57 protein-coding genes (1 of these 57 cut by a window edge) are annotated in these 57,671 nt (G+C 49.0%); 9 read left to right on the top strand and 48 right to left on the bottom strand.

Translation table 11 applies throughout. The features are described from left to right. The 4 genes from HMPREF0980_RS11715 to HMPREF0980_RS11700 form a co-directional block, all read right to left on the bottom strand. Positions 1 to 419, bottom strand: the start of a protein-coding gene (locus tag HMPREF0980_RS11715; RefSeq protein WP_049729281.1) for a DMT family transporter. The gene continues 448 nt to the left of window position 1, outside the view; only the first 419 of its 867 coding nucleotides appear in the window; its start codon is at positions 417 to 419; its stop codon lies beyond the left edge, outside the window. 17 nt (positions 420 to 436) lie between these two features. Then, positions 437 to 4,900, bottom strand: a complete 4,464-nt coding sequence (locus HMPREF0980_RS11710) for a PolC-type DNA polymerase III (RefSeq protein ID WP_049729280.1) — start codon at positions 4,898 to 4,900, stop codon at positions 437 to 439. Next, on the bottom strand, positions 4,893 to 5,948 hold the full coding sequence (gene ispG / locus HMPREF0980_RS11705) for a flavodoxin-dependent (E)-4-hydroxy-3-methylbut-2-enyl-diphosphate synthase (protein ID WP_049729279.1): 1,056 nt from the start codon (positions 5,946 to 5,948) through the stop codon (positions 4,893 to 4,895). Before ispG ends, HMPREF0980_RS11710 begins: the two co-directional genes overlap by 8 nt. Positions 5,949 to 6,026: 78 nt before the next feature. After that, positions 6,027 to 6,488 carry a hypothetical protein gene (locus tag HMPREF0980_RS11700; RefSeq protein ID WP_049729278.1) on the bottom strand — a complete coding sequence of 154 codons (462 nt, stop codon included), beginning with the start codon at positions 6,486 to 6,488 and terminating at the stop codon, positions 6,027 to 6,029. A 183-nt stretch (positions 6,489 to 6,671) separates the two neighbouring features. Here HMPREF0980_RS11700 and HMPREF0980_RS11695 point away from each other — a divergent pair, with 183 nt between their 5' ends. After that, on the top strand, positions 6,672 to 7,025 hold the full coding sequence (locus HMPREF0980_RS11695; protein WP_049729277.1) for a helix-turn-helix domain-containing protein: 354 nt from the start codon (positions 6,672 to 6,674) through the stop codon (positions 7,023 to 7,025). Positions 7,026 to 7,038: 13 nt separating this feature from the next. Here the strand turns inward: HMPREF0980_RS11695 and HMPREF0980_RS11690 are convergent, their stop codons facing one another. Genes HMPREF0980_RS11690 through HMPREF0980_RS11680 form a run of 3 tightly spaced genes read right to left on the bottom strand, consistent with a single transcriptional unit; the run spans position 7,039 to position 10,091 of the window. Continuing rightward, complete coding sequence (locus HMPREF0980_RS11690; RefSeq protein ID WP_049729672.1) at positions 7,039 to 7,758, bottom strand: type 1 glutamine amidotransferase; 720 nt, start codon at positions 7,756 to 7,758, stop codon at positions 7,039 to 7,041. Between the two features lie 14 nt (positions 7,759 to 7,772). Then, on the bottom strand, positions 7,773 to 9,113 hold the full coding sequence (locus tag HMPREF0980_RS11685; RefSeq protein WP_049729276.1) for a MurT ligase domain-containing protein: 1,341 nt from the start codon (positions 9,111 to 9,113) through the stop codon (positions 7,773 to 7,775). An 18-nt stretch (positions 9,114 to 9,131) separates the two neighbouring features. Then, the gene (locus HMPREF0980_RS11680; RefSeq protein ID WP_049729275.1) at positions 9,132 to 10,091 is read right to left on the bottom strand and encodes a carbohydrate kinase family protein; all 960 of its coding nucleotides are present in this window, start codon (positions 10,089 to 10,091) and stop codon (positions 9,132 to 9,134) included. A gap of 170 nt (positions 10,092 to 10,261) precedes the next feature. Here HMPREF0980_RS11680 and HMPREF0980_RS11675 point away from each other — a divergent pair, with 170 nt between their 5' ends. Continuing rightward, the gene (locus tag HMPREF0980_RS11675; protein ID WP_330375905.1) at positions 10,262 to 10,537 is read left to right on the top strand and encodes a DUF1294 domain-containing protein; all 276 of its coding nucleotides are present in this window, start codon (positions 10,262 to 10,264) and stop codon (positions 10,535 to 10,537) included. Here the strand turns inward: HMPREF0980_RS11675 and xylB are convergent. From xylB to rho, 15 genes are all read right to left on the bottom strand, one after another. After that, complete coding sequence (gene xylB, locus HMPREF0980_RS11670; protein ID WP_049729273.1) at positions 10,497 to 11,957, bottom strand: xylulokinase; 1,461 nt, start codon at positions 11,955 to 11,957, stop codon at positions 10,497 to 10,499. The genes HMPREF0980_RS11675 and xylB overlap by 41 nt on opposite strands. Before the next feature lie 4 nt (positions 11,958 to 11,961). Beyond that, positions 11,962 to 13,446 carry an L-fucose/L-arabinose isomerase family protein gene (locus tag HMPREF0980_RS11665; RefSeq protein ID WP_049729272.1) on the bottom strand — a complete coding sequence of 495 codons (1,485 nt, stop codon included), beginning with the start codon at positions 13,444 to 13,446 and terminating at the stop codon, positions 11,962 to 11,964. A 33-nt stretch (positions 13,447 to 13,479) separates the two neighbouring features. Further along, positions 13,480 to 14,097 (bottom strand): DUF4867 family protein, encoded by a 618-nt coding sequence (locus HMPREF0980_RS11660; RefSeq protein ID WP_049729271.1) that lies wholly within the window; start codon positions 14,095 to 14,097, stop codon positions 13,480 to 13,482. Positions 14,098 to 14,275: 178 nt separating this feature from the next. After that, entirely contained in the window at positions 14,276 to 15,100 is an 825-nt protein-coding gene (locus tag HMPREF0980_RS11655) for an AraC family transcriptional regulator (RefSeq protein WP_049729270.1), read from the bottom strand. Positions 15,101 to 15,109: 9 nt separating this feature from the next. After that, positions 15,110 to 15,622, bottom strand: a complete 513-nt coding sequence (locus tag HMPREF0980_RS11650) for a COG2426 family protein (RefSeq protein WP_049729269.1) — start codon at positions 15,620 to 15,622, stop codon at positions 15,110 to 15,112. Between the two features lie 11 nt (positions 15,623 to 15,633). Further along, positions 15,634 to 16,689, bottom strand: coding sequence for a histidinol-phosphate transaminase (gene hisC / locus HMPREF0980_RS11645; protein ID WP_049729268.1), 1,056 nt, complete (start codon positions 16,687 to 16,689; stop codon positions 15,634 to 15,636). A 21-nt stretch (positions 16,690 to 16,710) separates the two neighbouring features. Next, positions 16,711 to 17,901 (bottom strand): pyridoxal phosphate-dependent aminotransferase, encoded by a 1,191-nt coding sequence (locus HMPREF0980_RS11640; RefSeq protein WP_049729267.1) that lies wholly within the window; start codon positions 17,899 to 17,901, stop codon positions 16,711 to 16,713. Next, a complete protein-coding gene (locus HMPREF0980_RS11635) occupies positions 17,898 to 18,824 on the bottom strand; it encodes a DUF2156 domain-containing protein (protein WP_049729266.1) in 927 nt (308 codons plus the stop codon). Before HMPREF0980_RS11635 ends, HMPREF0980_RS11640 begins: the two co-directional genes overlap by 4 nt. 40 nt (positions 18,825 to 18,864) lie before the next feature. Further along, positions 18,865 to 20,901, bottom strand: coding sequence for a bifunctional metallophosphatase/5'-nucleotidase (locus HMPREF0980_RS11630; RefSeq protein ID WP_242847399.1), 2,037 nt, complete (start codon positions 20,899 to 20,901; stop codon positions 18,865 to 18,867). Then, entirely contained in the window at positions 20,849 to 22,603 is a 1,755-nt protein-coding gene (locus tag HMPREF0980_RS11625) for an ABC transporter ATP-binding protein (RefSeq protein ID WP_049729265.1), read from the bottom strand. Before HMPREF0980_RS11625 ends, HMPREF0980_RS11630 begins: the two co-directional genes overlap by 53 nt. Positions 22,604 to 22,609: 6 nt before the next feature. Further along, positions 22,610 to 23,683 (bottom strand): peptide chain release factor 1, encoded by a 1,074-nt coding sequence (gene prfA / locus HMPREF0980_RS11620; protein WP_049729264.1) that lies wholly within the window; start codon positions 23,681 to 23,683, stop codon positions 22,610 to 22,612. Between the two features lie 30 nt (positions 23,684 to 23,713). Further along, positions 23,714 to 24,622 (bottom strand): peptide chain release factor N(5)-glutamine methyltransferase, encoded by a 909-nt coding sequence (gene prmC / locus HMPREF0980_RS11615; protein ID WP_049729263.1) that lies wholly within the window; start codon positions 24,620 to 24,622, stop codon positions 23,714 to 23,716. Further along, positions 24,585 to 25,520, bottom strand: coding sequence for a DUF1385 domain-containing protein (locus HMPREF0980_RS11610; protein WP_049729262.1), 936 nt, complete (start codon positions 25,518 to 25,520; stop codon positions 24,585 to 24,587). Before HMPREF0980_RS11610 ends, prmC begins: the two co-directional genes overlap by 38 nt. Before the next feature lie 70 nt (positions 25,521 to 25,590). Continuing rightward, positions 25,591 to 25,794 (bottom strand): 50S ribosomal protein L31, encoded by a 204-nt coding sequence (rpmE, locus tag HMPREF0980_RS11605; protein ID WP_049729261.1) that lies wholly within the window; start codon positions 25,792 to 25,794, stop codon positions 25,591 to 25,593. Between the two features lie 102 nt (positions 25,795 to 25,896). Beyond that, entirely contained in the window at positions 25,897 to 27,237 is a 1,341-nt protein-coding gene (gene rho / locus HMPREF0980_RS11600) for a transcription termination factor Rho (RefSeq protein WP_330375904.1), read from the bottom strand. 237 nt (positions 27,238 to 27,474) lie between these two features. Here rho and HMPREF0980_RS11595 point away from each other — a divergent pair, with 237 nt between their 5' ends. Next, positions 27,475 to 28,398, top strand: a complete 924-nt coding sequence (locus tag HMPREF0980_RS11595) for a tRNA modification radical SAM protein MnmL/YtqA (protein WP_049729260.1) — start codon at positions 27,475 to 27,477, stop codon at positions 28,396 to 28,398. A 2-nt stretch (positions 28,399 to 28,400) separates the two neighbouring features. Then, the gene (locus HMPREF0980_RS11590) at positions 28,401 to 28,913 is read left to right on the top strand and encodes a DUF4364 family protein (protein WP_049729259.1); all 513 of its coding nucleotides are present in this window, start codon (positions 28,401 to 28,403) and stop codon (positions 28,911 to 28,913) included. 34 nt (positions 28,914 to 28,947) lie between these two features. Here HMPREF0980_RS11590 and hemW read toward each other — a convergent pair whose 3' ends face one another. The 17 genes from hemW to proB form a co-directional block, all read right to left on the bottom strand. Next, entirely contained in the window at positions 28,948 to 30,051 is a 1,104-nt protein-coding gene (hemW, locus tag HMPREF0980_RS11585) for a radical SAM family heme chaperone HemW (RefSeq protein ID WP_049729258.1), read from the bottom strand. Next, positions 30,052 to 31,866, bottom strand: a complete 1,815-nt coding sequence (lepA, locus tag HMPREF0980_RS11580; RefSeq protein ID WP_049729257.1) for a translation elongation factor 4 — start codon at positions 31,864 to 31,866, stop codon at positions 30,052 to 30,054. It lies immediately after the preceding gene. Positions 31,867 to 31,955: 89 nt separating this feature from the next. Next, entirely contained in the window at positions 31,956 to 32,936 is a 981-nt protein-coding gene (gene holA / locus HMPREF0980_RS11575; RefSeq protein WP_049729256.1) for a DNA polymerase III subunit delta, read from the bottom strand. A 5-nt stretch (positions 32,937 to 32,941) separates the two neighbouring features. Next, the gene (locus tag HMPREF0980_RS11570; RefSeq protein WP_049729669.1) at positions 32,942 to 33,955 is read right to left on the bottom strand and encodes an alpha-hydroxy-acid oxidizing protein; all 1,014 of its coding nucleotides are present in this window, start codon (positions 33,953 to 33,955) and stop codon (positions 32,942 to 32,944) included. A 75-nt stretch (positions 33,956 to 34,030) separates the two neighbouring features. Next, on the bottom strand, positions 34,031 to 36,256 hold the full coding sequence (locus tag HMPREF0980_RS11565) for a DNA internalization-related competence protein ComEC/Rec2 (protein ID WP_198146275.1): 2,226 nt from the start codon (positions 36,254 to 36,256) through the stop codon (positions 34,031 to 34,033). A 32-nt stretch (positions 36,257 to 36,288) separates the two neighbouring features. After that, entirely contained in the window at positions 36,289 to 37,215 is a 927-nt protein-coding gene (locus tag HMPREF0980_RS11560) for a GerMN domain-containing protein (RefSeq protein WP_242847398.1), read from the bottom strand. A 19-nt stretch (positions 37,216 to 37,234) separates the two neighbouring features. Then, on the bottom strand, positions 37,235 to 38,680 hold the full coding sequence (locus HMPREF0980_RS11555) for a sensor histidine kinase (protein ID WP_198146263.1): 1,446 nt from the start codon (positions 38,678 to 38,680) through the stop codon (positions 37,235 to 37,237). Further along, positions 38,658 to 39,347 (bottom strand): response regulator transcription factor, encoded by a 690-nt coding sequence (locus HMPREF0980_RS11550; RefSeq protein WP_049729253.1) that lies wholly within the window; start codon positions 39,345 to 39,347, stop codon positions 38,658 to 38,660. Before HMPREF0980_RS11550 ends, HMPREF0980_RS11555 begins: the two co-directional genes overlap by 23 nt. 23 nt (positions 39,348 to 39,370) lie before the next feature. Next, positions 39,371 to 40,000: a helix-hairpin-helix domain-containing protein gene (locus HMPREF0980_RS11545; RefSeq protein WP_049729252.1), complete on the bottom strand. Its 630-nt coding sequence runs from the start codon at positions 39,998 to 40,000 to the stop codon at positions 39,371 to 39,373. A gap of 64 nt (positions 40,001 to 40,064) precedes the next feature. Continuing rightward, positions 40,065 to 40,496 (bottom strand): DMT family transporter, encoded by a 432-nt coding sequence (locus HMPREF0980_RS11540; protein WP_049729251.1) that lies wholly within the window; start codon positions 40,494 to 40,496, stop codon positions 40,065 to 40,067. A gap of 54 nt (positions 40,497 to 40,550) precedes the next feature. After that, on the bottom strand, positions 40,551 to 41,729 hold the full coding sequence (locus tag HMPREF0980_RS11535; protein ID WP_049729250.1) for an aspartate aminotransferase family protein: 1,179 nt from the start codon (positions 41,727 to 41,729) through the stop codon (positions 40,551 to 40,553). A gap of 1 nt (position 41,730) precedes the next feature. After that, positions 41,731 to 42,633, bottom strand: a complete 903-nt coding sequence (gene argB / locus HMPREF0980_RS11530; protein ID WP_049729249.1) for an acetylglutamate kinase — start codon at positions 42,631 to 42,633, stop codon at positions 41,731 to 41,733. A 23-nt stretch (positions 42,634 to 42,656) separates the two neighbouring features. Beyond that, on the bottom strand, positions 42,657 to 43,880 hold the full coding sequence (gene argJ / locus HMPREF0980_RS11525; protein WP_049729248.1) for a bifunctional glutamate N-acetyltransferase/amino-acid acetyltransferase ArgJ: 1,224 nt from the start codon (positions 43,878 to 43,880) through the stop codon (positions 42,657 to 42,659). 19 nt (positions 43,881 to 43,899) lie between these two features. After that, entirely contained in the window at positions 43,900 to 44,346 is a 447-nt protein-coding gene (locus HMPREF0980_RS11520) for a GNAT family N-acetyltransferase (RefSeq protein WP_049729247.1), read from the bottom strand. A gap of 20 nt (positions 44,347 to 44,366) precedes the next feature. Further along, positions 44,367 to 45,407 (bottom strand): N-acetyl-gamma-glutamyl-phosphate reductase, encoded by a 1,041-nt coding sequence (gene argC, locus HMPREF0980_RS11515; protein WP_049729246.1) that lies wholly within the window; start codon positions 45,405 to 45,407, stop codon positions 44,367 to 44,369. Between the two features lie 267 nt (positions 45,408 to 45,674). Further along, complete coding sequence (locus HMPREF0980_RS11510) at positions 45,675 to 46,922, bottom strand: glutamate-5-semialdehyde dehydrogenase (RefSeq protein WP_049729245.1); 1,248 nt, start codon at positions 46,920 to 46,922, stop codon at positions 45,675 to 45,677. Beyond that, a complete protein-coding gene (gene proB / locus HMPREF0980_RS11505) occupies positions 46,897 to 47,904 on the bottom strand; it encodes a glutamate 5-kinase (RefSeq protein ID WP_049729667.1) in 1,008 nt (335 codons plus the stop codon). Before proB ends, HMPREF0980_RS11510 begins: the two co-directional genes overlap by 26 nt. A gap of 572 nt (positions 47,905 to 48,476) precedes the next feature. Between proB and HMPREF0980_RS11500 the strand changes: the two genes are divergently transcribed. Then, positions 48,477 to 49,697 carry an argininosuccinate synthase gene (locus HMPREF0980_RS11500; RefSeq protein ID WP_049729244.1) on the top strand — a complete coding sequence of 407 codons (1,221 nt, stop codon included), beginning with the start codon at positions 48,477 to 48,479 and terminating at the stop codon, positions 49,695 to 49,697. A 71-nt stretch (positions 49,698 to 49,768) separates the two neighbouring features. Here HMPREF0980_RS11500 and HMPREF0980_RS11495 read toward each other — a convergent pair whose 3' ends face one another. Genes HMPREF0980_RS11495 through HMPREF0980_RS11480 form a run of 4 tightly spaced genes read right to left on the bottom strand, consistent with a single transcriptional unit; the run spans position 49,769 to position 51,617 of the window. Continuing rightward, positions 49,769 to 50,032, bottom strand: coding sequence for a superinfection immunity protein (locus HMPREF0980_RS11495; protein ID WP_049729243.1), 264 nt, complete (start codon positions 50,030 to 50,032; stop codon positions 49,769 to 49,771). Positions 50,033 to 50,034: 2 nt separating this feature from the next. Beyond that, on the bottom strand, positions 50,035 to 50,511 hold the full coding sequence (locus HMPREF0980_RS11490; protein ID WP_147629827.1) for a hypothetical protein: 477 nt from the start codon (positions 50,509 to 50,511) through the stop codon (positions 50,035 to 50,037). Positions 50,512 to 50,528: 17 nt separating this feature from the next. Beyond that, positions 50,529 to 51,407, bottom strand: coding sequence for a patatin-like phospholipase family protein (locus tag HMPREF0980_RS11485; RefSeq protein WP_147629826.1), 879 nt, complete (start codon positions 51,405 to 51,407; stop codon positions 50,529 to 50,531). A 12-nt stretch (positions 51,408 to 51,419) separates the two neighbouring features. Next, on the bottom strand, positions 51,420 to 51,617 hold the full coding sequence (locus tag HMPREF0980_RS11480) for a superinfection immunity protein (protein WP_049729240.1): 198 nt from the start codon (positions 51,615 to 51,617) through the stop codon (positions 51,420 to 51,422). A 168-nt stretch (positions 51,618 to 51,785) separates the two neighbouring features. On the opposite strand from HMPREF0980_RS11480, the gene HMPREF0980_RS11475 reads away from it, so the two are divergent. Beyond that, the gene (locus HMPREF0980_RS11475) at positions 51,786 to 51,998 is read left to right on the top strand and encodes a DUF2610 domain-containing protein (RefSeq protein ID WP_242847397.1); all 213 of its coding nucleotides are present in this window, start codon (positions 51,786 to 51,788) and stop codon (positions 51,996 to 51,998) included. A 131-nt stretch (positions 51,999 to 52,129) separates the two neighbouring features. On the opposite strand, the gene HMPREF0980_RS11470 is transcribed toward HMPREF0980_RS11475, so the two are convergent. Further along, complete coding sequence (locus HMPREF0980_RS11470; protein WP_049729239.1) at positions 52,130 to 53,098, bottom strand: dipeptidase; 969 nt, start codon at positions 53,096 to 53,098, stop codon at positions 52,130 to 52,132. A gap of 120 nt (positions 53,099 to 53,218) precedes the next feature. On the opposite strand from HMPREF0980_RS11470, the gene HMPREF0980_RS11465 reads away from it, so the two are divergent. The 3 genes from HMPREF0980_RS11465 to HMPREF0980_RS11455 are packed head-to-tail and all read left to right on the top strand — an operon-like array spanning position 53,219 to position 54,455. Continuing rightward, entirely contained in the window at positions 53,219 to 53,941 is a 723-nt protein-coding gene (locus HMPREF0980_RS11465; RefSeq protein WP_049729238.1) for a gamma-glutamyl-gamma-aminobutyrate hydrolase family protein, read from the top strand. Positions 53,942 to 53,999: 58 nt separating this feature from the next. After that, positions 54,000 to 54,182: a hypothetical protein gene (locus HMPREF0980_RS11460; protein WP_049729237.1), complete on the top strand. Its 183-nt coding sequence runs from the start codon at positions 54,000 to 54,002 to the stop codon at positions 54,180 to 54,182. Positions 54,183 to 54,194: 12 nt separating this feature from the next. Then, the gene (locus HMPREF0980_RS11455) at positions 54,195 to 54,455 is read left to right on the top strand and encodes a spore coat protein (RefSeq protein WP_049729236.1); all 261 of its coding nucleotides are present in this window, start codon (positions 54,195 to 54,197) and stop codon (positions 54,453 to 54,455) included. 104 nt (positions 54,456 to 54,559) lie between these two features. Here the strand turns inward: HMPREF0980_RS11455 and HMPREF0980_RS11450 are convergent, their stop codons facing one another. From HMPREF0980_RS11450 to HMPREF0980_RS11435, 4 genes are all read right to left on the bottom strand, one after another. Further along, a complete protein-coding gene (locus HMPREF0980_RS11450; RefSeq protein WP_049729235.1) occupies positions 54,560 to 55,573 on the bottom strand; it encodes a permease in 1,014 nt (337 codons plus the stop codon). A gap of 154 nt (positions 55,574 to 55,727) precedes the next feature. Then, positions 55,728 to 56,009 (bottom strand): ArsR/SmtB family transcription factor, encoded by a 282-nt coding sequence (locus HMPREF0980_RS11445; RefSeq protein ID WP_049729234.1) that lies wholly within the window; start codon positions 56,007 to 56,009, stop codon positions 55,728 to 55,730. A 97-nt stretch (positions 56,010 to 56,106) separates the two neighbouring features. Next, positions 56,107 to 56,694, bottom strand: a complete 588-nt coding sequence (locus tag HMPREF0980_RS11440) for an HD domain-containing protein (RefSeq protein ID WP_049729233.1) — start codon at positions 56,692 to 56,694, stop codon at positions 56,107 to 56,109. Between the two features lie 35 nt (positions 56,695 to 56,729). Continuing rightward, positions 56,730 to 57,536 carry an MBL fold metallo-hydrolase gene (locus HMPREF0980_RS11435; protein WP_049729232.1) on the bottom strand — a complete coding sequence of 269 codons (807 nt, stop codon included), beginning with the start codon at positions 57,534 to 57,536 and terminating at the stop codon, positions 56,730 to 56,732. Between the last annotated feature and the right edge of the window lie 135 nt (positions 57,537 to 57,671).

Genomic DNA, 57,671 nt, shown 5'->3' with positions numbered 1-57,671 from the left:
CTGATAACGAACAGGCTGCCTGCAAATGCGCCCGCCACTAGAAGTGCCTGCACTACTGCCACTCTCTCCTTCAGAATAAAAAAGCTGAAGATGACGACAAAAAACGGAGACATCTTATTCAGCATCGATGCGTCGGCCAGAACAAGATGGTCTACCGCATAAAAGTTGCAGAGTATGCCGACCGTACCGAACAGTGAACGAAGCAGCAGCAGCTTAAAGTTCCCCGATTTGCATTTCATCGGAATGGCATCCCGCCTTAGGATGGCAAAGGCAAAGAAAAAGGCCACCAGGTTGCGGAAGAAGCTCTTTTGTACAGAAGGCAAGTCTCCGGAGAGACGTACGAACATGTTCATGAGCGCAAAGCAGAACGCCGAAAGTACAATATATAAGATTCCTTTATATCTGTTTTTTCCACACATCTGATACCATACCACCTTTACATGCTAAGGTCGAACAAGGACAGCTGGTTGGACTCCGGAATATCTCCGAACAGTCCCATATCCGCCATGTAGTCGATGACCGTCTTGCTGGCCTTCGTGCGCTGTCTGAAATCATCCCTGGATAGGTACGGTCCGTCCTTCGCTGCTTCCTCCACTGCCTCGGCCGCCTTGTCACCCATGCCGTCTATACTGGAGAGGGGCGGCATAAGCTTTCCGTCGATAATCTGGAACTTGGAGGCCTTCGCCCTGTAGATATCAAGCGGCATGAACTCATAGCCCCTCGCGTACATCTCCTGTACGATCCTCATATCCTTCATCGTATCCTGCTCCTTCTTGCTGAGCGAATCAGACCGGCGTTTATAATCATTGATATAATAGTTCAGCTTTTCCTTTCCCTGGCACATCAATTCATAGGAAAACGCATCTGCCCGGATCCCAAAATAAGCGCCGTAATACGCAAGCGGATAATTGATCTTACAGTAGGCGATGCGGTAGGCCATCATAACATACGCCGCGGCATGGGCCTTTGGAAACATATACTTGATCTGTTTGCACGACCAGATATACCAGTCTGGAACGTCCGCCTCCTTCATCGCCTTTTCAAATTCCGGCGTAAGCCCTTTCCCTTTCCGGACTTTTTCCATGATTGTAAAAGAAAGTTCACTGTCCATCCCTTTATTGATCAGATAAGTCATAATATCGTCACGGGTACAGATAGCGGTAGAGATGGTCGCCTTGCCGCTCTTGATCAGTTCCTGGGCATTGTTGAGCCACACGTCCGTCCCGTGGGACAGGCCGGATATACGAATCAAGTCCGACAGCGTCTGCGGCTTCGTGTCCACGACCATCTGGACGACAAATTCTGTACCGAATTCCGGGATGCCGAGACATCCTACCGGACACCCCCCAATGTCGTCCGGCTTGATTCCGAGCGCCGACGTGTCGTGGAACAGTGACATGACGCCTTGGTCGTCCAGCGGAATCTTCGTCGCGTCAAAACGGTTGTCCGTCTCGTTGTATTCGTTCTCCATCGCCGGTGAGCTTATGAACTCTTCCAGCGTCTTGATCATAGTCGGATCATCATGCCCGAGGATATCGAGCTTCAACAGGTTGTGGTCAATGGAATGGTAATCAAAATGTGTCGTGACAATATCTGTTGTCATATCATTCGCAGGGTGCTGTACCGGCGTAAAAGAATTGATATCCTCACCGAGCGGGAGTACGATGATGCCGCCCGGATGCTGGCCTGTGCTGCGCCGAATTCCGGTGCAGCCCTGTACGATCCTGTCAATCTCGCAGTTCCGCTTCCTCTGTTCCCGCTCTTCAAAGTAATTTTTAACATAGCCAAAGGCTGTCTTATCGGCAAGTGTGCCAATGGTACCTGCACGGAACGTCTGCCCGTCTCCGAATATGACTTCTGTATATTTGTGCGCGTTGCTCTGGTAATCGCCGGAAAAGTTCAAGTCAATATCCGGTTCCTTGTTACCCTTGAAACCGAGGAACGTCTCAAACGGAATATCAAAGCCGTCCTTTACGAGCTTCTCTCCGCACACGGGACACATTTTATCCGGCATATCCCAGCCGCATCCCCCTGCATATGCCCTTACTTCTTCCGAATCAAAATCGCTGTAATGGCAGCTTTTGCAGTAGTAGTGCGGACTGAGCGGATTGACTTCCGTTATGCCCGCCATCGTCGCGACAAAGGAAGATCCAACTGAACCACGCGACCCCACGAGATATCCGTCCTCATTGGACTTCCACACGAGCTTCTGGGCTATGATATACATCACGGCAAAGCCATTGGATATAATCGAGTTCAGTTCCCGCTCCAGCCGCTCCGTAACGACTTCGGGAAGGTCATCCCCATACATGGAACGGGCCTTGTTGTAACAGATATCCCTCAGCATCTGGTCGGAATCCGGAATGACAGGTGGGCATTTGTCGGGACGGACAGGAGATATCTTCTCCACAGAATCAGCAATCTTATTCGGATTGTCAATCACGACCTCCCGTGCTTTTGCAGAACCAAGGTATTCGAATTCAGCCAGCATCTCATCCGTCGTGCGCAGATACAGCGGCGCCTGCTCATCTGCATCTGTGAACCCCTTGCCGGCCATGATGATCCGCCTGTATACCTCATCTTCCGGATCCATGAAATGAACATCGCACGTAGCCACGACAGGCTTGCCGAACTTCTCTCCCAGCTTGACAATCGTCCGGTTCATGTTCTTCAGGTCATCCTCTGATCGTATCTTTGAAATCCGCTCGCTGGCAATCATAAATTTATTATTGCCGAGCGGCTGAATCTCCAGATAGTCATAGAAGTTGACGATACGGGCAATCCGCTCCTGTGACTTGTCGTCCAGAAGCGCCTGATACAGCTCTCCCGCCTCGCAGGCGCTGCCTACTATGAGCCCCTCTCTGTATTTGGACAGTTCGCTCTTGGGTATCCTTGGCTGCCGTCCGAAATAATCCAGGTGGGACTTGGATATGAGCGTATACAGGTTCACTCTGCCAATCTCATTCTTAGCCAGTATGATGACATGGAACGACGGAAGCTTTTTTATCGCGTTGGCATTCGAAGATCCGAACTGATTCAGCTTCCCAAGCGTATGGATATCCCTCTCTTTCAGCATATCGACGAACCGGACGAATATCTCCGCCGTGGCACCCGCGTCGTCCACGGCCCGGTGATGGTTCTCAAGCGAGATATTCAGCGCCTTGGCAACGACGTTCAGCTTGAATTTGGACAGCGTGGGCAGCAATATCCTGGCCATGGCTACCGTGTCTACCGATGTAAAGTCCGGTATCCTATCCATATATCGGCAGTTCTGGTCTATAAATCCCACATCAAATCCTGCGTTGTGCGCTACGAGGGCCGCATCCCCGACAAACTCCAGGAACTCCGGCAGCGCCGTCTCAATCGTGGGCGCATCCATGACCATCTGGTCCGTGATGCTCGTCAGCTGTGTGATACGGAATGGAATCGGCACCTTCGGATTCACAAAAGTGCTGAACTTCTCTGTAATCCTGCCCCCCTCTACCTTCACTGCGCCGATTTCGATAATCTTATCTTTGATAGAACTGAATCCTGTCGTCTCGAGGTCAAATACGACGAACGTATCATCTAGCGTCTGCCCCTTTTCATTCACCGCAACATCCGTCAGGTCGTCCACAAGATATCCTTCCACCCCGTATATGACCTTAAACGGATCCTCTTTGTCCAGCGTCTCAATATAATGGTTTGCATCCGGGAATGCCTGCACCACGCCGTGGTCGGTGACGGCGATCGCTTTATGCCCCCAGTCATGCGCCCTTTTTACGAGATCTTTCACTTCTGTCACGCCGTCCATATCACTCATCTTTGAATGGCAGTGAAGCTCCACCCTCTTCTCCGGGGCTGTGTCCTTTCTCGACTCTGTAAAGTCTGCGATTTTCTTGATTCCCGTTACAGAACCTATCGTAAGCTCTCCGTCAAACTTGTCAATCGTAGTGACTCCCTTTATCTTCAGAAACGCTCCCTTTTTGATATCTGCCAGTATGTCCGCCAGCTGTTCGTTTCTGACAAACATCTTAACGGTAATCGTATCTGTGAAGTCAGTGACGGCGTACATGACGATCGTCTTCTCATTACGGATTTCTCTCGTATCAAAGCTTATGACCTTGCCGCGGACGGTAATCTCGCCCATCTCCCCTATGACCTGTTCCAGCTCAATCGTCTCATCGTCGAAATTCCTTCCCCAGATAAGGCTTGGGTCGTCGGACGGCTTCTTATAGCTTCCAAAAGAATACTTGTCCCTCTTTTCCTGCCTGCCCGGCTTTGGAGGAGCTTCTTTCTTTTCTTCTGCTTCCTTCTTCTGTTCCGCTTTCTCCTGGTGCACGGCAGCCGTACGTTCAAGGATTGCTTCCACTTCCTGGCGGATCTTCGCCTCATTGTATTTCAGCTTGCTGTCTTTCGCCTCTCCATACACGACGCGGACCTCCACTTTAAGCCCGAACCTTTCGCAGAACACATTCTCAAGGTAGGAGGTGAGCGATTCCTTCTTTCCTTTGGCAACAATCGTATCCGTCAGTTCCAGACAGAGTATATTGCCATCTTCAAAAGAGTACCTGGCGCTCTGCAGCATGCTCCGCTCCACGACGCTTCTCTCGTTCAGTTCCAGAATCATGCTGTCCACATATTCATTCATCAGGTTCTCTGGCGTATACTGCCCGGACAGTTCGTAACGCTCTACCAGCTCTGTCCTGATTCTGCTTCGCCCGAACAGCTGGTCTTTCAGCATCTTCTCCATCTCATAGATACGCCTTTTCTGGAGCAGATGGCGGCTCCGTATATGCACTTTGATAAACTCTCTGTCCGAATTGGTCGCCACTTTGAGGACATCGACCCCGGAAAACAGCATCTTCATGTCTTCATCTGTCTTCAATGTTGGAAATACTTCAAAAAATGATTTACTCATCCCAATGCACCAACTCCTGTCTAAGCGTCTCCAGCAGCTCTTCTTCTCTCACCTTTTTGACAACTTCCCCTCGTTTGATGAGCAGTCCTTCTCCGATTCCTCCGGCGATACCTATGTCTGCTTCCCTTGCTTCTCCGGGTCCGTTTACGACGCAGCCCATGACAGCCACCTTGATATCAAGCGGGAAATCCGCCACCATATGTTCCACCTCGTTGGCCAGCCCGATCAGATCAATCTTTGTCCTGCCGCACGTAGGGCACGATACGACTTCTATGCCACCTTTCCTCAGGCCGAGCGTCTTCAAAATCAGCCTGGCTGATTTGATCTCTTCTATCGGAGAGCCGGTAAGGGATACTCGTATCGTGTCGCCGATTCCTTCGTTCAGGATAATTCCAAGGCCGACGGAAGACTTTATATTGCCGGACAGCAGCGTTCCTGATTCTGTGATGCCGACGTGAAGAGGATATGGACATTGTTCTGCTATGAGTTCATGCGCTTTGACACACATCATGACATCCGATGATTTGATACTCACCACAATCTCCTCGTATCCCATCTGCTCGATCATATGCACCTTATCCATGGCACTTTCTACAAGCCCTTGTGCAGTAACTCCCCCATACTTTTCCAGCAGCTGCTTCTCCAGGGATCCGCTGTTGACACCGACGCGGATTGGTACGTGGTATTCTTTTGCCTTGTCCGTCACCGCCCTTACCCGGTCCTTTCCTCCTATATTGCCCGGATTGATACGTATTTTGTCCGCCCCGTTCTCGATTGCTCCTATCGCGAGCCGGTAATCAAAATGAATATCCGCCACAAGAGGTATATGTATGTGCCTTTTGATATGTGCAAGCGCATGAGCCGCCTCCATCGTAGGCACGGCACACCGTACAATCTCACAGCCCGCGCTTTCAAGCTTCAGAATCTGTTCCACTGTAGCACTTACGTCTTCTGTCCTCGTATTGGTCATAGACTGTATGGCCACCGGACTGCCTCCTCCTATAAGCACACTTCCAATCTGTATTTTTTTCGTCTCATCTCTCTTCATGACACACCTCCTGCAAAATAAAACCCCTCTATCCTTCACCTTTCTTTCCCGGCGTCAATAGAGGGATATCCAATCTTATTATTTTTTCGTAAATACCATCTGTTCGCCATATTCGCGTTCCGTCAACGTCAGGGTATCTCCATCCACGCTGTAACCAAACGTAGTGGTGACAGAACTGAGCGCATTGTCAAGCGTCTCCTCTGTGAGCATCCCGTCGGATTGTTCCACCGCCTTCTTCACCTCGGATTCATTCATCTTGATCGTGACAGTCTTTTCATCCTTATCAAGCACATAATCCATCTTGATGTCTGCATCGTAATCTTCGGCAAGGGCCGGGACATTCACGGTAAGGGAATTATTTCCTTTGATTGACAGGACATAGTTCCCGTCCTCGTCCTCCCATGTACCTTCCAGCGGGTTAGTCGTGAACAGCTTTGTCAGAAGAAACACCGCAATCAATACAATCAACACCGAACTGACAAGTGTCACTACCGTCCAAATCTTGCTTCTTTTCGCCTCATCATTTTTTGCAATTATCATCTATCATAATCCTCTCGGTTCATTTATTTAAATTATAGGTTGTTTCCCTTCTTATGTCAACGCAATCCATTTATGTTCCGTTCCGAAACTTTGCCGCAACATTTTGTTGATATTCGGCACATATCCTCTACTTTCCGGGAACACTTGCTAAAATAAAGCTCATAATGCAGAGGAGGTAGCGGTATGTCATTTGATAAAAGGTTGAAAGCCCTGCGTCTGAAAAATGAGATGACACAGGATTATGTTGCCCGCCGGCTCAATGTGGCGCGCTCTACCATCGCCGGATACGAGACTAAAAACAGGCAGCCTTCACACGAAAAGCTGACTGCGCTTGCCAACCTCTTTCACGTGTCCATCGATTATCTGCTGGAAGGTGAAGAATCCATCACCTTGACACCGTCGCAGTCCGTACCGGAACCTGTCACAGAACGGAACTTCCTGGAACGATACCGCAGCCTTTCCCCTGAGTCCAAAAGGGATGTGCTGAAATGTATCCATCTTCTGGAACTGCGTGACGCAGAACAGGCGGGTTCCTGAGATGTCCTTTCCTTTATTGTTTTACAAATCTGTGGTAAATATACCCGTTTGCTTCCTTCTCCCGGCTGTCATCCAGAGGTTCCAGCTCTGTGGCGCCGTACCGGCGCTCCAGCGCTTTTTGTATGAGCCAGTCGCAGACTTGCGGATTCTTAGGCAGCAGGGGGCCGTGGAGGTACGTACCAATCACATTCTTATATACGACTCCTTCGTACCCGCTCTCTCCGTCATTTCCCGCACCGTACAGAACCTTTCCGAATGGCGTGTTGTCATTGATAAATGTCCTGCCGCCATGATTTTCAAAGCCGACTACAGGCATCTCACACACGCTGCTCTCCAGCACGATATTGTCAATCAGCCTTCCTTCTCCCTGTTCCGTATATATGTCCACGAGGCCGAGCCCTTCGATGGGACCTTCGTCCGTCTTATAATACTTGCCGAGCAGCTGGTAGCCGCCGCATACGGCTATGACTACTCCGTTGTCTTCTACATATTCTTTGAACTGCTCCCGGATGGCAAGCAGATTTTTACACACAATCCTCTGTTCCCGGTCGGAGCCGCCGCCAAGTAATACGATATCAAGTTCCTGAAAGTCAATCTCATCTCCTGTATTAAATTCAACCGTCTGCGCTTCAATCCCTCTCCATCCGCACCGCTTCATCATACAGGCGATATTACCGCGGTCGCCGTAAAGGTTCAGAAGGTCCGGATAGAGATGTCCGATTGTCAGTTTCATGTCTTTCTTATCCATCACTTCTCCCCCTCCAGCCTTTTCAGCACATTTCTTGTACTGAAAAGCGCAGTATAGTTAACAAGTACGTACAGATTGCCACAGCCATTTTCCAGCCTCTCACATATGGCATTTTCTACATCGGCCTGTATCGTATTCGGAATATCCGTATATTTTAGGCGCAGTCCCATGTCATGGCATCGGATGCCGCTGACGGTTACGGAATCGACGTCATCTTCCTTAAACCGGTCAAAGTCGACGTCCCAGAGCCAGGACACGTCTGTACCGTCCTGAGCATTGTCATTGATTACAATGATAATATCTTTCCGGGAAGTATCCTGCATAACTGCAGAGATATTCTGATTGAATCCCGCCGGATTCTTGGCAAGGTTCAGGATGACGCCGGTGCCGCCTATCTGGAACTTCTCCATCCTGCCGTTTTCTGGATTGAACTTCTCAAGCATCTCATTGAAATGTGCCAGTTCAAGCCCGGCCGTCCTGCCCGCCGTATAAGCTGCCAGAATATTATATACATTATAGAACCCTTTGTAATCTGCCGCAATGCTCCTGCCCTCAACCTTAAAGGCCAGACGGTCCCCAACTTCAACCTCTGATGCATCAAACTGTATGTCCGGACGTCTGAAGTCACACTCTGTACATGCATAGTCGCCTAGCTGGCTGTAATGATAGAACTTGTAAGCAAGCGGAGCACCGCACCTTTTACAGAACCGACCTTCCCGTATCTCCTGTGAACCGTTGTCGTCCACCACCTGTTCACTGATTCCATATGTTATATATCGGTTGCCGCTCTCCATGGCAAGGAAAGCGGACAGTGCGTCATCACCGTTCACGATTACCGTCATCTCAGGGGCTGAACCCATCACTTCCTTTAATATATTCATCGTAATGTCAATCTCCCCGTAGCGGTCCAGCTGGTCACGGAACAGATTGGTCAGCACCATGTAATCTGGCTTGAAATGCGGAACTACTCTTCTTGTAGATGCCTCGTCCACTTCGATACACGCATAATCTGCATCGAGGCGGCCACTGTTTCCTGCCCCGAGCACAAATGCGGCTACAACGCCGTTAAGCATATTAGAGCCTGTATGGTTGCAGACCACTTTATTTCCTTCTGCCTCCAGTGCGGCACAGAGCATATTGTTCGTCGTCGTCTTGCCGTTCGTGCCGCATACGATAAAGACTCCTTTCCTTACCTGCCCCGATAGCTCCTTCAGGACAGACGGACATATTCTCAAGGCAATCTTTCCGGCCCACGTCACACCTTGCCGATGGAAGATATGAACACTTATTTTTTCTGTAATTTTAGCCGCCCAGACGGCCAGCATTCGTCGTAATCCCATAATAATTCCTTCGCTATTTTACTTGTGTATCAATGCCTCTATATCCGCAGGCTCCGGCATAGAACGAATAGCGCCCTTTTTCATCGTGATAAGAGCAGCACCCGCATTGGCATATGTAAGGATATTGCCAAGCTGGCTCTCCGTCAGCATATCCAATCCATAATCCAGTATTCCCCCGATGCCGCAGCCACAGAACGTGTCCCCGGCGCCTGTCGTCTCTATCGCCTTGACACGGAACCCTTTGCGTTCCACGCGGGTGCCTTTATAGTATGCCCTGCTTCCGTCTTTCCCCATCGTGAGGAAGATAAGCGGAATTTTATATTTTTCTTTCAGATACAGTATTCCCTCATCATAATCTTCTTTTCCTGATACGAACTGAATCTCATTATCTGAGATTTTCAGCATATCACAATATTGGAATCCAAATTCCATGGCTTCCTTCGCGTTATCAAGTGAATCCCAGAGCGGAGGGCGCAGATTTGGATCGAACGATATGAGGCAGCCGGCCTCTTTTGCCACGTCAAGCGCTTTCTTTGTGGCGCTCCTCACAGGTTCATCTGTCATGGAAAGGGTACCAAAATGAAATACCTTTGACCGGCGGATCAGGTCATAATCCACTTCCTCTTCCGTCAGCATCATATCCGCCCCCGGCTTCCTGTAAAAGGAGAACTCGCGGTCTCCGTCAGGAAATGTATGTACAAAGGCCAATGTCGTATGAATCTGCTCATCCAGGATAAGCCCTTTTGTCTCTATCCCAAGTCCGTCTATCGTATCCTTCAAGAGGCGTCCGAACTGATCCTGTCCCACTTTTCCGATAAAGGCAGTCTTTTTACCCAGCTTGTTCAGCATGGCCAGTACATTGCACGGCGCCCCGCCCGGACATGCCTCAAACATATTATTCCCCTGGCTGCTCTGTCCATTCAGCGTAAAATCGATCAACATCTCCCCAAGTGCCGTCACATCGTATATCTTATCCATAAACTCTGCTCCTTATTTCCGATATTTTGTTACCGCCCATCTGGGCTCTGTGTACCAGATAATTCTATCATAACCGGAACTGATTTTCCACAGGTAACTTATATCTATTTGCGCCCACGCATTGCCGGAACCGCCTGTATATGTTAAAATGCGCCTGGGAGGAAATGTTTATGCTCTTCGTGGTTCTTTATCTTATATGTATAAATATGATTTCATTCGCGCTCTTTGGGTTGGACAAGTCAAGAGCAGTAAAACGGCAATGGCGCATTCCTGAGAAAACGCTGCTGTTTGCCGCGCTTATCGGTGGCGCCTTCGGCGCGGAAACGGGCATGCTCTGTTTCCGTCATAAAACAAAGCACGCCCGCTTCCGCATCGGCATTCCTGCCATTATTATCTTACATCTTCTTATTGGTATAAGCATTTCACTGTCGGATATATCTTTTTGAACCGGCTGTATTTTTCTTCATACTTCTCTACCAATGCCGGCTCCGGCTCCACAGTATCCACAACTTTTACAATCTTACGCGCGATCGTCTCCACATCAGGATATTCCCCACATCCGACAGCCGCCAGCATGGCACCGCCCAGAGCCGGTCCTTCTTCGCTTTCTATCACATCCACTTTCATATTCATGACATTGGCTATGATTTTCTTCCAGAGGGGGCTCTTTGCGCCTCCGCCGCATATTTTCGTTCGTTCTATATTGACGCCGAGGCTTCTCGCCACTTCAAGCGAATCACGAAGCCCGAATGCCACTCCTTCCAGAACCGCCTGGGTCATGTCTTCTCTCGTCGTGTCCATGGACATGCCGATAAACATGGCTCTCGCTTTCGGATTATTGTGGGGAGAACGCTCTCCCATGAGGTAAGGCAGATAGAACACGTTGTTCTCGCCAAGCGCCCTGATTCCTTCCTGTTCCGCGGCATAATCTTTTGTCTTCAGTATATTTTCCGCCCACCATTTATTGCAGGAGGCCGCGCTCAGCATGCATCCCATGAGATGATAGCTGCCGTCCGCATGCGCGAAGGAATGCAGTGCGTTATGTTCATCAACGCCGAATTTCCTGCTTGATATGAATATCGTTCCGGAAGTGCCGAGAGAGATGTTGCACATGCCGTCTCCTACCGTTCCGGTCCCGACTGCCGCAGCGGCATTGTCTCCCGCCCCGGCTATCACCTTGACTTCAGCGCTCAGCCCAAGCTCTTCTGCCACTTCCTGCCTTAACGTACCGACAGGCTCATAGCTCTCATAGAGCTTCGGAAGCTGCTTGGAACTTATCCCGCACACGTCAAGCATCTCATCCGACCAGCGGCGGTTCTTCACGTCCATGAGCAGCATGCCCGACGCGTCCGACACATCGGTACAGAAAGTGCCGGACAGCTTGTATGCGAGATAATCTTTCGGCAGCATAATCTTCGCAATCTTTTTAAAGTTCTCCGGCTCATGCTTCTTCATCCAGAGAATCTTAGGCGCTGTAAAACCGGCAAAAGCGATATTTGCAGTATATTCCGACAGCTTGTCTTTACCGATGACCTCGTTCAGGTAATCCGTCTCTTCCCCTGTTCTGCCATCGTTCCAGAGAATCGCGGGACGGATGACATTATCTCTTTCATCAAGCGCAACGAGGCCATGCATCTGTCCGCCGAAGCTGATGCCTGCCACCTCGCTTCTGTCAAATCCTTCCGTCAGCTCTTTTATCCCTTCTATCGATTTTTCAAACCAGTCTTCCGGATGCTGCTCGGACCAGCCGGGATGCGGGAAAAACAGAGGGTACTCCTTGGATACGATATTCTTTATATCTCCTTCTTCATCCATCAGCAGAAGCTTTACTGCAGATGTTCCCAAATCAACTCCTATGTACAACATGACGCTACCTCCATGGATTTTCTGTAGGATATCTCACTCCGGCCGGCTGGTTGTAGCCAATCTCCTCAACCGGCACGCCGATATATTTGAACACTTCAAAGAGCGCCTTTCCGTAATGGCCGAATGCAACGGCACCGTGGTGCGGATAGCCTCCTTCAATCAGTACATGGCGGTAGAACCGTCCCATCTCCGGGATGGCAAATACGCCTACGCCGCCAAAGGACCTCGTCGCTACCGGCAGCACCTCACCGTGCGCGATGTATGCCCGAAGTATATTGTCAGCCGTGCTCTGCAGGCGGTAGAACGTAATATCTCCAGGTATGATATCGCCCTCGAGCGTCCCCTGCGTCACTTCTTCCGGAAGCGTCCTGGCCATGATCATCTGGTACTTCATCTCGCAGAAGGACAGCTTGCCGGCAGCTGTATTGCCGCAGTGGAAGCCCATGAAAGTATCCTGGAGGCTGTAATCATACTTCCCTTGAATCTCCTGTTCGTACATATCCTTCGGCACCGTATTATTGATATCCAGAAGCGTCACCGTGTCGCCGCTCACTACCGTACCTATGAACTCGCTCAAGGCGCCGTAGATATCCACCTCGCACGATACCGGAATGCCCTGGGCCGTCAGGCGGCTGTTGACATAACATGGGACGAAGCCGAACTGTGTCTGGAATGCCGGCCAGCATTTTCCTGCTATGGCGACGTATTTCCGGTATCCCCGGTGCTCTTCCACCCAGTCTTTCAGCGTCAGCTCATACTGCGCCAGCTTGTGCAGAATCTCCGGCTTCTTATTGCCTGCGCCAAGTTCCGCTTCCATCTCCTTTGCGACAGCCGGTATCCTTTCGTCACCGGCATGTCTGTGAAATGCCTCGAACAGGTCAAGCTCTGAATTCTCCTCAATCTCCACTCCCATATTGTAGAGCTGCTTGATTGGGGCATTGCAGGCGAGGAAGTTCAGAGGACGCGGCCCGAAGCTGATAATCTTCAGACTGCCCAGTCCCACGACGGCTCTCGCAATCGGAACAAACTCGTGAATCATGTCTGCACAGTCGGACGCATCTCCTACCGGATATTCCGGTATATATGCCTGAACATTCCTAAGCTTAAGGTTATAGCTGGCGTTCAGCATGCCGCAGTAGGCATCCCCTCTACCCTGCACAAGATTATCTCCCGTCTCTTCCGCCGCAGCGATAAACATCTTCGGTCCTTCAAAATGTCTGGCGAGCAGCGTCTCCGATATCTCCGGGCCAAAATTGCCAAGATATACGACCAGAGCGTTGCAGCCTGCATTCTTCACGTCTTCCAGCGCCTGTACCATATGGATTTCACTCTCCACGATACAGACCGGGCATTCGTAGATGCCTTCCTCCCCGTACTTTTCCGTGTATGCTTTCATCAGATTCCGCCTTCTTGTCACCGACAGGCTTTCTGGGAAACAGTCGCGGCTTACGGCCACAACTCCGATTTTCACTTCTGGCATGTTGTTCATGTTTTTGAATCCTCCTTGTTGGTAAATTGTTATCTATACGGTAATATTGGTTCCTCTCAGTCCGCAGAAAGCACCTTCTATCCCCGCTTCCCTGTGGGCAATCAGCCATTTGTTCCTCGCGGCCAGCAGCTGGCCTTCGCCTTCCTTGGATACGAGGAAGTCCAGCTCCGTATTCGTACCTTTCGGCAATATCACGACACATCGGAACCCGCTGCCGGCAGCCGTACACGGTGCATAATGCAGCGTAGTAGCGTATACTTCTATCACGGTTCCCGCAGGCACAAAAAATGCTTCCACCTTTGAAGTGTCATAAGTGTAATCGTCCCCCAGATCTTGCTGTCTGCCGAGCAGCAGAATCAAATCCGTAACCGCTATATTGATTTCTGAGGACCGGTGGTATTCCAGCGCATTGAGCGCATGGTTGCTTCCGTTACAGTATCCCACCTGTATAGGGAGCCCCCCGTAAGCCATATCCCGGAAGCATTCTGCCGCCGGAAGCGCCTCCAGTTCTTCCACCGATGGGACATAGATGACATCGTCCGCCGGCAGCGGTGTATGTTCCATCTCCTTTCGCAGCCTGCATACGTCATATTCCGTCAACACATGCCCGTATGCTTTAAAAGATTCATCGTTCACATTTTGTAATTCCATATCGTGCCCCTCCGAAAACGGTATTGTTATATAATGAATTATAACAACTTTTGTATATTGCTACGACCAAATATTTGGCTAGTTTATGGTCTTTTTTTGCCTTTTTGCAGCTGGCATGCGGGCCGGATTACATGCATGCGCAATAAAACAAGCCGGCATGTTACTGCCAGCTTCATAATCATGTCTTATATTCTTTTCGGAATTCGCTCGGCAGCATCCCGTATTTCTTCTGGAATACCTTCGAGAACGCCTTGCTGTTCGGGAAACCGTTCTGTATGGCTATCTCGCCGATGGCCTGTTCCGTATTGAGAAGGTCTTTGTATGCATGTTCCAGCCTCAGGTTATCCAGATATGTCTTATAATTCATCCTGGCATATTTCTGAAACATTCTGGACAGGTATGTAGGAGAATATCCGAACGTCTGGGACAAGCTGTCAAGAGACAGGTCTCTGGCGTAATTGTCTTTCATATAAGCTGTAATGGTAGAGAGCTTGTTCAGCTTCCGGTTGTGCTTCACCATCTCGCCGTCCACATCTGTCTCTCTGTACTTCGTGACCATGAGGTAGATGAGCATGTAGAACTGGCTCTGCACCTTTAATTCATAACCGCATTTCTTTTTGACGTATGTCCCGTACATATCGCCGATCAGCTTCATGACTTCTTCATCCTGCAGCCTTGAACTGTGTGAAAAATAGATAAAACGCTCGTCCGTATAATATTTCTCGAAAGTGGAAAGCGGAATCTGAAGAACAATGGTCATGTTCTTCTTCGGAGAATGTATGGAATGTATCTCATTTGAATTTACAAGCATAAATTCTCCCGGTTTCAAGGAATACCTCAGCTCATTGACATAGAATTCCAGCTCCCCCTCAAAAAGCGCAAAAATTTCTATAGAACGGTGCCAGTGCTTCTCACGCATGTAGTTGCCGTTCCTTCCTTCAAATACAAACATCTTAAACGGGATGTCATCATTTGGCATGATGATTTCATGAGAATACTCCATAATCTCCTCCTATCCTAGCAGGCTTACACCTCCGAGCAGCACGTAGCTGATAAACCACATGATGACAGTAGCAACACATATTCCCAATATGATTGCCGGGAATGCCTTTTTAAACTTCACTCCAAGCAGCGATGCGATAAGAGCTCCCGTCCACGCCCCGGTTCCCGGAAGCGGAATACCGACAAACAGTACGAGTCCCCAGAATTCATATTTCTCAATCTTATCGCTTTTGCTCATCGCTTTGGACTCCAGCTTATCTACCATCGGCTTGAGCTTCTTCGTCCCCTTCATCCAGTTGAATATCGGAGTAATCAGCCAGAGTATAAAAGGCACCGGTATGATATTTCCGATAATACAGAGCGGTATTGCCGTGGCAACCGGAACTCCGAGCAGAGGACCTGCCACAAGAAGGGCCCCTCTCAGCTCCAGAATCGGTATCATGGATATGATAAATACAATCGCTTCTTTCCCCATGCTGCCGCCTAACGCATCAATAATATTCTGTACTAATGTTTCTGTCATAAAGTTCTCCCTTATCTATTTATATATTGTCTGAAAAATGTGAACAGCGCTTCCATCTCTTCCCTTGTACCGATGCTGATTCTCATATACTGCTCTATCCGCTTTGTCCCCCAGTAACGGACATAGATGTCATTGGCTTTCAGCTCTTCGAACAGCTCCTTCGCATCATAATCAGGGTGCATTGCAAAGATAAAGTTGGCACTGGAATCCAGGAAACGGAAGCCAAGCTTTGCAAGCTCCTGCTTTGCCCATTCTCTCGTCTCCACGATTCTTCGGATTCCTTCTTCAAAGTATGCCCTGTCCTTCACAGCCTCCACGCCGCAGACGAGAGAAGTCTCGTTCATAGTGTAAGAATTGAAGGAGTATTTGGCATCGTTGAGGTACTTGATGAGGAGCGGGCTGCCGATGGCATATCCGATACGCATGCCGGCCATGGACCGTGCTTTCGAGAAGGTCTGCACCACAAGAAGATTGTCATACTTGCCAATCAGTTCCAGGGCAGACCTGCCGGCAAAATCAATGTAAGCCTCATCCACGATGACAACTGCATCTTTATTGTGTGCGATGATATCCTCCACGGTATCCAGTTCCTCATAAAGAGCTGTCGGCGCATTAGGATTCGGGAAGATGACGCCTCCGTTCCCTTTATAATAGTCTTCCTTCACGATACGGAAATTATCATCCAGCTTCTGGCACTCATATGGAATCCTGTACAGTTCTGCCCACACCTTATAAAAGGAATACGTGATGTCCGGAAATAAGACAGGCTTATCAGAATTGAAAAACGTCAGGAAGCACATGGCCAGGACATCATCGGACCCTACCCCCACGAAGACCTGGTTCTTCTCAACTTCATAGTAATCTGCCAGCTCCTCCACCAATACGTCTGCGGCCGGATCCGGATAAAGGCGCAGACGTTCCGTGTCCATTCCCCTAAGCGCTTTCGTGACACCGGGCGCGGGAGGATATGGATTCTCATTCGTATTCAGTTTGACTGCCTTGTGCCGCGGCTGTTCTCCCGGAACATAGGGTTCTACTTTACGGATATTCTGTTCGAATGCTTTCATATGTATTCATCCTCTTTATCATCAGGCAAAATATTCTGCCGCCAGCTCTCTGAACTTAGGCAGCGAGTTTACTATCGTCTCGTGAGACACGCAGTATGCCAGCCTTACATATCCCGGGCAGGCGAAAGAACTTCCGGGCACGATGAGTATATGATACTTCTTCGCCGCAGCACAGAATGCCTTCTCATCCTCCACCGGAGATTTTACGAACAGGTAGAACGCGCCTTCCGGCTTGATGCATTCAAATCCGCACTCCTTCAACCCATTGTACAGCGCCTCCCTGTTCCTGTCATAGAAAGAAATATCCGTCTTCTCACCGAGACATTTCGCCACTACCTTCTGCTGCAGTGTCGGAGCATTGACAAACCCAAGGATGCGGGTGGCAACATTGGCCGCCGCCTGCACTTCTTCACTGTCCTTCACCTCATCCGGAATTACAAGGTAGCCGATTCTCTCCCCGGGAAGGGACAATGACTTGCTGTAAGAATAGCCGACGATCGTATTGTCATAATATTTGGTAAGATATGGCACTTCCACTCCGTCATATACAAGCTCACGGTACGGTTCATCCGATATGAGATAGATATCCGTGCCATATTCTTTCTGTTTTGCTTCCATAATAGCAGCCAGCTTTTTCATCGTGTCCTCAGCGTATACGACACCTGTAGGGTTATTCGGCGTATTTACGATTACCGCTTTTGTCTTATGTGTAATTTTCTGTTCAAATTCATCCAGCTTGGGCTGGAAATCAACGGTATTGGGCGATATTTCGACCATAACCCCGTCGTAGTTGTTCGTGTAGGAACGGTATTCTCCAAAATACGGAGCAAATGCTATCACTTCGTCTCCCGGGTTGAGCAGCGTCTTCAATATGACATTCAACCCCCCTGCAGCACCTACTGTCATCACGATATTCTCTTCTGTAAAATGAGTCTCGAACCTTTCATTCAGCGATTCTGCAACTGCGGCGCGAACTTCCGCATATCCGCTGTTGCTGTTCGTATATCCATGGAGCGCAACCGGGTCATCTTCATCAAGCAGCTCTTTGATTGCCGTCTTTACTCCTTCCGGTGCCGGCACGTTCGGGTTGCCGAGGCTGAAATCGTAGACATTTTCCGCCCCGTAGATGCCTGCCAGACGGTTGCCTTCTTCGAACATCGCGCGGATTGCTGAACTGTTTGCCACCATATTTTTCATTTTCTCTGCTATCATAATGCTCCTTCTCCTTTACCTGTCTTTTCTGACACAAAACCTTTTTCCACCATAAATACCGGCCGGTATGATAATTTCGCCTTCCTGAGCCCTTCGGAACCAGTGTCCTCTTCCCGGTTCACATACTTGTAATCCTTACATTCATGCTCGACGAACTGCTGGTTTATCATCGGATAAGCTCCCTGGATGTCTGCAAAAGCTTTTTCGATATGCACGACAAAGGTGTCGGAACAGACAGGTTCCCCTATAGTGAACGCAATAATGTTTCCGTCAACCCTGAGCAGCCCTCCGGTGAGCTCCAGCTCCTCGAACAGTCGGAGGGAGTTCAAAGTGACACACATCTCCGAGTTCTTGTCCGGGTCATCTTCACATCCATTCTGGTTTCTCCACTTCAGCGCCATCTGAAAACATTCTTCCACATTGTCCCGGGTAATCGGCTCGTAGCTCCATCGGTCCCCGTACATATTTTTAAACTTGTTGATATGGTTCCGTTTTCCGTGCAGCTTCTTGCCCGACAATGTAGCAAGCTTTTCAGATTCATAGACATAGTCCGCGTCCGCCTCACTGTACTCTATCTGGAAACGGTCCGGATACCACTCTGTAAGCTGCGCAAAATTATCTGGCGTCACGTTATAGAGCGAAAACGGAACTCCCCGTTCCCGGCTGTACTCCATGAGCACTTCCAGCGCTTTCTTCACATCCTCAGGCTCTCCGGCCGGATAGGCGTAAGTTAGGCCGTCTTCCCGTTCGCTCTTAAACACAAGCGCATTTTCCACAACCGCAAATTCCACTTTGTAGTGCTTTGCCCACAGATAAACATTTACAAAAGTACGCTCACAGCTACGGCTCGTGTGATGGTTGAAGTAATGGGATATCAATTCCTTATCTTCAAGCTGTGGACGTTTAAAGTTAATTTCTATCATATTTTCCCTTCTTTTCTTCTGTCTGTCATTTCATATTTTTTTAGTATATCATATTTTTCTTCTTTTTTCTTCTTTTTATTATGAATCGTACAGCCAAAGCTATGATCAGGATGATACATAAAACTGCTCCATATACGATAAAAGCGAATTTGTTTGGTCGTTTCACAAGCTCGATAATATTTTTGCTGTCAACCTCTGCCTTGCGTCCTTCTGTCTTCCCATAGCTCTGCGGTACTTGGGAGATGCCCTCCCCGTTCTTTTCAAAGGATTCCAGATATCTTGCAAGGGCGTACCATTCTTTCAGCTCCGCACCATTTTTATCGTGGATGATATGCTTTTCGAAGTCTTTGATTGCAACACCGTCTCGGTCTTTCGGCGTTATCTTCAGAAGACCCTTGGACGTATCCTCCACGGCTCCAAGCATCTGTGCAGAGTACAGTCCGGCTACTACCCTGTACAGCCTGTCGTCCTCCAGCTTCTGTGCTTTCTTCCCTCCGGACGGAGCCAGATCGTCATACAGGGCAGCATCTGTTACCCGGTTCAGCATCATGCGGTTTGGATTGTATGTCCAGTGGAGGCCGCTTGGATAGAGCTGCGCCGTCGTCATGATTGGAGATACAGACACATCGATTTCCGCCGCTGTCTTAAGTTCGGCGCCGGTCAGGTATACGCTTACGAGCGGATAGCCCGGAATGCGGTCGGCTCCGATTCCAAGAGAACAGACGTTAAAGGCGTCCGAGACAGTCAGAACTCCTTTCTGCAATGTATCCCTGATCGTACCGGAAGGGACGACCGCCACGTCCACTTTGTCGTAATCCGTGCCCTCCGCCTGTTCTACGGCATATATATATGCGTCCGCGATGATGCTTCCAAGCGGGTCTTCCTCTACTTCCAGGGCAAACCGATCCATCTGCGTAAATGCGACACTGTTTTCTGCAAGCACTTTGTCGAATGTATAGTCAAACCTGCTCAGGTATTCTTCGTCTACAAGCCTTTTATATCTGTCCAGCTCCTCGTTGACCTTTGCGTCCGGCGTGACAGATTCGTCAAGATGGTGCAGCGTATACTCGTCAAGCTTCCAGCGGCCGTCCTCGGAAGGTGTCATCTTCAGATCTCCAAGGTATTCCCCGTAGCAGCCTGCCGAAACGATGTACGTGTCACCGCTCTTTATATACTCGTCAAGCTTCGTGTGTGTATGGGCACTTACGATAACATCGATTTCAGGCACTTCCTTTGCCAATATCTCGTCTTCCGACTTGTCTTCCTCTTCATTCGTGCCACTGTGGGACAGGCAGACAATCATATCGACTTTTTCCTTCTCCAGCTCTTTCACGACCTCTCTGGACGTCTCCACGATAGGCTCGAACTCCAGTCCGCTCTCCGGCGCGCAAGCCTCCGCGTCTTTGCCGAGTACTCCGAACACTCCGATCCGCACGCCTTCTCTCTCCACGATTGTGTAAGGAGTGCTGCCATAGTCCTCCAGCGCCTTACGGATAAGCCTGTTTTCTTCCGTATCATTCTTCTCCCAGTCAATATTGGCCGACACGAACTTTGGAAGTACGATGGACGGATCATCACCGGCATTCTCCAGCGCACTGTGAAACATACGAGAGAGTCCCTCGCTCCGGTAGTCAAACTCGTGGTTTCCGAATGTCGTGGCATCATAGCCGAGACGCCCAAGCATGGTCAGCTCTGCAGCCTCCGTCTCGTAGACGGTCTGGTAGAGCGTTCCCATAGAAAAGTCGCCGCCGTCAAACACAAAGGTCGCCGGATTGCTTCCCCGCGCTTCATCAAGCAGCGTCTTGAGCCTTGCAAATCCTCCTACTTTGCCGTCTGCATTCCTGAATTCATCCAGATGGGAGTGTATATCGTGTGTAAACAATACTGTCACTTCATCTGCGCTGCCGCTTTTGTCTTCTTTTGCCAGCACTGAGCCGACGCACAATATGCAGAGCATCATGACCGTCAGCATGGCCTGGCGCAATCTTCTTCTTACCATCATAACCTTCCTCCCCGTCTTTCTCTTAGCCGTCAGCATGACGCAGCCTGTGCCGTCCGCCGTAATATAAAGCTTCATATATTCCCTGTTTCGCAAGGAGTTCTTCATGCGTCCCTTGCTCTGCAATCCCTTCTTCTGTCAGCACGAGAATCTTCTGTGCGTTCTGGATTGTCGTCAGGCGGTGGGCGATGACAAAAGTAGTCCTGTCCTTCGCAAGGCCTTCCAGCGACTGCTGTACCACTTTCTCGCTCTCATTGTCCAGCGCCGAGGTGGCCTCATCAAAGATAAGTATAGGCGGATTCTTGAGAAATACCCGCGCAATGGACAGCCTTTGCTTTTGTCCGCCTGAGAGTTTCACCCCCCGTTGTCCGATATCCGTGTCATAACCTTCCGGAAAGCTCATGATGAAAGCATGGGCGTTAGCATTCTTCGCCGCCCGCACCACGTCCTCGTCGGACGCCTCCGGTCTGCCGTAACGGATATTATCCATAATCGTACCGGCAAACAGGTATACGTCCTGCTGCACGATACCGATATTGTTCCTTAAATCATTGAGACAGATGTTACGGATATCCGTCCCGTCTGCAAGTATACGACCTGATGAGACGTCATAAAATCGGGGGATAAGGCTGCACAATGTCGTCTTTCCCACACCTGACGGTCCGACCAGTGCGATGTAATCGCCGGCCTCCACCTTAAGGTTAATATGGTTCAGCACTTTTTCCTCGTTGTCTTCATAATGGAAAGAGACATCCTGGAACGTAATCTCTCCTTTCAGTTTATCGACATGCACGGCGTCTGCCTTGTCTGCAATGTCGGGGGCAATGGACAGTATTTCAAGAAAACGTTCAAAGCCTGTATATCCGTTCTGGAACTGTTCTGCGGAATTGACGAGCTTCTTCACCGGCTCTGTAAAGTTATTGATATATAGAAGAAATGTAATCAGATCTGACACGTTAACGCTTCCGGCAGTCAGATAGCTGCCGCCGGCCACGAGCACACCGACGGTTACAAGCGTAGTCAGTGCGTTCAGCCCGGAATGATACATACCCATGTAGCGGTAGCTCGTCTTTTTTGCTTCTACAAAGTTATTATTGCCCCGATTGAACTTTTTCATCTCTTCTTTTTCATTTGCAAAAGATTTTACGACTCTGATGCCGGCCAGGCTGTCCTCAATCTGGCTGTTGATGTCTGCAATCTTGGCCCGGTTCCTCGAGAAGGCCTGCTTCATCTTCTTGTTGTAGTAGACAGCAAACAGCAGCATGGCAGGGACAAATGCAAACGCGGCGATCGTGAGCCTGGCATTGACATTCACAAGTATAATGAAGGAACCGGCAATTTTAATGACTGAGATAAGCACGTCCTCCGGACCATGGTGAAGAAGCTCGCTGATATCGAACAGGTCGCTCGTAATCCTGGACAGGAGGTGCCCTACCTTCTGATTATCGTAAAAGGCAAAGGTGAGCTTCTGGTAATGTCCGAATATATCGCTTCGCATATCGGCTTCCATCCTGGCTCCCATCATATGCCCAAAGTAAGCAATATAATAATTGCACCCGAACTCAAGGAGTACAAGTGCAATCATGACCGCTCCCAGCATGAGTATTGCCTGTCTCGCCTCAGGAGCCTCATAATACACGACCTGATTGGTTATATATCTCACAATCAGCGGTATTACGAGCGTCACCCCGGCACCAATCACGGCAAAAAGCAAATCACTGTAGAACAGCAGCTTATATGGTTTGTAGTATGCGATTAATTTTTTTAATTTCTCTTTCATCTTTATCTATTCATCCTGAAGATTGCTCAGCTTCGCCGCCTGGTCGGCCGCAATCAGGCTGTCAATCACTTCATCCAGGTCTCCGTTCAGAACAGAGTCCAGTTTGTGCAGCGTCAGCTTGATCCTATGGTCCGTCACGCGTCCCTGCGGGAAATTGTAAGTACGTATCTTCTCAGACCGGTCTCCTGTGCCGATCTGGCTTCTCCTCGCCTCTGCCTCTGAGGCCTGTTTTTTCTCCATCTCCAGGTCATAGAGCTTGGAGCGCAGCAGGCGGAATGCCTTTTCCTTATTCTGAAGCTGAGACTTCTCTGTCTGGCTGTAGATGACGATTCCTGTCGGATAGTGCGTGAGACGTACCGCCGAGTCCGTCGTGTTGACACACTGTCCTCCGTTACCGGATGCACGCATCACGTCGATACGGATATCCTTCTCATCGATGACGACATCCACCTCTTCCGCCTCCGGCATGATAGCCACCGTGACTGTAGACGTATGGATCCTTCCTCCGCTCTCGGTCTCCGGCACGCGCTGGACACGATGGACGCCGCTTTCATATTTAAGCCTGGAATATGCACCCTGTCCGGTTATCATGAACACAACTTCCTTGAAGCCTCCGATGCCATTTTCACTGATGGAGATGATCTCCGTCTTCCATCTCCGGCCTTCCGCATAATGTACATACATGCGGTATATCTCTGCCGCAAAAAGTGCGGCCTCGTCTCCGCCGGCCCCTGCCCGGATCTCGACCATGACATTCTTGTCATCGTTCGGGTCTTTCGGAAGCAGGAGAATCTTAAGTTCATGTTCCAGTTCCTCCACCCTTGACTTAGATTCATTCAGCTCTTCCTTGGCAAGATCGCGCATCTCTTCGTCAGACTCTTCCTCCAGCATGAGAAGACTGTCTTCAATCGCCTGCCTGCAGGCTTTATATTCTTTATATGCTTCCACAATCGGGGTCAGGTCATTCTGCTCTTTCATAAGCCTGCGGAACCGCTCCTGGTTGTTCACCACATCCGGTTCCTGCAGCTCGCTCATGAGTTCTTCATAGCGAATGAGCAGATCCTCTAATTTGTCAAACATAATTCTTCCTCCTCGATTTTCAATACACCGCTATTGTCCCGTGCATGTTCTATTGTAACTGCCGCCCACGACACGGTCAAGACCTGCCAGGTCCTTTTTCACAAAGATGCCCTCGTAGCCGGCCTGCTCCAGCAAGGCGCATACAGCTTCCGCCTGGTCATGCCCGGTCTCAAACAGAAGATGTCCACCGTCTGCGATATGGGTCGTGCTTTCTGCCGCTATTCTCCTGTAATAATGCAGTCCGTCTTCTCTTCCGTCCAGCGCGATATACGGGTCATGACACCGCACTTCCTTCTGGAGCTTCTTTATATCCTGCGTCTTTATATAAGGGGGATTGGATACGATGAGATCATATTTCCCCTCCGTATTCTCAAACAAATCTCCACGGCAGAAAGTGAAGCTGCCTGCTTCCTCTTCCGTCCGCCTGCCGCCGAGCAGACGCCGGGCATTGTGCTCCGCCACAGCAAGCGCCTCCGGGGATATATCCGTCCCTGTTCCATCCAGCCCCTCTATGTGCTGCCTTTCCCTTCCCGCTTTGAGAAGGCTTAAGAGGATACATCCCGAGCCGGTACACATGTCAAGTATGCGCATACCGTGGGCAAGCACTCCCAGCGCTTCTTCCACAAGCAGCTCCGTATCCTGCCGCGGTATGAGCACATGCTCGTTGACATAGAACGGATATCCCATGAATTCCTGCTCCCCTGTAATGTGCTGGAGCGGTACCCTACGTGCCCTGCGCCTGACATGTGCGAAATAAGCCGTTTCCTGCTCTTCATCCAGCTCCAGGTCCGGGTGGGCATAATAAGCTGCCCTTGTAAGGCCAGAGACATGCTCGAGCAGATACCATGCATCGATGTCCGCCTCTTCGATACCGGCGTCTGCAAGAAGCCGGACGCCCTCCTTATATATCTTCTGAATGTTGGAAATTCTCTGCTTCATATGCTCTCCAGTCAAATACAGCTTCAACTGCTTGTATCGCCACTTCAATCATACTGTCGTCCGGCTCCTTCGTCGTCAGCTTCTGTATCGCCAGACCCGGCCTGCTCAGCAGATTGACCACCGGATTCTCACTGCGGCCCGCCAGCTTCAAAATCTCATAGGAGATGCCGGCAATGACCGGAATGAGCGCAATCCTTATGACAACCCGCATCAGAGGCGACTCCACCTGGATGACGAGCAGCAGTATGATACTGATGGCCAGCACAAAGAAGAGAAAGCTCGTGCCGCATCTCTTATGCTGTCTGGAACTCTTCCTGACATTTTCTACGTTCAGCGGAAGACCGTGCTCAATACAGTTGATGCACTTATGCTCTGCGCCGTGGTACATAAATGTGCGCTGTATGTCTTCCATCCTTGAGATGAGAAGTATATACGCAATAAAAATACCGATACGTACGAACCCTTCTATGACGGTTCTGACATGGTAGGACGGTACAAGCGGCTTCAGCAGCCCGGAAAGAAAATAGGGCAGCACCATGAATATGGCAACCGCGATTACTACGGAAAATGCCACGGTGCCTCCCATCAGCCACTTATCCTGCTTTTCTTTTTTCGCCGTCTCGGCTTCTGTCAATTCCTTCTTCTCTTCTTCCTCTTCGTAGAAACCTGCCGAATATGTCAACGTCTTGATTCCGAGTACCATAGAATCTATAAAGTTAAATATCCCGCGGACGAATGGTATGCGCGTCAGCGCTCTACACTTCACGATGCTCCTGTACGTATCCTTCTGCACGATGATATCTCCGTCCGGCTTTCTGACCGCCACCGCGTAATCATCTTTGTTCTTCATCATGATACCTTCCAGAACAGCCTGTCCTCCGATATTTGATGACTTCATATGTTCCCCTTTCGATGCCTATATACAGAAAGGGTTGAGATTAAACAACCTCAACCCGCTACTTGTATGACTAATTGTCCATTCCGTATTTTTTGTTAAACTTGTCAACACGGCCACGGGCCTGTGCAGCTTTCTGCTGTCCTGTGTAGAACGGATGGCATTTGGAACAGATTTCAACGTGGATATCTTCATTTGTAGAACCTGTCACGAAGGTATTGCCACAGTTACAAGTTACAGTAGCCTGATGATATTTTGGATGGATTCCTTCTTTCATGATTTTCACCTCTTCTTTATTTTACTCACGCGCTGCGCGCGTCTAATAATGTTCAATATTTCTAAACAGCTTTGTTATTGTATCATATTACAATGCACTTGTCTAGATTATTTTTGTCTTTTTTACCATTTGTATCAGTTCATTATTGCTCTTCGTCCTTGTGAACATATTGAGTATATTGTCTACCGCCTCTTCCGCGCGCATGCCGTTCAACGCACGTCTCATGGAATCTACCGCTTCCTGTTCCTCCCTGGACAGCAGCAGATCCTCTCTTCTCGTGCCTGACTTCGGGATGTCGATAGCCGGGAATACCCTGCGTTCAGAAAGTTTTCTGTCCAGTACGAGCTCCATATTGCCGGTCCCTTTGAATTCCTCATACACGACATCGTCCATCTTGCTTCCCGTATCTACGAGGGCTGTGGCAAGAATCGTAAGGCTTCCGCCTTCCCGCATGTTCCTGGCGGCGCCGAAGAAACGCTTCGGCATATGCAGCGCGGCCGGATCCAGACCGCCGGAAAGCGTCCTGCCTGACGGCGGTACCGTCAGGTTGTAAGCCCGGGCCAGCCTTGTGATGCTGTCCAGAAGTATCATGACGTCCTTCTTGTGCTCCACGAGGCGCTTCGCCCGTTCTATCACCATCTCCGACACGCGTTTATGGTGGTCTGGCAGTTCATCGAATGTAGAATAGATGACCTCTACATTTTCCCCTTCGATTGCTTCTTTTATATCTGTAACTTCCTCCGGACGTTCATCGATGAGAAGGATGAGCAGGTGAATCTCGGGATTGTTCTTCCTTACCGACAGCGCCACCTGCTTAAGCAGGGTTGTCTTACCTGCTTTCGGCGGCGACACGATCATACCCCTCTGCCCCTTTCCTATCGGGGACAGGAGGTCTACAATCCTCATCGCCGTGCTTGTCTTGCCGCATTCCAGACGGAGCCTCTCATCCGGGAAGATAGGCGTCATATCTTCAAAATTTGTGCGTCGCAGCGCACGCATCGGCTCCATACCGTTGATCCTGCTCAGATAGAGCAATGCACTGAATTTTTCCTGCTGTGTCTTAATCCGCGTATTTCCTTCCAGTATATCCCCTGTCTTCAGATTGAACTTTCGAATCTGTGAGGGTGAGACATACACATCATTATCTCCCGGCAGGTAGTTGTCACTCCTTATAAACCCATAACCGTCCGGAAGCACTTCCAGGATACCATGGGCGGTAACCCCGCTGTCCAGCTTATCAATGTCATGCACTTCCTTGTCGCCAGTGTTGGCAGACATCTCCTTTACATTTTCTCTCTCCGCCTTCTTCTCTTTTTCATCCTCTGCCAGCATAAGCTCTATCAGCTCTGCTTTCTTCATTGTTGAGATTCCCTTTAATCCTCTTGCCTTTGCCAGGTCTTTTAACGTCGCAAGCGGCAGGGATTCATACTTTTCTTTCATCATAATTGTCTGTCCTTTCGTTATTAAATCTTTGACATTTACTGTGGGAGTCATGGTCTGAAACGACCAGCCTGAAATAATTAATATTTATTGGACATATTATACACCATCTTCCAGAAAATAGAAAGTCCCTTTTTATAAAAACATGATTTTTTCTAAAAGCGTACCTACTTGTCAACCGGACATATCAATGATATATTAATTAAGTAAAACATTCAGGAAAAGGCGGCTGCATCTGATATGGCTGTATACTGGGGCGAAAAGAGATATCACTCACTTGACTATTTTCTAAAGAATACGTACGGGGAAAAATTGTATAAGATTGCCCTCGATGCAGGCATGACATGTCCGAACCGGGACGGCACTCTCGGAACACGCGGCTGCATCTTCTGCAGTGAAGGCGGTTCGGGGGACTTTGCCTCGGACAGGAGGCTTACGATTACGCAGCAGATTGAATCCGGCAAAAAGCGGACTGCGGGAAAATACGCTGGTGGTTCGTATATCGCATATTTTCAGGCTTATACAAATACGTATGCGCCCCTTCCCTATATGAAGCGTATCTTCACAGAAGCGGCGCTGCACCCCGACATCCGTGTCATATCTATCGCCACAAGGCCTGACTGCCTTGATTCAGATACCGTAAAGCTGCTTGCAGACATCAACCGTATCAAGCCTGTATGGGTAGAACTGGGACTTCAGACGATACATGAGAAGACTGCTTCTTTTATCGGGCGGGGATACCCTCTTCCGGTCTTTGATGCGGCCGTCTCCATGCTGAAGGACGCACATATCGATGTCATTGTCCATACGATACTGGCCCTTCCGGGAGAGGACCTTCCTATGATGCTGGATACGATGCATCATCTGAACGACGCCCGCATCCAGGGAATCAAGCTTCAGCTTCTTCACGTCCTGAAAGGAACGGCGCTGGCTGCGGTCTATGAAGCCCAACCGTTTTGGATCCCGTCTATGGAAGAATATTTCTATCTGCTCGGCAGGTGTATCGGCAGCTTGAGTCCGGATACCGTCATACACAGACTCACGGGAGACGGGCCCAGGCATCTGCTCATAGCGCCTGAGTGGAGCGCCGGCAAACGATTTGTATTGAACCAGATGCATGCATATCTTAAGAAGCAGGACATCTGGCAGGGAAAGGAGTTATAACTATGGCAGAGCCATTTACACTATATAAACTGATTATTCTCTACATGCTGAAAAAAGTAGACTTTCCTCTTACCAATTCCCAGATATCCGAATTTGTACTGGACGAAGGCTATACGACTTATTTCAAGCTCCAGCAGGCCATATCGGAACTGATTTCTTCCGGCTTCGTCAGGGAAGAATCGACGCACAGCAGGACATTCTACCATCTGACGGTGGAGGGCGATGAAACGATCTGCTACTTCAAAAACGACATATCGCCCGCGATACAGCAAGATATCGATACGTTTCTGAAGGAAAAGCAGTATGAATTAAAGAATGAGGTGGCGGTCAAATCAGACTACTACCAGAATTCCAACATGGAGTACTCCGTCCGATGCCAGGTGTTCGAGCAGGGGGCTGCGCTCATCGACCTCACCCTCACCGTACCGACCGAATCCGAGGCGGAGACGATAGCGAATAACTGGACGAAGAAAAATCCACAGATATATGCATTTATTATGGAAAATCTATTATAAGGCTACACTGGCTCCGGCTGACAGGCCGGGGCTGTCATTCCTCCTCCCCAAGCAGAAATGCGCCCATGACATAATTGCTTATATCCGTGCCCTTGTCTGTAAGCCTGACGGCATCCTCTTCTATCTCTAAAAGCCCTTCCCTGCCCATTTCTGTTAACACGTTTCCAAAAACGCTCTCCATGGTCCTGTCAAAATATGTCCGGAAGGCCTCCATCGATACCCCTTCCGTCTTTCTAAGGCCAAGGAACATAAATTCCTCCATCTGCTCCTTTTCGGACAGCTTTACCGGCTCTTCTCCCTCAGTAAAGCGGTACCCCTGAAGCAGCGATGCCGCTCCCGTGCCGATTCCAAGATACTCGGCGCGGTCCCAGTACCCGAGATTGTGTCTGCACTCATAACCCGGCCTGGCATAATTGGATATCTCATATCTGTGATAACCGTACTCTTCCAGTATCATCCTGGTATGCATATACATCTGCCTCTCCTCGTCTTCTGTAGGAAGTTCCTTTGCCCGTTTTCCATTACCGTATCTGTCAAAAAACGGCGTCCCTTCCTCGATGATCAGGCTGTATGCCGAGATATGCTCCGGTCCAAGTTCTGCCGTCCTGATCAATGTCGTATCCCAGCTGTCCACGCTCTGGAACGGAATCGCAGACATCAGGTCTACATTGATATTGGTAAAGCCGGCGTCCCTTGCCATCTCATACGTATGCAGAAAGTCGTCATACGTATGAATTCTGCCAAGCATCTTAAGCTCACTGTCGTCCGTTGACTGCAGGCCGATACTGAGGCGGTTGATTCCTGCATGCCGAATCGTCTTGAGCTTTTCTTTCGCAGCCGTCCCGGGGTTCATCTCCATAGATACCTCCGCACCTGCATCTACCGGGAATGTGCCGCGTACCGCGTCCATAATATCAAGTATCTGAGCCCCCTCCAGCACAGAAGGGGTACCTCCCCCTATAAAGACAGTCGCAACATGATAAGCCTCTGCCAGCTCTCCGTAGGAACGGATCTTCCGGCAAAGGCCTGTCACATAATCCTTCCGCTCCTCTTTCGTAGAAGGAGCTGACAGGAAATCACAATATCTGCACTTTCTGATACAAAACGGTATATGAATATATAATTCTAATGGTCTCATCTATTTATCATCCAATTTCAGTACGCTCATAAACGCTTTCTGCGGTATCTCTACATTGCCCACCTGGCGCATCCGCTTCTTGCCCTCTTTCTGTTTTTCAAGAAGCTTACGCTTACGGCTGATATCGCCGCCGTAGCACTTGGCAAGCACGTCTTTGCGCATCGCTTTCACAGTTTCTCTTGCTATTATCTTGCTTCCGATGGCTGCCTGAATCGGTATCTCAAAGAGCTGTCTCGGTATCTCTTCCTTGAGCTTCTCACACATCTTACGGCCCCGCTCATATGCGGTGTCCGCATGTACGATAAAGGAAAGGGCATCTACCTCCTCCTTGTTGATCAGTATGTCCAGCTTCACAAGATCTGAACGTTCATACCCTGCCATCTCATAGTCGAAGGATGCGTAACCTCTTGACCTTGATTTCAACGCGTCAAAGAAATCATAGATAATCTCATTCAACGGCAGATGATAGCGGAGCACCGCTCTCGTCTCCTCGATATATTCCATACCGTCATACACGCCGCGCCGCTCCTGGCACAGATCCATAATCGCCCCTATGAACTCTGATGTCACCATGATTTCTGCCTTCACGACCGGTTCTTCTATATATTCTATCTCCGAAGGATCCGGAAGATTGGACGGGTTCGTAAGCTGGATCATATCTCCGTTCGTCTTATACACGTTATAGATAACGCCCGGAGCCGTCGTAACCAAATCCAGATTATACTCCCGTTCCAGCCTCTCCTGGATGATTTCCAGATGCAGCAGCCCAAGGAATCCGCACCGGTATCCGAAGCCAAGCGCGACAGACGTCTCCGGCTCGAACTGGAGCGAGGCATCGTTCAGCTGCAGCTTCTCCAGCGCGTCTCTGAGATCCGGGTACTTGGCCCCGTCCGCAGGATACATGCCGCAGTATACCATAGGATTGACCTTCTTATATCCCGGGAGCGGTTCGCTGCAAGGCTGCTCTGCATTCGTAATCGTGTCGCCGACACGGGTATCTTTCACGTTCTTAAGACTTGCAGTGATATATCCGACCATCCCGGCGCTGAGCTTTTCACACGGAATGAACTGACCCGCCCCGAAGTATCCTATCTCTACTACTTCAGCCGACGCACCGGTAGCCATCATCTTAATCGGAGTCCCTTTCCGGACCGTGCCTTCTTTTATGCGGCAGAATACGATTACCCCTTTATAGGAATCATAGACAGAGTCAAAGATGAGCGCCTGCAGCGGCGCCTCCGGATCTCCGCCGGGGGCAGGAATCTTCTCCACTATCTGCTCCAGCACTTCCTCCACATTATGACCTGTCTTCGCTGATATCTGAGGGGCATCTTCTGCCTCTATCCCGATGACATCTTCTATCTCTTCTATCACCCTGTCAGGATCCGCGCTCGGCAGATCCACCTTGTTGATTACCGGCATGACATCCAGATCATGATCCAGCGCCAGATATACATTGGCCAGCGTCTGCGCCTCTACCCCTTGTGCCGCGTCCACAACGAGGATTGCACCGTCGCAGGCGGCCAGGCTTCTGGACACTTCGTAGTTGAAGTCTACATGTCCGGGCGTATCGATGAGGTTGAAAATATACTCCTCGCCGTCATCCGCCTTATATACGATACGCACGGCCTGCGCCTTGATCGTGATACCGCGTTCTCTCTCCAGTTCCATGTTGTCCAGCACCTGTGACTGCATCTCACGGCTCGTCAGCAGCCCTGTCTTTTCTATAATACGGTCTGCCAGCGTCGATTTACCGTGATCTATATGTGCTATAATACAAAAATTGCGAATTTTACTCTGTTCTACTTCTGCCACTTATATCGTTCCTTCCGCTATATTCTTTCATACATGAGCATGACTCATGTGCCGGCGAAGAACGTGCCTTGCCGGCTGAGGGTAGTATATCACGCGGCACTGTACTTTACAATGAAAAGTTCAACGCTCATCACATCGTTCAGACGGCCGGTCTTCACCATCTCTTCCGTATCCGCGGCGTCCTCCATGATGCTCTTGAGTTCGTGTCCGGCAAATGTCCTGCATTGGCTGATATACTTGCCGGCCACAAATGGATGAAGTCCGGCTGTCTTGGCAATCTGAGCCTTGTCAAACCCTCTTCTTTGAAGGTCCTTTACCTCGTACAGCAGCTTGAACTGGCGGGACAGCAGATAGAGAATCCGCATCGGAGGCTCCTTTAGCGCAAGCAGATCGTAGTAATAATCGAGCGCCTTCTTCTGCTGCTTCGCCGCCACTGCTTCTACCATGTCAAATATTTTATTCGTAATCTGTGTCGTGCATACGGCATCGATGTCCGCGGCTGTAATCTCGCTTCTGTCGATGGCATAGCAGAACAGCTTTTCAAGCTCCTTATCCAGGTTCTCCATATCAGTACCGGTTTTTGAAATGAGATACCGTACGGTAGACTCTTTGATCTGTTTTCCTTCCTTCTTTACGCTGCCGCCGACCCACAGGATGAGCGTCTTCTCATCCTGACGCCCCATCTCCACGGCACGCCCCTTGTCCTTTACGGCCTTGAACATCTTGCCCCTTTTGTCCGTCTCAGACTCGACAAACAGGAAACACGCGGTATCTGGCATTGCTTTGATATAATCTGCCAGTTCCGGCGCGGCATTTTTAAAGAACCCGGAGTTTTCCACGACAATCAGTCGCCGCTCTGCGAAAAACGGCATCGTCTCAGCCAGATCGATCAGCTCGGATATGTGGATCCCTTTCCCTTCATAATAGGCGTAATTCACCGTGTCTCCATCCGGGAGCATGGCACGGGTGAGCTTATCTTTATACTGCTTTTTCAGATAAGCTTCCTCTCCGTACAGCAAGTATACCTGTTTAAATTGTCCTGTCCTGATATCTTCCTTCAAACTTTTCATATAGCTTAACGCACCATATCCCTTGTTATCTCGTCCAGGCTGTGGGCACCGCACATTGCCATCGTGTCGGAGAGCTCAGCGGCGAGCCTTGCCGTATATGCATCCACACCCTCTGCGCCGCCGCCATACACAGCGGTGACAAACGGCCTTCCGATAAGCACTGCGTCTGCACCGAGCGCAAGTGCCTTGAACACATCCACGCCGGAACGGATTCCGCCGTCCACAAATACTTTCATATCGCTTCCTACTGCCGCTGCAATCTCTTCCAGCACCTCTGCCGTTGCCGGACACTGGTCGAGGACACGTCCCCCATGGTTGGACACTACGATAGCCGCCGCTCCGGCTTCTTTTGCTTTCAGGGCGCCTTTCACGGTCATCACTCCCTTGATGATAAACGGCACGCCTGCTTCTGCTACGATTTCTTTCAGCTCCTCCACGGATTTGCTGCCCGCCGGAGGGGTCAGATTCTTGAGGAACGGCAGTCCGGCGGCATCGATATCCATCGCAGCCGCAAAGGGGCCTGCCTCCTTCACGAGTGCAAATTTCTCTTTCAGCGTATTAATATCCCACGGTTTTATCGTCGGTATACCTCTTCCGTCCTTCTGGCCGATGGCTCTCGTCGCAGCCGCCATGACATCCGGGTTCGTACCGTCGCCGGTAAAAGCCGCGATGCCCGCGTCTGCACAAGCCGATACGAGGATATCATTGTATCCCAGATCATCATATTTGTCACCGTAGTGAAGTTTCATCGCGCCTATCGGCGCGGCGAATACCGGATACTTGAACATCTTCCCAAACACTTCAAATGACAGGTCCACCGGCTTGTTATCGCAGATCGTATCCATATTCACGCACAATTCCTGCCATTTCTCATAATTACGGATTGCCACCGTACCGCTTCCCTTGGCCCCTGGTCCGGGCACTTTATTCGTGCACGCCTTCCCATTGCAGACCGGACAGGCTTTACAGTGTTCTCCCATACATGTTCTGGCATTTCCCAATACTTCCTCATACGTCATGATCATTACCTCGCTTTACTATTTTTATCCTGTATCTCAGTATACTGAATTTTGGATTTTAATTCAACCGTTTCCTTATGGACCAGCCCCGCCGGCATATGCCGATATGCTCATGCGGCTGCCGTCCGTCCTCACGGTGACCGCGCCGTCCGACGGCGTGCCGTACAGCCCGCATCCAATGTCTTCGAGCCGTTCGGCCGTGTCCTTATGAGGATGCCCATACCGGTTATTTCTTCCGGCCGAAACCAGTCCATAGACCGGCATCGTTTCTTTAAGAAACTCCACGGATGTCGAATTCTTCGACCCGTGGTGGGCCACCTTCAGCACTTCAAGCACACCGTCAAATCCAGCCGTGTGCCAGTCTTCTTTCGTCTCTTCTACCGATGCTGTCAACGCTGCCTCCCCTTCTCCTTCCACATCCCCGGTCAGCAGCATGTCAAAACGCCCAAATCTAACCCATACGGCCATTGAAGCCGCATTGCCAGGCTCTCCGGCGTATCCCTCGCCCGGATGCAGGCAGTGCAGCGACAGGCCCCCGTCCTGTATGCGCTGCCCCTCTTCTATGAGGAACACCTTTATCCCCTTGTTTTTTGCAAGCACTGCCAGTTCCGCAAGGCTATCGTCCCACACTTCTTCCCTGGGCAGCACGAGATGTCCGACCGGGATGCCAAGCGGTCCCCTCTCTATCATCTCACGGATTCCGTTCGTATGGTCGCTGTCGCCGTGGGAGATGAATACATAGTCAATCCGGCCCGTGCCTTTATACTTCAGAAAAGGCTCTATACGGTATTTCCCCGCCTGGCCCACGTCGCTGCTCCCGCCGTCGAAAAGATACGTCCTGCCTGACGGGGACTTCATATAGATTCCATCGCCCTGCCCGACATCAAGCATCGTCACTTCCAGTTCTCCTTCCTTACCGAATGTTCCCGGTATAAGGATAAGCAGTGCCGCAGCATAAGTAATTCCAGTTATAATTATATACTTTGCTATACAACCTTTTCTTTTGCTTTCGTTCCGTCTGCTCTCGTAACGCCACCACATGAAGAGTATGGCAGACAGCAGGATGTAATAGCACACGACAGAGACAGCGGACGGACGTCCGGTAATAATCCTGGACGCAGGAAGGCCCGCCACCGTCCGGCAGAGCCACTCGTAAAAGGTCAGTATGGCTCTGCACAGGCCGAGTGCTGCTTCTCCCAGCCAGGGTAGGAACAGTGCGGCCGCGCTGCCGGTTAGTCCCAGTAACAGGAGCACTGACATGAGCGGTATTACGAGCAGGTTAAGGAGGATACTGTAAAGTGGATATTCATAGAAATAATAGAGAAGCACCGGCAGAATCGACAAATTGATGCTGACGCTTGCCCACAGTCCCTGGACCGGCAGCTTCTTGAACAGCGGGAGCACAGCCGCCACACCAAATACAGCCCCGAAGGATAGCCAGAATCCCCCATCGTACAGGTACAGCGGGCGCCAGAAAAGCACGATACATGCCGCAGCCGCAAGAGCTGTCCCCGCATCATAACGTCTTCCTGCCACATCAGCGCCGATTCGGAACAGGAGCATGACTGCCGCACGCATGACAGAAACAGATAATCCTGTCATAAGGATATATGCAGCGAGAAACAGAATACCGCACAGACCGCCCACAGCGAAGGAACCGCACAGACGCCGGCAGAGCCGGTACATGCCCGTCCCTATGATGGATAGATGCAGGCCGGATATGGCCAGGATATGGCCGATGCCGTTAACCTGATAGAGTTCTTTTACAACCGGGTCTATGTCGGCCTTGTCTCCGAGCATGATGCCGCAGAGCAGTGCACCTTGCTCTTCTCCCATAAAATCATATAAAACCGTCTTCCAATCCTGCCGGAAAGATAAGAGGCTGTCTCTCAGCTTCCAGATACGGCCGGAGGTGACTATGACGCTTTCACTCCACATGCAGGCATGGATTCCCTGTTTTTCATAATACTGCTTTTCGTTGAAATTTCCCGGGTTGCGCGGCTCCTCGTAAAACCTGACATTCCCCTCCGCCGCAATCTTGTTTCCTATTTTAACTTCTAGTCTGGATTTATCATAGACGATGAATTTTGACTCCTTCAGCTGCCGCTTCCGGAACTTGATTGAATTATTTTTCAGATATAAGACTTGATAGTCCGATTTCATTTCTCTGGCGTATACCTGGCCCGTAATCCAGATAGCATCACCAGACCTGGCCTGCCGCATGAGCGGAGTCGTCTCCAGCTCTTTTATTAACCGGCTCCTGCCCAGACAGACTGCCGCCGCCAGCAGGGCGGCGAGCAGAAGGCAGGCAGTACATAAGATTCTGTTTCGTATTATTTTCCTTCACCTTCCTCCAGATCGAGGTTCCTCGAAAGAGGTTTGCTGAGGTCGATTACTCCCTGGTATTTCATATCAGTCTCTCCGTTGACCGATATCTGAACCTGGCTGGCATTGCCCGCTTCTACAATAGAATTCACGAGGGAATAGATTGCGAGCTCCGGATTGACTCCGTAAACGGAGCTTTGAAACTGGTCATCAAAATTAACATAGCATATACCATCCTTGACCGATATTCCGAGAAGCTTTGTCTCCGGTGGCAGCACCGGCTGATGCTCCTGCATGGAAGGTCCCTTTATAAGCTGTTCGACCACAAGCTTTTCGACGGACATGTTGCTGTTGTAGCGCACGCTGACTTCTTCCTCTCCAAGCTTGTCTCCTTTTTTGTTTGCATAGTACAGGTGGAGATTGGCGAGCTGATAGGAGTGGAGGCTGGAACCGGTGTTCTGCACAAAATCCTCCGCATGCATATACCCAATCTCATCCCCTTCATTATCGGTAAGCGGCGTGCCGCCAATGTAAAAGTTCACGTAGTCTACCCCTGCAATCTGTACGAGCGTCTGTACTACCGCCGCCCGGAGCAGAATCTCGGACGATGTATCTATCTCTTTATAACTTTCATTAAAGTACAGATCCAGCCTGCCTTTCTCAAGCTTCCAGTCTTCCGCCTGAATCCCCTCTGGAAAAGCGCTCCTGCAATCCTCGTCTTCCGGTTCTTTTCGCATATCCTTCAGCGCCGCTTGGATCTCAGCTTGTACCCCGTCTCCTTTCATGTCATATGCCTCTTTGACAAGCCTGGTTCCCTCCGCGTTCACGTAGTATATGCACGTCCCTGCTATCTCTGGTTTCCTTCCTCTCCCGCAGCCGGTCAGAAGAATGGCTATAAGCAGGATACACAGGCACTTCATACATTTTTTCCTCATACTGGCATCCTCCCTTATATTATGACACATATGTCAAAGGAATCCTGATGGTGAATGTAGTTCCTTCACCTTCCTGGCTGAACACCTTGACTGCACCCCTATGCATGACAACCGCGTTTCTGGCGATGGACAGCCCGAGTCCGGTGCCTCCGATTTCTCTGGAGTGGGACTTGTCGACGCGGTAGAAACGTTCAAATATATGCTCCACTGAGTCCTCAGGTATTCCGATTCCGGAATCCGCCACTTCCACATAGAAATATTTGTGGTCCGCATTGAGCGATACATGTACCCATCCGCCGTCGTGGTTATATTTGACCGCATTCTCAACGAGATTTGAGATTGCAAGTGACAGTTTCATCTCATCCACCTCTGCATTTACCGGCCGGAAGCTTTCAAACACGACTTCAACATTACGGTTTGCCGCAATCGGACGCAGCCGCTTCAGTATCCGCTCAACAAGCTCATTGATATTTTCAGACTTGATGTTCAATGTCGTAGCAGTCTTGTCCATCTTGACAAGCGACAGCAGATCGTTGATAATCTTATTTTCCCTCTCTATCTCTTCGGAGAGATCTCCCATAAACTCCTGATAAAGCTCAGCCGGAACCTCCTCCTGGCTGAGAAGCGAATCTGCCAGCACCTTCATGGATGTAAGCGGCGTTTTTAATTCATGAGATACATTAGAAACGAATTCCTGTCTTGAGTCATCCAAAACTTTCATCCTTCCCAGCATCTTATTAAATGCCTCTGAGAGGAGCACCGTCTCCGTATATGCATTTTCATGTAGATAGTTGTCATCATACCCCTCGGTCACCGCGCCTATAGAATCCGTGATGCGCTTGAACGGCTTCACCATCACGACACCGGCGAAAAAGGCGAGGACTGCCATCGTCACGATGATTATGACCGCCACTACATTCGCATTGCCTTCAAGTATCGTCATGCTGTCCGCGATAGAATCTGTCGAAACGCTCACAAGCATAACCCCTCTGACGGCATCCGTTTCCGTATCCGTAATAGGAGCAGTCACCTCAATATATCTGTTTGCCGCATCATAATGGCTTGTACTCTTTCCCTGGAAACATTTGATGACATCTTCTGATATGATCGTCTTTCCTTTATCAAGATTGTACGTATCTTCTTCTATCTCATAGTCGCTGTCAATAACCATCACGCGCCCGTTGTAGATGTTTGTCAGCTGAGTCAGCTCTGTCCTGATAACCTCAGATGTAATACCATTCAAGTAGTCGACGCTGCTTAACTGGTTACATAGAATTGTACATTGATTCTGTATATCCGCGGTCCGTACTTCTACCGCACGCTTTTCATAGCTGTTTAGAATCACCGCTTTCATGATCAGGCATGGAATGATTCCCGCCGCCAGCAGCAGGAGGATGATCCGAAAGCGGAGACTCTTAAATACATTTTTCTTAAAATACTTCCTAACCCCTGAAATAATAACCAACTCCCCACTTTGTGTACACGTATTTCGGATCGCTGGGGTTCTTCTCAATCTTCTCACGCAGCCGCCTTATATGTACATCCACCGTCCTGGCGTCTCCCGGATACTCATATCCCCAGACAATATTCAGAAGATTTTCCCTGCTGTATACCTTGTTGGGATTCATCGCCAGAAGCTCAAGAAGGTCAAATTCTTTGGCTGTCAGGTTGATCTCTTTGTCGCCGATAAATACTCTGCGGCTCTCGCAGTCAATCTTCATGTCTCTCTTCAAGATAACTTTATCGTTTACCGCCTTACTGTCCCGCTTTCCGGTGCGCCGCATGATTGCCTTGATGCGCGCTTTGACTTCCAGTATGTTGAACGGCTTGGTGATATAATCGTCCGCGCCATACTCCAGCCCCAGAATCTTATCCATGTCATCTCCCTTCGCAGTGAGCATGACGACCGGTACGTCTGAAAATTCACGTATCTGCTGGCACACCTGGAATCCGTCATACTTGGGGAGCATGACATCCAGCAGTACCATATCATAAGCATTTTCCCTTGAAAGCTTCAGCGCTTCTTCCCCGTCATAGGCACAGTCCACTTCCATGCCATCCTGTTCCAGGCTGAACCGGATACCTTTCACAATCAGTTTTTCGTCATCTACGACCAATACTCTCTTACTCATACTTTTCTCCCTTATTAAATTCGCTAGACCTTGATCTGATCTTTCACCTTATTAAAGATCCCGTCTTTGATTCCTTCCACTTCCTTCAGCTCTTCTATGGACTGGAAGGCTCCATGCTCTTCCCGGTATTTTATGATACTGTCTGCTCTGGCTTCCCCAATGCCATTTAAAGTCATAAGTTCTTCTTTCGCAGCAGTATTGATATCTACTCTTCCGTCGTCTTTTACGTCTGCCCCCGCTCCGGCATCCCCCGCGGCACGTATGTCCTCACCTTCCGCGGGTACATAGAGCTGCTGTCCGTCAGACAGCGTCTCTGCCTGGTTAAGGAATGAGTCGTCCGCATCTTCCCGCATCCCGCCGGCGGCCTCTACGGCTTCAAACACACGGCTCCCTGCAGGAAGCCGGTACACGCCGGGCCTTTGAACCTGACCGCAGACATGGACGTACATCTCCTGCCGGCGGCCGGATTCCTCTGTATCTTTACCCTCTGTATTCTGTGCCTCTTCCTCTGCGCTCTCCCCCGCCTCTTCCTGGGGGGAACGCGCTTCGTCTAGTTCCCTCACATCTTCCGTGCCTTCACTGTGGCATCCCGACAGGCACAGCACGAGAAGCATACACACGAAACAACCGGTTATCCTTAATCTGTCAAGCATAAAATCCTCCTTTACAGCTGTCGAAACTGTAAATACCCCTCTTATGCCAGATAGATTTATTGTACTATTTCCACTGGAAAATTGCAACTCCAATCAGCGCAATTGCCATACCGATTACTCTCCTCCACTCTAATGGCTGCTTATCTACCCCAAACAGCCCAAATAGTTCTATTACGTATGCGATGATAAGCTGGGAGATGACGATGAGCAGTGCCGCTTTCGCCGGCCCGAGCTGTTCCATGCTCTTGATTACCGTCCAAGTGATTCCGGCGCCGATGACTCCTCCGAGCAGCACATATTTGGGCTCTACCTTCGCAAGCGTCATCACACTGTCCCGTCCGGCGATAAGCCAGGCCACCAGGCAGAGGGCGAACGCGCTCAGCTGCACCCATCCGTTGCTGACCCACATACCTGTGGTTTTCGTAACCTGTGTATTGAATACTCCCTGTACGCTCATCAGCGCTCCTGACAGCAGGGCTATGAAAAAACCAATCATTCGATATACCTCCTATGTTTTACCTATAGTATATCCAATGACTGGTTAATTATGTTATAACACCTTCTTCAGTTTTTCAATCAATTCATCGATGTGTTTCTTTTCAACAATGAGAGGAGGTACGAGACGGATGACATCGCTTCTCGCGCTGATGATCAGCAGCCCTTCATCCAGTGCCGCCTTTATCGTCCCCGCGACCGGCTTATTGAGCCGGATGCCCTGAATCAGGCCTCTTCCCCTGACTTCTGTTATGCTTCCGCAGGCTGCTTTCAGTTCTGTCAGCTTCTCTGCCAGATACGCCCCCATCTCCTGCACGTGTACTGTCATCTTCTCTCTCTCGAAGATTTCAACTGTCTTTGCTACGGCGGCGCAGACGAATGGATTGCCTCCATATGTCGTTCCGTGGTCTCCCGGTTCAAGAGAGTGCCGGGCGATGTCTTCCTTCATAGCGAATGCCCCTACCGGAACGCCATTTCCGATGGCCTTTGCCATCGCAATAATATCTGGTTTCGTTCCATAGTTCTGCCATGCGAACATCGTACCGGTCCGTCCCATGCCGCACTGTATCTCATCACATATCATGAGGATGCCTTCGTCATCGCAAAGCGTGCGTATCCCTTTCATGAATGCCTCGTCAGCCGTGTTGATTCCTCCTTCGCCCTGAAGGGGCTCCAGAATAATTGCACATGTCCTGTCTGTCACTAGTTTCCTGACACTGTCCAGGTTATTATATTCTGCAAAGGATACTCCCGGGATAAGCGGTTCAAACGGCGTGCGGTATGCCTCATGCTCCGTAACCGAGAGAGCGCCCATGCTTCTACCATGAAACGAATTCTTCATGGCGATGAACTCATAACGCCCGGTCTGTTTTTTATAGGCGTATTTTCTCGCCGCTTTCAGCGCCCCTTCTATCGCCTCTGTCCCGCTGTTTGTGAAGAACACCCGGTCCATCTCCGTAATGCGGAGCAAAGCCTGAGCCGCCTTGCCGCACGTCGTATTGTAATAGAGGTTTGAGGAATGGATAAGGCAGTCAATCTGCGTCTTCAGCGCTTCGTTAAACTCTTTGTTCCCGTATCCGAGGGAAGATACGGCAATACCCGCGGCAAAATCGAGATATTTCTTCCCTTCCGCATCGTACACATATACTCCTTCTCCTTTTTCTAACACGACCGGGAAACGGTTATATGTATGTACGAGCCCCTCCTCTGTGTCTTCAATATATGGATTCTTCATATTATTCATTCTCCGTAAAAAAGCGTTCTTCACTGTCATTTAATATAGCGGTCCCGATACCTCTGTTCGTGAATATCTCCAGCAGGAGGCAGTGCGGAATCCTTCCATCCAGAATATGTACTCTGGACACTCCGTGTTCAATCGCGTCTATGCAGTTGTGCAGCTTCGGAAGCATTCCTCCGCCGATATATCCTTCATTCATCAGTTCCCGTGCCTCGGATACTTTCAGTTCTGAGATAAGTGTCTCCGGATCATGGGGGTCTTTATACACGCCCTCGATATCTGTCAGGAACGCCAGCTTCTCGGCGCGCATCGCCCGTGCTATGGCACATGCCGCGTCATCCGCATTGATATTGTATGTGTTAAAGCTGTCATCCAGTCCGACCGGACATATGATCGGGAGAAAATCCTTTTCCAGCAGATCATATAATATCTCTGCATTTACTTTTTTAATCTCTCCTACAAAACCGATATCCTCGCCGTCTGCATATTTCTTGTCTACCGCAAGGAGTCCTCCGTCTTTCCCGCTGATGCCGATGGCGCGTACGCCGAGACTCTCAACAAGCTGTACAAGGCTTTTGTTCACCTTGCCGAGTACCATCTCTGCAAGCTCCATCGTCGCTTCATCTGTTACCCGCAGACCATTCACAAATTCAGGCTCCATCCCGACTTTGCCGACCCATCTGCTGATTTCCTTGCCGCCTCCGTGGACGATGATCGGCTTGAACCCGACGAGCTTAAGCAACGTTACGTCCTTGATTACCTGTTCCTTCAGTTCTTCATCCACCATGGCGCTCCCGCCGTATTTTACGACGATAATCTTGCGGTTGAACCTTTGGATATAGGGCAGTGCCTCGATAAGAACTTCTGCTTTGTCCAGATATTTCTGCATATCTTTATTCATAATACATTGCTCCTTCTGCTTTGTCAGCTTCTGTAGTCCGCGTTGATTTCGATATAGCCGTGGGTCAGGTCACATCCCCATGCGGTAGCCGTACAGTTTCCCATCTTGACGTCTGCCGTGGCTGTCACTTCAGGCTCGGAGAGTATCTTCGTAGCCTCTGCCTCGCTATAGTCTACTGCCGTTCCATTTTCAATTATCTGGATTTTCCCTGCTTTGCTCTCGAAAAACAGATCCACGTTTTCAGGGTCGAACTGAGCGCCAGAATATCCCATCGCACACAGGATTCTGCCCCAGTTGGCATCATGTCCCGCGATGGCTGTCTTTGTCAGATTGGAACAGACGATTGCTTTTGCCAAAAGCTTCGCCTGATCTGTACTTTCACAGCCTGTTGCCTTCACCTCAAACAGTGCCGTGGCACCTTCGCCGTCGCCGGCTATCTTTTTGGCCAGGTATTCATTGACCGTGTGGAGCGCTTCTGCAAAGGTCTTGTAATCATCGCTTCCGTATTGAATCTTTGGATTTTCAGCCAGTCCGTTTGCCAGCAGCAGTACCGTGTCATTGGTGGAGGTATCGCCGTCCACGGATATCATGTTGTATGTATCGTCTACATCTTCGCTCAAAGCTTTCTGCAGTGCTTCTTTTGTGATATCTGCGTCCGTGGTGATAAATGACAGCATCGTGCACATATCGGGATGTATCATTCCAGAGCCTTTGGCCATGCCTCCGATAACCACCTTCTTTCCGCCCACTTCTATCTCAACTGCCAGCTCCTTTTCCGCCGTATCAGTCGTCATGATAGCCTTGGCGGCCTGCGTGCCATTTTCCAGACTGCCGTTCTTTTTCCCTGCCAGTACTTTTATGCCCGCGGTCAGCTTGTCGATGGGTATCTGCCTGCCGATAACACCGGTAGAACCTATCGCCACACCGTCTGCTGATATCCCGAGTGCTTCTGCCGCCGCTTTCGCCGTATCTTCACAGTATCCGTAACCTTCCGCCCCTGTACATGCGTTGGCGATGCCGGAGTTGACGATGACCGCCTGCACCTTGCAGCCGCTCTTTACGACCTTCTGGTCCCATTTTACAGGGGCCGCTTTTACTACGTTCTTCGTAAATGTACCTGCCGCCTCGCACGGCTCCTGGCTGTACACTAACGCCATATCCGTCCGGTCTGTATACTTGATTCCTGCCGCGGCCGAAGCCGCCTCAAAACCTTTTGCCGCGGTAACTCCGCCTTTGATGATATCCATATTTGTTTCCTCCTTCATGCTACTGCCCGATGAATGCAGTGATATTTTTTTCGTTTAATATGAAGTCATAATAGTTAAGGTCCAGACGCCTCGTCCAACCGATTGTGTTCCAGAACGCATTTCCGATATCATTCTTCGTAAACGCTATGAGAGATACTTTGCTGACTTCTTCCTTTTTTAATGCTTCCATCGCCATGCCTACCATGGCCCTGCCGATGCCGCGGCGCCTGTAGTCTTCATCCACGCAGACGTGGTACAGGCATCCACGCCGTCCGTCGTGTCCGCACAGGATGCTTCCGACCACTTTGCCGTCCTCCACAGCTACGACGCTTGTCGTAGGATTTCTTTTCAGGAAACGTTCCACGCCCTCTCTGGAATCATCCACGCTCCGCAGTCCGAATCCGCGGATCTTCGTCCAGAGAGCATAGACGCCGTCATAATCCTCAATTGTCATTATCCTAACCATATCTTACCTCTTTCATATCCTTATGGGAACAGCGGGACGAAGGCAAGCCCCTCGTCCTCGGGAAGTCCGAACATCAGGTTCATATTCTGCACGGCCTGCCCTGCGGCGCCTTTGACGAGATTATCCATAGCTCCCATCATGATGATACGCCCTGTCCTCTCATCTATCTTGAAGTTCACGTCTACATAATTGCTGCCTTCCACCCATCTCGTCTCGGGACATATATCCGTGTCAAGCACGCGGACGAACCTCTCGCTGCCGTAGTATTTCTCATATACTGCCCTGACTTCTTCGTAAGCGGCCTTCCCCTTGAGGGATGCGTATGCGGTAACGAGTATCCCCCTGTTCATGGGCACAAGATGAGGGGTGAAGTTCAGAAGAACCTGCTCCCCGGATGCAAGCCCGAGCTGCTCTTCAATCTCCGGGGTATGCCTGTGGCCAGCCACACCGTATGCTTTTATATTTTCATTTACCTCGCAGTACAGGTTGCCGACCTTTGCCCCCCGCCCTGCGCCTGACGTCCCGGACTTGGCGTCTATGATTACCGTATCCATATGTATCATGCCTTCCTTTGCCAGCGGATAGATGGACAAGAACGAGCAGGTCGGATAGCAGCCCGGATTTGCCACGAGCCTTGCATTCCTCACGGCCTCCCGGTTCACTTCGCACAGGCCGTACACCGCTTCCTCTATAAACTGAGGACTCTTGTGCTCTATCCCGTACCACTTTTCGTAAGTCGGCACATCCTTGATTCGGAAGTCCGCGCTCAAGTCTATAATCTTTGTATTTTCCAATATCCCTTCCTTGACGACAGAAGCACAGAAGCCCTGAGGCGTAGCTGTGAAGATTACATCCGCCTTCTTTGCCAGCTCCTCTATATTGTCGTCCAGACAGGAATCTTCCACGATTTCGAACATGTTCCTGTATATATCCGCATATTTCTCGTCTATGTAACTTCTCGAGCCATACCACACTATCTCTGCCTCTTTATGCCCCGACAAGATTCTCACCAATTCGCCCCCGGCATACCCGGTGGCACCGATAATTCCAACCTTAACCATACGTTCTGCATCCTCCTTATATAACCACTCCGCGCCAGGCGCATCAATGTATTTTTATACTCCGGTACCAGTAAATAGTATACTAAAAAATCGTAAATGTCCAGTTGGGGACATGATGATTTTATTTTGGGACGGAGGTTTTTGAAAAAACCTCCGTCCCCAATTGCATTTGAACTTAAAGGACTTGCATAATTATACAACACAAATGTATAATATGCAAGCCTTTTTCCATCTTTTTCTTATTTATTCGCATTCATATTCATTCAGCTAAGGGCGTGTCTGTCCGTTGCCGAATATAACATACTTTACTGTCGTGAGCGCCTCAAGTCCCATCGGTCCTCTGGCGTGCAGCTTTTGGGTACTGATGCCGATTTCAGCGCCAAACCCAAATTCATGCCCGTCGGTAAATCTCGTGGAGGCATTTACATAGACGGCCGCCGCGTCTATCTCATTATGGAATTTCAACGCATTGTCATAATTGCTTGTTATGATAGCTTCTGAATGGCCTGTATTATATTTATTAATATGGTCTATCGCTTCTTCTATGGTATCAACCGTCTTGAGCGAGAGGATAGTGTCCAGGTATTCTGTTCCCCAGTCTTCTTCAGACGCAGGTCCGATTCCGTCCTGTATCGAAGCCGCCCGTTCATCTCCCCGTACTTCCACCTGCTTCTGATGAAGCCTTTCATATATAAGTGGTACAGCCTTGCCGGCTATACCAGAATGCACGACGAGAGACTCGCAGGCATTGCACACGCCGAGGCGCTGCGTCTTGGCATTTTCGATGATATCCACCGCCATTTTGATATCGGCCGACTCGTCTACATAGATGTGGCAGTTTCCCGTCCCGGTCTCGATGACAGGAACCGCGCTGTTTTCTACCACGTTGGCAATAAGTCCGGCTCCGCCTCTTGGTATAAGCACGTCGATATACTCTTTCATCTTCATCATTTCAGCGACCGCGGCCCGGTCCGTATCCTCCACCATCAGAACAGCGTCTGACGGCAGCTTCTCTTTTGCCAGGCCGTCCCGTATCACCTTTACAATTGCCTTGTTTGAGTTGACAGCATCAGACCCCCCGCGCAGAATTGCCGCATTCCCCGTTTTGAAGCAGAGGCCGAATGCATCTGCCGTCACATTCGGACGTGACTCGTATATGATTCCCACAACGCCGAGCGGCACCCTGCGCCGTCCAATCTGAAGCCCGTTCGGCCGTACCTTCACGCTTTCCATCTCCCCTACCGGATCCTCCAGCATCGCTATCTGCTCAAGCCCTTCTGCCATAGCCTGGATTCTCTGGCTTGTAAGCAGCAGACGGTCTATCAGGGCCGGCTTCATCCCCGCTGCTCTGGCGTTCTTAACATCCTTATCGTTTTCCACAAGCAGATATCCCATCTGCTGCCTGAGCTCTCTCGCCACAGAATTCAGCCCTTCGTTTTTTTCCTTCTGACCCAGAAACTGCACCCTTTTCGATGCTTCCTTTGATTTCCTACCAATTTCCCGCACGTAATCCATAATATTGTCCTCCCACTTTAACCTGACTAATCGACTTGCCTGCATCTGAAGTAACTTTCTCTGAAATGTCTCTTCTCACCGCTTCTTTTCTGGCTGCTTCTTTTTTCATACGTTTCGCCTGCCTGCGGTACTGCTCCCTCTCCGGTGCCAGCTCGTTTCCACCGGTATATCCGCTGCCCCTGGAAAGAAACAGCGTACCGATCTTCTTTCCGGCCATGATATCATTGATAGTATAAATATTGTCTCCATTTGCGATGACCATATCCACACCCGCATCTGTCGCTATCTTCCCGGCCTCAATCTTCGTAGCCATCCCTCCGGTCCCCACGGATGTATCTGCACCTTTTCCCATCCTTTCAAGTTCACTGTCTATCCTGCCGACCGTGTGCACGAATCTCGCGCCAGGGTTCAGCTTCGGATCATCCGTATACAGCCCTTCTATATCTGACATCAGTATAAGCAGATCTGCCCCGACGAGCGACGCTACATGTGCGGCCATCGTATCGTTATCGCCAAAGTTGCCGTATAGTTCTTCGTCTACCGATATGGCATCGTTCTCATTTACTATTGGTACCACATGCATGGCTGCCAGCCGGTCAAACGTATTCCTGGCATTCGCCGCGCACGCTTCATTTGTAATAGATTCTTTCGTCAGCAGCACCTGGGCGGTCAGCTGGCTGTATTCCGCAAACAGCTTCTCATACATCATCATCAGTCTGCCCTGTCCGACTGCCGCGCATGCCTGCCGGACATCTTTTTCCTTCGGCCTGCTCGTGTACCCGAGCACGTTCCTGCCGATTCCCACAGCGCCGGATGACACGACGATAACCTCTTTTCCTTTGTTGCGCAGATTAATCAGTATTCTCACAAACTTCTCCAGCTTATCCAGATTGATGCTGCCGGTCTCTGGATATGTTATCGTAGAAGTTCCTATCTTAATTACAATTTTCTTTTTCTCTTTTAAAGCCTGTCTGAAATCCATTTTTTCCACTCTCCATTCTCCATTCAAAAAAATAAGCGGGAACAAAAGCATATCGCTACGCTTCTGTTCCCGCACATCCTCAGCCAAAAAACGCCTGATTGAATATAAGGGCATTCAAGTAACTATATCCTTCCTACATTACACAGTATTGAATTTTATGCGTGAAATACCCCGAGGGGATACGGGCAGCACGGCACAAAAACAACACTGCTTGCAGAAAGCAGAGGAGAGTTTACGTTATTTATGATATCGCTGTGATACATGGTGTATAAACTTTTCATAACAACTGCTCCTTGTTGTATTACAATTCATTTTATAGTATCTTATTTTTTAATTATTTTACATGATTCGGAATATTTGTCAAGCATGACTTTTATTAATCATTCATATTCTGTGTATATAAGGGCCGTTTTATACATCATATATGAATATTATACATTTTTTAACTTTATTTCCAATTTTTCTTGCATATTTATAAAATATGGTGTATAGTAGTCCTTGCAAACGAGATTGCTTATATTATAGAAAAATTAAAACATATACAAATATTACATATCAGGAGGAATCATATCATGAAAGAAAAAGTTGTATTGGCATATTCAGGAGGTCTGGACACTACTGCCATCATCCCATGGCTTAAGGAAAATTTTGACTATGAAGTCATCTGCTGCTGTGTCGACTGCGGTCAGGGTGAAGAGCTGGACGGACTGGAAGAGAGGGCGAAATTGTCCGGTGCTTCCAAATTATATATTGAAGATATAGTGGACGATTTCTGCGACAATTATGTAGTGCCTTGTGTGCAGGCTCATGCCGTTTACGAGAACAAATATCTGCTCGGCACGTCTATGGCACGCCCCGCTATTGCCAAGAAGCTTGTAGACATCGCAAGGAAAGAAGGCGCCACCGCAATCTGCCACGGCGCGACGGGCAAGGGAAATGACCAGATCCGTTTTGAACTTGGTATCAAAGCGCTTGCTCCTGACATCAAGATTATTGCACCATGGAGAATGACCGATGTATGGACGATGGAATCCCGTGAGGACGAGATTGAATATTGCAAGCAGCACGGCATCGACCTACCGTTCGATGCAAGCCAGAGCTACAGCCGCGACCGCAACATATGGCATATCAGCCATGAAGGTCTGGAGCTGGAAGATCCTGCGAACGAACCGGATTACGGACATCTGCTCGTGCTCGGAGTTACCCCGGAAAAAGCCCCTGACGAAGGCGAGTATGTCACTATGACATTTGAACAAGGCGTACCTAAGAGTATCAATGGCGAAGCGATGAAGGTATCTGATATCATACGCAAGCTGAATGAGCTTGGCGGAAAGCACGGCATCGGAATCTGTGATATCGTTGAGAACCGTGTCGTCGGCATGAAGTCCCGAGGCGTGTATGAGACGCCGGGAGGCACCATCCTCTACGAAGCGCACCAGCAGCTTGAGGAACTTGTATTAGACCGTGCGACTTACGAGACGAAGGAAGAAATGGGCAACAAGCTGTCCCAGATAGTATACGAAGGCAAATGGTTCACGCCTCTGCGTGAGGCTGTACAGGCGTTTATCGAAAGCACGCAGGAGTATGTCACGGGAGAAGTCAAGTTCAAGCTGTATAAGGGCAATATCATCAAAGCCGGTACCACTTCCCCATATTCACTGTACAGCGAATCACTGGCGAGCTTCACGACTGGAGAGCTGTATGACCACCATGATGCCGAAGGATTCATCAACTTGTTCGGCCTTCCACTCAAAGTGCGGGCGTTGAAGATGCAGGAAACCGATAGCAAATAGCAGGAAAGCCCTCTTGTGTACAGCACAAGGGGGCTTCTTTAGTTCCGTATGAATGGTTTCATGTAAACAAATCAGTTTTTTTCGATTCTTTTTAATCTCTCCTCATATTCCTTTTGACTAATCATGCCCGCTTCTAATTTTTCTCTATTCTTCTTTAAATAATGCACCGTGGAATCAGATATGGCCCAGATTATGGATACGATCCACCCGATACCCGTAATCCCCAGAAACACATTTACACAGATTATTGCTTTTAACTCCAGATGGTTTTTACAAAGAGCAATCATGCTTGGCAATAAATACGTCAGTAATAATATAATGATGATAACGCTCATATCTACTCCAACCCCAAATCTTTTAAAGTGACCTTAATCTTCCACTCGTCCTTCTGCAGCTTCAAGGGCAGTTCAAAATCTCCTTCTGCTGATTCACCTGAGCTGTTGACAGCTCTGCCGTGTATGTAGGCGATGCAGTTTTTGTCCCCTTCATACGCCACATCCGTCACGGCAAGTTCATACTCCGCGGACCGTATCTCACTTTCAGACATCCCATACAGACCGGCAAATATCTCAAATATCCCTTCCGTATCCACGCCGGTCAATGAACTTATCACTTTGGACCCTCCTGACAGCACTTTCTGTACATTCTTATCAAAACAGTTTAAAAGCGCTTCCTCATCCATATCGTTCAGTGCCGACTCAATCTGCTTCACCGTATCTTCCGGTGTCGCATACAGATTCTTTTCCCCCTGTATAGCTTTACAGCCGCTTAGCACAATACTTGCGGCAAATATCACTGCCAGTATCCTCTTCATCTTTGCATCCATCCCTTTCAATCTGTCTGTACCGTCCTCATTTTCACAAATTTCCTGGCCACCTTATTGAGCCTGTTTACAACAACGTCTCCGCTCAGCCTCGTTTTATCCCCGGAAGAGGCTTTGTTAAGCCAGGTATTATTTTCGATGATATAACTTGTATCACCCACTCCATTCCTGAATACTTTCTCAAGTAGCATATCCGTCTTTTCGTAACCAATATGCATCATCTCCCGTATCTCTCCGGCATCCGCCCAAAGCGAGGATTTTATAAAACTGTCATCCGAAAAGTTAAGTTTGATTATCTTTTTATCAAATTCCGGATTTTCAAATATGTAATTTCTGTTATCAAAGTAGATGCAGATAATATAATCTAAATCCTTGTCCATAAGAGGAGAGACCGGAATATTATCAACCATTGCTCCGTCATAGTAGCTCTCCCCCCGAAGCCTGATCCCAGGCTGAAAAGGCGGAAGGGATACGCCCGCCTTAAGGCCCAGCCTGATATCGTCCTTATCCAGGCTGTTGATAAGCAGGTATTCCAAGCTGTGCCTGCCAATATTAAGCAGCGGTACGTAAAAATCAGACGGCAGGTTTCCCGGCTTGTATATCACATCTATCACCCGATCGATATAAGAGCTCTTTACAAGCCTCGTCAGATCCGAGTGGTGGGCGGCACTCTCCAGCCACAACTGCTCAGCCATATCAAGCCGGTCCATGAGAAATGCATAAGAATTCAAGGCCCCTATCGAAGCTGCGCTGATATAACGGAACGCCGGCACGGAGAACCTTTCTCTGATGTTTTTCAAGGCTCCTACCTGATATGCCCCTTTCAGCATTCCACCGGACAAAACCAATCCTATCTTCGGCATCTGCACGGTCTCTTTTTCTGCCACGTCCAAGCTGCCTTACGCTTCTTTCAGCGCCCAGACAAGAGAAACTACCCATCCAATCAGCGACCAGCCCAGCAGAAGGTTCAGGGCCAGGATTGACACCTTATTATCCCTCTCCTTTTTGAATGCGATAATCGTTGGTATAAAATAAGCGGCAATTCCTACAACCAAGAGCAGAATCCCCGCTAATCCTAATGATGCTGCTGAATCCATATCATACCTCCTTTTTCTTATGTAGATATCTTCCTTTCTTATCTTAACACTGTAATTATATAATTGCAATTATTTTTTATTGCATATTACAATTAATTTTAGCGTGTATATTATTTGCACAATTGTCTGTACACTATATTTAACAGCATCATACCAGGAGGAATCACATTGTTTTCAATAAAAAAATCTGAGATGATTACAAAGACATTTCGTCTGCCTGCCGAAACTTTAAAAAAATTGGAAGAGCTCGCACAGAAAAATAATATATCGTTAAATAATCTAGTTATTCAATGCTGTGAGTATGCGCTCGAGAACCTTGAGCCAGGGGCGGAAGATACGGACATCTGTAACGAATCTGATGCAGAGAGTCAGACAGGCTAGGCCGCATCAACAGCAAATATATGAATCTACCAGAATAAAAATAGCCTGGCAATCCAGGCTATTCAACTGTATTCTTATTCCTAGTTAGAATATGGGCACCGAGCGCGTTGCCGGTATTATGTTTTCCCCAGTCAGACGCTCAGGCTCTTAAATACCCTTAGAACATTGCCGCACCATATCTTATCTAACTGGTCTTCACCAAGTCCCTTCTTCTTCAGCGCTTCCCAGAGCAGGCCCATATGTCCCACGTCAGGAATATCAAGCACATCCATTCCGTCAAAGCCGTCAAAATCTGTTCCGATTGCAGGAAATTCACTTCCGCCTACCTCTATCATATGCATGACATGTGCCGTCATCTCCTCAACCCTCGATTCATTCTTATCCCCAAGAAAGGCACCATACAGGTTAAGTCCGGCTATGCCTCCTGCATTTGCCAGCTTTCGAATCATTTCATCCGACAAGTTCCTTGGATGGCAACGCAGCGCCCTGCAGTTAGAGTGGGATGCCACGACCGGTCCTTTCGCATACTCCAGCACATCTCTGAATGTTCCGTCGGAAGCGTGAGACACATCAATAATCATGCCTTTGCCGCTCATCTTTTCTACAACCTCTATCCCGAATGGCTTCAGCCCCTGCCACATGACAGAAGAATCCCTGCTGTTCGGATATCCGATACAGTTCTCATAATTCCACATAAGCGTCATCAGCCTTACGCCATTGTCGTACAGCGTGTCAAGCCTGGATATGTCACCGTTCAGCACGCCTCCCTCCTCCACGGTCAGCACTGCAGATATCTTCCTCTCACGCGCGTTCTTATATATGTCGTCTGCCGTCACTGCCATGGCAATATCATCGTTATGTACACCGGTTTGTTCCTTCAAATATGTCGTCATCTCAAGAATATGGCTGTAGCACGCGTCATATCCACCTTTATCTTTAAAGTCATCCAGATAGCCGAAGCAGGCAAAAAACTGTGCCAGCGTACCCGCCTGCCTCATACCGGAAATGGTCACATCACAGCTGCCTTCCATCAGGTCGCCTTCACCGCCCAAATCCATCAGCTTCCATATAGTATCGCAGTGCATATCAATCAATTTCATATTTACCGTCTCCTTCACATACGTTCTAATGTAAGTTTCTATATAACAATATACTCCCTTTATAAAGAAAATGAAATTGTACATTTCCATATCACTCAAAAAGTATAAAAAGGAGGGCTTATGAATCCTGTTATCGGAATTATCACCTGTGGTTTTATGAATGAGCGGCAGTTTGTGCCGCACACCTATATCTATGCCGTGGAGGCATCCGGCGGAATACCTGTCCTGCTGCCGTGCATGTCCGAAGAGAGCTTGTACTGCCATTATACCGAAGTCTGCGACGGTTTTCTTTTTTGCGGGGGCGATGACATCACCCCTTTCTTGTTCGGAGAAGAACTTATCACGAACCAGGGACATACAGACTTGATTACGGACAACTTCCAACTATCGCTCATGAAGCATATCCTCTCAGCAAAGCTTCCTCTCCTCGCTATCTGCCGGGGCATGCAGATACTGAATATCGCCATGGGCGGGACAATATACCAGGACATATCACTACGTCCGTGCCCTTCGGTCAATCACGTGCAGCTGTCACAGTCGAGGGAGGACGTAAGCCATAAGGTCACCTTCTCCTCGAATAGCATGCTATATAATATTTGCGGCGATTCCATATATACGAACACATTTCATCATCAGAGCGTCAAAGCCGTGGGAGAGGATCTTCGGATTACCGGAATCACTTCAGACGGCGTCATCGAGTCAATCGAGTCCGTGACGCACCCGTTTACGATAGGCGTACAGTGGCATCCCGAATGCATGTATTCCGTATCGACCCCGATGCAGAATCTCTTCCTGGAATTTATAAATTTTTCCAGAAATTCCAAATTAATCCATCTCGTATAGTGCTGTTGCTTCTGGGCATACTAACAAGGAATCAATAGGTATAAAGGAGGAGAAGCAAATGTCCGAAATATCAATCTTAGACTTACAGAATTTACGCCACCTTATCGGCGGCTATGACACATCCCACTGCAAAATGACAGAGTATGCCAATGAAGCAAAAGACCCGGAAGTGAAAAAGCTGTTCCAGGATGCTGCCAATTCAGCAATGAAAAACAAACAGGATTTAATGAAATTCTTATAGGAGGAAATCAGTATGTTTGACGACAAAACGATGGTATCTGACGCTTTAGCGGGCGTAAACGGAGAACTCACAAAATTTGGGGAGATGATTACCCAGACAGAAAACAAAGAATTAAAGCAGTGCCTGAAGCAAATCCGTAATGAATGCGAAATGTCTCAGGAAAAGCTGTATCAGGTAGCAAGGGAAAAGAGCTACTATGTTCCTGCAGCCAAGGCTACGCAGGAAGAAGTTGACCATGTCAAGAATGTCTTGACAACTCTCTCAATGAAATAAAACCAGACCTCTCTTTGCAAAAAAACAGCCGGCACATAATATCCGGCTGTTTTTTTATGCCCCGACTTGTTCGGTTCATAGTATCAGAAACTTACCTTTAGCTGTTATAGCAAGAATGTGTGAAAGACGTTAAATATATACCCGACAAGAATTATTCCTGCCGTACAGATTGCCGTGAACAGGACGAGCAGCTTTGCCTTTACCACCTTTTTCAGCATTATCATAGACGGCAGGCTTAACGTTGTCACCGCCATCATGAAGGCGAGCACCGCTCCAAGCTGCGCTCCCTTGTCAAGCAAGGCTTCCGCCACCGGTATCGTTCCAAAAATGTCTGCATACATTGGCACGCCGGCCAATGTTGCCAGTATCACTCCTAATGGATTCCTGCTCCCCAGCACGGATACAATCCAAGACTCTGGAATCCAGTTATGGATGACAGCTCCTATGCCGACACCTGCGATGATATATGGCAGCACGTTTTTGAATGTCTCAGCCGTCTGTTCTTCCGAGATACGTAATCTCTCCTTGACTGTCATGGCTCGTGAGCCATTATCCGGATTATCGGAATGTACCGCAGCATATACCACGTATCTTTCCATATCAAGCTTTTCAATCAGGATTCCGCCGGCTACTGCGATAACTAGCCCTACCACAACATAAGCCGCTGCCACTTTCGCGCCAAATATGCTCATAAGCAGGACAAAGCTTCCCAGATCTACCATTGGCGATGATATCAAAAATGAAAATGTCACACCAATCGGAAGTCCTGCATTCGTAAATCCTATAAAAAGCGGTATAGAAGAGCAGGAGCAAAAAGGGGTTACGGTGCCTAACAGGGCAGAGATTATATTAGCCCTTACGCCATGGAACCTCCCCATTATTTTCCTGCTCCTGTCTGGGGGAAAATAACTCTGTATATAAGATATGACAAATATAAGGACACACAATAAGACGGTAATTTTAATGACATCATATAGAAAAAACTGTATGCTTCCCCCAATTCTGCCGTTCACATCCATACCAATATCTGTCAATACTTTTTCTATTAGATGATTCATCCATTCCATTCCGAGCAACTCGTTTTGGATGAATAAGAAGACCGAATTTAATATATCCATTTATACTCCCTCCGTTTTTGCTTTGTGCCGTCTATCATATCGAATTTTTTTGATGTGTTTTGGATAATAACAGCCATCTGCCGATGGCTGTTATCTGCTTCATCATTCTTAATCTGCCACACTGATTTTTCCCGCATGACATTTGCATTCTTCGTTACTGACGGACTGTCAGTTCCAGCAGCCGCCGTGACGCGTGTCTGCTGCCAGATTCACTGATCCTGTAATAGGTCCATTTCCCCTCCTGCCTGCTTGCAACAATGCCCGATTCGCACAGTATCTTCATATGATAGGATAAGGACGACTGTCCGATGCCCATGCAGTCAGTCAGCACGCAGGCGCATTTTTCACCACTTCTTAGAAGCTCCAGTATATGCAGTCTTTTTTCGTCACACAAGGCTTTGAATATCTTAGCATCCTGTGTATAATCCTTATCCATGTGCAGCACCTCACATCAAATTATTTCGATATATCCATATTACTTCATTGCAATTCATATGTCAACCTTACACATCAACTTTTTTTGATATAAATTGTTATGTATCTATATTTCCTTTTTCTACGTTCGGCATTATAAATTCTCCTAGCGCATACTCCCATAATTCTTCGGAACCTGTACCGGTACATTCGTTCCGTTTCAGTATCTGTTCCAGCCTTACCTTATGCTCCTTCCATGCTTTTCCGTCCGTCGCCGCATTAAGCATCACCGGCTGTATGTTGTCCATGGCCCGGGCAAATCTTGCCTCCGGCGTCTTCCTCTCCTCAAACTCTTCCCAGAGACTTCTCATCCTCCTGGACTGGTCCTCAGGAAGCAGGCCGAATATCCTGTCTGCCGCCTGTTGTTCCCGCGCCTCCTGCGTCGCTTTCGCTGCCTCGTCATATGCGTATGTATCACCCGCATCTATCTCCACGATATCATGTATCAGCAGCATAGAAACTGTCTTAAGCACATCAATCTCTTCGTTCGCATATTCACTTAGCAGAAGCGTCATTATCGCCATATGCCAGGCATGCTCCGCATCGTTTTCTTTTCTTTTTCCGTCAGAAAGATACGTCTGCCTGCCGATAAATTTCTCTTTGTCTATCTCACGAATAAATTCAAACTGCTGTTCCAGCCGTCCCATTTTCCCATCCCTCCGTCATATATAAAAGACATTATCTATAATTCTAGTACCAGCCCTGTACCTACTTCGCATATAGGAAGCGTCTCATTCATCTTTGCCTTCACGTCAAAGGAAACACAGTGGCATGGGTATAGCATATCGGCATTGAGGCATCTGAGATATCTTATCGTATCCTCCAGCCTCTCATCCACGTGAAAAAGATGAAATCCACCGATAATCCCGGCTACTCTTATCTCAGTGCACACCGCTCTTGCCTGTTCCACAATATTACAGATACCGCTGTGCGAGCAGCCTGTGACGATAAACAGCCCTCTGGACGTCGTAAATGCCAAAGCCGAATCTTCCATTACATAATCGCCCTCCCACACACCGCCGACTTTGCGCCTTCCCATCGGCTTACGTGCCTCGAACGCAAGCCGGTCTGGAATCTCTCCGAGAAATACACATCCGTCCTCTATCCAGACCGGCTCCCTGCTGAGCTTCATTCTGCATAGATTCTGCATTTCTTCTTCCGTAAAAGGAGCGCCGATACTCCCCTCCCCAGCTTCCTTATCTCCAAAACAATCGGGATGGGCAATGAGCGCAACGTGCTTCAAGTTATAATTCTCTTTCAGATAAGCCAGACCACCGGTATGGTCATTGTGTCCGTGAGACAGGACAATATGGGTAAGATTGCCAAGGTCAATCCCCATCTTATCTGCATTATACATAAAAGCATCCGAGTACCCGGTGTCAAACAGTATTCTGTTGTCCCCCGTTTCAATATAAAACGACAATGCTGGTTCCCCGAGATAATACTGGTCAATATATGTATTGTTGTCAGTCAAAACACGAAGCTTCATACTTTCGCTCCTTTCAAACATACTTTACTGTAAGTATACGCCAAAAAAATGCGGTCGTAAATAGGGACAGGTCAAAATGAAATGGGGACGGAGGTTTTTTAAAAAACCTTAACCGTCCCCATTTCATTTTGACCT

The organism is Dorea sp. D27, assembly GCF_001185345.1.
GTDB lineage: Bacteria > Bacillota > Clostridia > Lachnospirales > Lachnospiraceae > Extibacter.
Note: the sequence above shows the minus strand (reverse complement) of the source record. Positions and strands in the feature narration are given on the sequence as shown.

Coding starts and splice junctions, on each gene's coding strand:
- HMPREF0980_RS11710 (WP_049729280.1), bottom strand. CDS start 4,900: ATGAGTAAATCATTTTTTGAAGTATTTCCAACATTGAAGACAGATGAA.
- ispG (WP_049729279.1), bottom strand. CDS start 5,948: ATGAAGAGAGATGAGACGAAAAAAATACAGATTGGAAGTGTGCTTATA.
- HMPREF0980_RS11700 (WP_049729278.1), bottom strand. CDS start 6,488: ATGATAATTGCAAAAAATGATGAGGCGAAAAGAAGCAAGATTTGGACG.
- HMPREF0980_RS11695 (WP_049729277.1), top strand. CDS start 6,672: ATGTCATTTGATAAAAGGTTGAAAGCCCTGCGTCTGAAAAATGAGATG.
- HMPREF0980_RS11690 (WP_049729672.1), bottom strand. CDS start 7,758: ATGAAACTGACAATCGGACATCTCTATCCGGACCTTCTGAACCTTTAC.
- HMPREF0980_RS11685 (WP_049729276.1), bottom strand. CDS start 9,113: ATGGGATTACGACGAATGCTGGCCGTCTGGGCGGCTAAAATTACAGAA.
- HMPREF0980_RS11680 (WP_049729275.1), bottom strand. CDS start 10,091: ATGGATAAGATATACGATGTGACGGCACTTGGGGAGATGTTGATCGAT.
- HMPREF0980_RS11675 (WP_330375905.1), top strand. CDS start 10,262: ATGCTCTTCGTGGTTCTTTATCTTATATGTATAAATATGATTTCATTC.
- xylB (WP_049729273.1), bottom strand. CDS start 11,957: ATGTTGTACATAGGAGTTGATTTGGGAACATCTGCAGTAAAGCTTCTG.
- HMPREF0980_RS11665 (WP_049729272.1), bottom strand. CDS start 13,446: ATGAACAACATGCCAGAAGTGAAAATCGGAGTTGTGGCCGTAAGCCGC.
- HMPREF0980_RS11660 (WP_049729271.1), bottom strand. CDS start 14,097: ATGGAATTACAAAATGTGAACGATGAATCTTTTAAAGCATACGGGCAT.
- HMPREF0980_RS11655 (WP_049729270.1), bottom strand. CDS start 15,100: ATGGAGTATTCTCATGAAATCATCATGCCAAATGATGACATCCCGTTT.
- HMPREF0980_RS11650 (WP_049729269.1), bottom strand. CDS start 15,622: ATGACAGAAACATTAGTACAGAATATTATTGATGCGTTAGGCGGCAGC.
- hisC (WP_049729268.1), bottom strand. CDS start 16,689: ATGAAAGCATTCGAACAGAATATCCGTAAAGTAGAACCCTATGTTCCG.
- HMPREF0980_RS11640 (WP_049729267.1), bottom strand. CDS start 17,901: ATGATAGCAGAGAAAATGAAAAATATGGTGGCAAACAGTTCAGCAATC.
- HMPREF0980_RS11635 (WP_049729266.1), bottom strand. CDS start 18,824: ATGATAGAAATTAACTTTAAACGTCCACAGCTTGAAGATAAGGAATTG.
- HMPREF0980_RS11630 (WP_242847399.1), bottom strand. CDS start 20,901: ATGAAGCTTTATATTACGGCGGACGGCACAGGCTGCGTCATGCTGACG.
- HMPREF0980_RS11625 (WP_049729265.1), bottom strand. CDS start 22,603: ATGAAAGAGAAATTAAAAAAATTAATCGCATACTACAAACCATATAAG.
- prfA (WP_049729264.1), bottom strand. CDS start 23,683: ATGTTTGACAAATTAGAGGATCTGCTCATTCGCTATGAAGAACTCATG.
- prmC (WP_049729263.1), bottom strand. CDS start 24,622: ATGAAGCAGAGAATTTCCAACATTCAGAAGATATATAAGGAGGGCGTC.
- HMPREF0980_RS11610 (WP_049729262.1), bottom strand. CDS start 25,520: ATGAAGTCATCAAATATCGGAGGACAGGCTGTTCTGGAAGGTATCATG.
- rpmE (WP_049729261.1), bottom strand. CDS start 25,794: ATGAAAGAAGGAATCCATCCAAAATATCATCAGGCTACTGTAACTTGT.
- rho (WP_330375904.1), bottom strand. CDS start 27,237: ATGATGAAAGAAAAGTATGAATCCCTGCCGCTTGCGACGTTAAAAGAC.
- HMPREF0980_RS11595 (WP_049729260.1), top strand. CDS start 27,475: ATGGCTGTATACTGGGGCGAAAAGAGATATCACTCACTTGACTATTTT.
- HMPREF0980_RS11590 (WP_049729259.1), top strand. CDS start 28,401: ATGGCAGAGCCATTTACACTATATAAACTGATTATTCTCTACATGCTG.
- hemW (WP_049729258.1), bottom strand. CDS start 30,051: ATGAGACCATTAGAATTATATATTCATATACCGTTTTGTATCAGAAAG.
- holA (WP_049729256.1), bottom strand. CDS start 32,936: ATGAAAAGTTTGAAGGAAGATATCAGGACAGGACAATTTAAACAGGTA.
- HMPREF0980_RS11570 (WP_049729669.1), bottom strand. CDS start 33,955: ATGACGTATGAGGAAGTATTGGGAAATGCCAGAACATGTATGGGAGAA.
- HMPREF0980_RS11560 (WP_242847398.1), bottom strand. CDS start 37,215: ATGAGGAAAAAATGTATGAAGTGCCTGTGTATCCTGCTTATAGCCATT.
- HMPREF0980_RS11550 (WP_049729253.1), bottom strand. CDS start 39,347: ATGAGTAAGAGAGTATTGGTCGTAGATGACGAAAAACTGATTGTGAAA.
- HMPREF0980_RS11545 (WP_049729252.1), bottom strand. CDS start 40,000: ATGCTTGACAGATTAAGGATAACCGGTTGTTTCGTGTGTATGCTTCTC.
- HMPREF0980_RS11540 (WP_049729251.1), bottom strand. CDS start 40,496: ATGATTGGTTTTTTCATAGCCCTGCTGTCAGGAGCGCTGATGAGCGTA.
- HMPREF0980_RS11535 (WP_049729250.1), bottom strand. CDS start 41,729: ATGAAGAATCCATATATTGAAGACACAGAGGAGGGGCTCGTACATACA.
- argB (WP_049729249.1), bottom strand. CDS start 42,633: ATGAATAAAGATATGCAGAAATATCTGGACAAAGCAGAAGTTCTTATC.
- argJ (WP_049729248.1), bottom strand. CDS start 43,880: ATGGATATCATCAAAGGCGGAGTTACCGCGGCAAAAGGTTTTGAGGCG.
- HMPREF0980_RS11520 (WP_049729247.1), bottom strand. CDS start 44,346: ATGGTTAGGATAATGACAATTGAGGATTATGACGGCGTCTATGCTCTC.
- argC (WP_049729246.1), bottom strand. CDS start 45,407: ATGGTTAAGGTTGGAATTATCGGTGCCACCGGGTATGCCGGGGGCGAA.
- HMPREF0980_RS11510 (WP_049729245.1), bottom strand. CDS start 46,922: ATGGATTACGTGCGGGAAATTGGTAGGAAATCAAAGGAAGCATCGAAA.
- proB (WP_049729667.1), bottom strand. CDS start 47,904: ATGGATTTCAGACAGGCTTTAAAAGAGAAAAAGAAAATTGTAATTAAG.
- HMPREF0980_RS11500 (WP_049729244.1), top strand. CDS start 48,477: ATGAAAGAAAAAGTTGTATTGGCATATTCAGGAGGTCTGGACACTACT.
- HMPREF0980_RS11495 (WP_049729243.1), bottom strand. CDS start 50,032: ATGAGCGTTATCATCATTATATTATTACTGACGTATTTATTGCCAAGC.
- HMPREF0980_RS11490 (WP_147629827.1), bottom strand. CDS start 50,511: ATGAAGAGGATACTGGCAGTGATATTTGCCGCAAGTATTGTGCTAAGC.
- HMPREF0980_RS11480 (WP_049729240.1), bottom strand. CDS start 51,617: ATGGATTCAGCAGCATCATTAGGATTAGCGGGGATTCTGCTCTTGGTT.
- HMPREF0980_RS11470 (WP_049729239.1), bottom strand. CDS start 53,098: ATGAAATTGATTGATATGCACTGCGATACTATATGGAAGCTGATGGAT.
- HMPREF0980_RS11465 (WP_049729238.1), top strand. CDS start 53,219: ATGAATCCTGTTATCGGAATTATCACCTGTGGTTTTATGAATGAGCGG.
- HMPREF0980_RS11460 (WP_049729237.1), top strand. CDS start 54,000: ATGTCCGAAATATCAATCTTAGACTTACAGAATTTACGCCACCTTATC.
- HMPREF0980_RS11455 (WP_049729236.1), top strand. CDS start 54,195: ATGTTTGACGACAAAACGATGGTATCTGACGCTTTAGCGGGCGTAAAC.
- HMPREF0980_RS11450 (WP_049729235.1), bottom strand. CDS start 55,573: ATGGATATATTAAATTCGGTCTTCTTATTCATCCAAAACGAGTTGCTC.
- HMPREF0980_RS11445 (WP_049729234.1), bottom strand. CDS start 56,009: ATGGATAAGGATTATACACAGGATGCTAAGATATTCAAAGCCTTGTGT.
- HMPREF0980_RS11440 (WP_049729233.1), bottom strand. CDS start 56,694: ATGGGACGGCTGGAACAGCAGTTTGAATTTATTCGTGAGATAGACAAA.
- HMPREF0980_RS11435 (WP_049729232.1), bottom strand. CDS start 57,536: ATGAAGCTTCGTGTTTTGACTGACAACAATACATATATTGACCAGTAT.